General features: G+C 71.3%; 70 protein-coding genes, 3 tRNA genes and 1 pseudogene. 62 read left to right on the top strand and 12 right to left on the bottom strand.

Annotated features, from left to right (window positions below):
- A pseudogene (locus AB0917_RS15845) lies at positions 1-528 on the top strand (DNA primase); the annotation flags it as partial.
- Between the two features lie 259 nt (positions 529-787).
- Positions 788-2044: a sigma-70 family RNA polymerase sigma factor gene (locus AB0917_RS15840; RefSeq protein ID WP_366820109.1), complete on the top strand. Its 1257-nt coding sequence runs from the start codon at positions 788-790 to the stop codon at positions 2042-2044.
- A gap of 86 nt (positions 2045-2130) precedes the next feature.
- On the opposite strand, the gene AB0917_RS15835 is transcribed toward AB0917_RS15840, so the two are convergent.
- The 4 genes from AB0917_RS15835 to AB0917_RS15820 form a co-directional block, all read right to left on the bottom strand.
- Positions 2131-4059 carry an ABC transporter ATP-binding protein gene (locus tag AB0917_RS15835; RefSeq protein ID WP_366820108.1) on the bottom strand — a complete coding sequence of 643 codons (1929 nt, stop codon included), beginning with the start codon at positions 4057-4059 and terminating at the stop codon, positions 2131-2133.
- On the bottom strand, positions 4059-5792 hold the full coding sequence (locus tag AB0917_RS15830) for an ABC transporter ATP-binding protein (protein ID WP_366820107.1): 1734 nt from the start codon (positions 5790-5792) through the stop codon (positions 4059-4061). The genes AB0917_RS15835 and AB0917_RS15830 overlap by 1 nt, the downstream gene beginning before the upstream one ends.
- Before the next feature lie 423 nt (positions 5793-6215).
- The gene (locus AB0917_RS15825; protein WP_366820106.1) at positions 6216-7670 is read right to left on the bottom strand and encodes an FGGY family carbohydrate kinase; all 1455 of its coding nucleotides are present in this window, start codon (positions 7668-7670) and stop codon (positions 6216-6218) included.
- 60 nt (positions 7671-7730) lie between these two features.
- Entirely contained in the window at positions 7731-8033 is a 303-nt protein-coding gene (locus AB0917_RS15820; RefSeq protein ID WP_366820110.1) for a YtxH domain-containing protein, read from the bottom strand.
- Between the two features lie 182 nt (positions 8034-8215).
- Between AB0917_RS15820 and AB0917_RS15815 the strand changes: the two genes are divergently transcribed.
- The 3 genes from AB0917_RS15815 to AB0917_RS15805 all read left to right on the top strand — a co-directional run bounded on the left by AB0917_RS15815 (position 8216) and on the right by AB0917_RS15805 (position 8675).
- Positions 8216-8288: transfer RNA gene (locus tag AB0917_RS15815), tRNA-Asn, on the top strand.
- 5 nt (positions 8289-8293) lie between these two features.
- Positions 8294-8366, top strand: a tRNA-Asn gene (locus tag AB0917_RS15810).
- Between the two features lie 235 nt (positions 8367-8601).
- Positions 8602-8675 (top strand) — tRNA-Ile (locus AB0917_RS15805).
- Positions 8676-8827: 152 nt separating this feature from the next.
- On the opposite strand, the gene AB0917_RS15800 is transcribed toward AB0917_RS15805, so the two are convergent.
- Positions 8828-9511, bottom strand: a complete 684-nt coding sequence (locus AB0917_RS15800) for a hypothetical protein (RefSeq protein WP_366820105.1) — start codon at positions 9509-9511, stop codon at positions 8828-8830.
- Positions 9512-9740: 229 nt separating this feature from the next.
- Complete coding sequence (locus tag AB0917_RS15795; protein ID WP_366820104.1) at positions 9741-10199, bottom strand: helix-turn-helix transcriptional regulator; 459 nt, start codon at positions 10197-10199, stop codon at positions 9741-9743.
- Positions 10200-10389: 190 nt separating this feature from the next.
- On the opposite strand from AB0917_RS15795, the gene AB0917_RS15790 reads away from it, so the two are divergent.
- From AB0917_RS15790 to AB0917_RS15575, 44 genes are all read left to right on the top strand, one after another.
- The gene (locus AB0917_RS15790) at positions 10390-10632 is read left to right on the top strand and encodes a helix-turn-helix transcriptional regulator (RefSeq protein WP_366820103.1); all 243 of its coding nucleotides are present in this window, start codon (positions 10390-10392) and stop codon (positions 10630-10632) included.
- 208 nt (positions 10633-10840) lie between these two features.
- Positions 10841-11041, top strand: a complete 201-nt coding sequence (locus AB0917_RS15785) for a hypothetical protein (protein WP_366820102.1) — start codon at positions 10841-10843, stop codon at positions 11039-11041.
- The gene (locus AB0917_RS15780; RefSeq protein WP_366820101.1) at positions 11041-11544 is read left to right on the top strand and encodes a hypothetical protein; all 504 of its coding nucleotides are present in this window, start codon (positions 11041-11043) and stop codon (positions 11542-11544) included. Before AB0917_RS15785 ends, AB0917_RS15780 begins: the two co-directional genes overlap by 1 nt.
- Positions 11541-12605 (top strand): lambda-exonuclease family protein, encoded by a 1065-nt coding sequence (locus AB0917_RS15775; RefSeq protein ID WP_366820100.1) that lies wholly within the window; start codon positions 11541-11543, stop codon positions 12603-12605. Before AB0917_RS15780 ends, AB0917_RS15775 begins: the two co-directional genes overlap by 4 nt.
- 3 nt (positions 12606-12608) lie before the next feature.
- Positions 12609-13592, top strand: a complete 984-nt coding sequence (locus tag AB0917_RS15770; protein ID WP_366820099.1) for a recombinase RecT — start codon at positions 12609-12611, stop codon at positions 13590-13592.
- A gap of 99 nt (positions 13593-13691) precedes the next feature.
- Positions 13692-14417 carry an exonuclease domain-containing protein gene (locus AB0917_RS15765; protein WP_366820098.1) on the top strand — a complete coding sequence of 242 codons (726 nt, stop codon included), beginning with the start codon at positions 13692-13694 and terminating at the stop codon, positions 14415-14417.
- Positions 14414-14713, top strand: coding sequence for a hypothetical protein (locus AB0917_RS15760; protein WP_366820097.1), 300 nt, complete (start codon positions 14414-14416; stop codon positions 14711-14713). The genes AB0917_RS15765 and AB0917_RS15760 overlap by 4 nt, the downstream gene beginning before the upstream one ends.
- Positions 14710-15462 (top strand): hypothetical protein, encoded by a 753-nt coding sequence (locus AB0917_RS15755; RefSeq protein ID WP_366820096.1) that lies wholly within the window; start codon positions 14710-14712, stop codon positions 15460-15462. The genes AB0917_RS15760 and AB0917_RS15755 overlap by 4 nt, the downstream gene beginning before the upstream one ends.
- Positions 15462-16037: a Holliday junction endonuclease gene (locus AB0917_RS15750; RefSeq protein ID WP_366820095.1), complete on the top strand. Its 576-nt coding sequence runs from the start codon at positions 15462-15464 to the stop codon at positions 16035-16037. Before AB0917_RS15755 ends, AB0917_RS15750 begins: the two co-directional genes overlap by 1 nt.
- Positions 16034-16462: a hypothetical protein gene (locus tag AB0917_RS15745; RefSeq protein WP_366820094.1), complete on the top strand. Its 429-nt coding sequence runs from the start codon at positions 16034-16036 to the stop codon at positions 16460-16462. The genes AB0917_RS15750 and AB0917_RS15745 overlap by 4 nt, the downstream gene beginning before the upstream one ends.
- A complete protein-coding gene (locus tag AB0917_RS15740; protein ID WP_366820093.1) occupies positions 16459-16782 on the top strand; it encodes a hypothetical protein in 324 nt (107 codons plus the stop codon). The genes AB0917_RS15745 and AB0917_RS15740 overlap by 4 nt, the downstream gene beginning before the upstream one ends.
- Positions 16782-17144 carry a WhiB family transcriptional regulator gene (locus tag AB0917_RS15735; protein ID WP_366820092.1) on the top strand — a complete coding sequence of 121 codons (363 nt, stop codon included), beginning with the start codon at positions 16782-16784 and terminating at the stop codon, positions 17142-17144. Before AB0917_RS15740 ends, AB0917_RS15735 begins: the two co-directional genes overlap by 1 nt.
- Positions 17101-17352 carry a hypothetical protein gene (locus AB0917_RS15730; protein ID WP_366820091.1) on the top strand — a complete coding sequence of 84 codons (252 nt, stop codon included), beginning with the start codon at positions 17101-17103 and terminating at the stop codon, positions 17350-17352. The genes AB0917_RS15735 and AB0917_RS15730 overlap by 44 nt, the downstream gene beginning before the upstream one ends.
- Positions 17353-17354: 2 nt before the next feature.
- Positions 17355-17576, top strand: coding sequence for a helix-turn-helix domain-containing protein (locus tag AB0917_RS15725; protein ID WP_366820090.1), 222 nt, complete (start codon positions 17355-17357; stop codon positions 17574-17576).
- Positions 17577-17588: 12 nt separating this feature from the next.
- On the top strand, positions 17589-17753 hold the full coding sequence (locus AB0917_RS15720; protein ID WP_366820089.1) for a hypothetical protein: 165 nt from the start codon (positions 17589-17591) through the stop codon (positions 17751-17753).
- Between the two features lie 123 nt (positions 17754-17876).
- Positions 17877-18407 (top strand): hypothetical protein, encoded by a 531-nt coding sequence (locus tag AB0917_RS15715; protein ID WP_366820088.1) that lies wholly within the window; start codon positions 17877-17879, stop codon positions 18405-18407.
- Positions 18408-18474: 67 nt separating this feature from the next.
- Positions 18475-18795, top strand: coding sequence for a hypothetical protein (locus AB0917_RS15710; protein ID WP_366820087.1), 321 nt, complete (start codon positions 18475-18477; stop codon positions 18793-18795).
- 95 nt (positions 18796-18890) lie between these two features.
- Positions 18891-19745, top strand: a complete 855-nt coding sequence (locus AB0917_RS15705; RefSeq protein WP_366820086.1) for an HNH endonuclease — start codon at positions 18891-18893, stop codon at positions 19743-19745.
- Positions 19746-19783: 38 nt separating this feature from the next.
- On the top strand, positions 19784-20785 hold the full coding sequence (locus AB0917_RS15700) for a hypothetical protein (protein WP_366820085.1): 1002 nt from the start codon (positions 19784-19786) through the stop codon (positions 20783-20785).
- Positions 20782-21219: a hypothetical protein gene (locus AB0917_RS15695; protein WP_366820084.1), complete on the top strand. Its 438-nt coding sequence runs from the start codon at positions 20782-20784 to the stop codon at positions 21217-21219. The genes AB0917_RS15700 and AB0917_RS15695 overlap by 4 nt, the downstream gene beginning before the upstream one ends.
- On the top strand, positions 21216-21695 hold the full coding sequence (locus AB0917_RS15690) for a hypothetical protein (RefSeq protein ID WP_366820083.1): 480 nt from the start codon (positions 21216-21218) through the stop codon (positions 21693-21695). Before AB0917_RS15695 ends, AB0917_RS15690 begins: the two co-directional genes overlap by 4 nt.
- Positions 21692-21907 (top strand): hypothetical protein, encoded by a 216-nt coding sequence (locus AB0917_RS15685; protein ID WP_366820082.1) that lies wholly within the window; start codon positions 21692-21694, stop codon positions 21905-21907. The genes AB0917_RS15690 and AB0917_RS15685 overlap by 4 nt, the downstream gene beginning before the upstream one ends.
- A complete protein-coding gene (locus AB0917_RS15680; RefSeq protein WP_366820081.1) occupies positions 21907-22821 on the top strand; it encodes a hypothetical protein in 915 nt (304 codons plus the stop codon). The genes AB0917_RS15685 and AB0917_RS15680 overlap by 1 nt, the downstream gene beginning before the upstream one ends.
- Positions 22821-23036, top strand: coding sequence for a hypothetical protein (locus AB0917_RS15675; protein WP_366820080.1), 216 nt, complete (start codon positions 22821-22823; stop codon positions 23034-23036). Before AB0917_RS15680 ends, AB0917_RS15675 begins: the two co-directional genes overlap by 1 nt.
- Complete coding sequence (locus tag AB0917_RS15670) at positions 23033-23263, top strand: hypothetical protein (protein WP_366820079.1); 231 nt, start codon at positions 23033-23035, stop codon at positions 23261-23263. Before AB0917_RS15675 ends, AB0917_RS15670 begins: the two co-directional genes overlap by 4 nt.
- On the top strand, positions 23260-23580 hold the full coding sequence (locus AB0917_RS15665) for a hypothetical protein (protein WP_366820078.1): 321 nt from the start codon (positions 23260-23262) through the stop codon (positions 23578-23580). The genes AB0917_RS15670 and AB0917_RS15665 overlap by 4 nt, the downstream gene beginning before the upstream one ends.
- An 84-nt stretch (positions 23581-23664) precedes the next feature.
- Complete coding sequence (locus AB0917_RS15660; RefSeq protein WP_366820076.1) at positions 23665-24267, top strand: hypothetical protein; 603 nt, start codon at positions 23665-23667, stop codon at positions 24265-24267.
- The gene (locus tag AB0917_RS15655) at positions 24260-24505 is read left to right on the top strand and encodes a hypothetical protein (RefSeq protein ID WP_366820074.1); all 246 of its coding nucleotides are present in this window, start codon (positions 24260-24262) and stop codon (positions 24503-24505) included. Before AB0917_RS15660 ends, AB0917_RS15655 begins: the two co-directional genes overlap by 8 nt.
- Positions 24502-24900: a hypothetical protein gene (locus AB0917_RS15650; RefSeq protein WP_366820073.1), complete on the top strand. Its 399-nt coding sequence runs from the start codon at positions 24502-24504 to the stop codon at positions 24898-24900. The genes AB0917_RS15655 and AB0917_RS15650 overlap by 4 nt, the downstream gene beginning before the upstream one ends.
- Complete coding sequence (locus tag AB0917_RS15645; RefSeq protein WP_366820072.1) at positions 24897-25118, top strand: hypothetical protein; 222 nt, start codon at positions 24897-24899, stop codon at positions 25116-25118. The genes AB0917_RS15650 and AB0917_RS15645 overlap by 4 nt, the downstream gene beginning before the upstream one ends.
- Positions 25115-25459, top strand: a complete 345-nt coding sequence (locus AB0917_RS15640) for a hypothetical protein (protein WP_366820070.1) — start codon at positions 25115-25117, stop codon at positions 25457-25459. The genes AB0917_RS15645 and AB0917_RS15640 overlap by 4 nt, the downstream gene beginning before the upstream one ends.
- A complete protein-coding gene (locus AB0917_RS15635; protein WP_086779670.1) occupies positions 25459-25935 on the top strand; it encodes a DUF6011 domain-containing protein in 477 nt (158 codons plus the stop codon). The genes AB0917_RS15640 and AB0917_RS15635 overlap by 1 nt, the downstream gene beginning before the upstream one ends.
- Before the next feature lie 77 nt (positions 25936-26012).
- Positions 26013-26588 carry a PH domain-containing protein gene (locus tag AB0917_RS15630; RefSeq protein ID WP_366820068.1) on the top strand — a complete coding sequence of 192 codons (576 nt, stop codon included), beginning with the start codon at positions 26013-26015 and terminating at the stop codon, positions 26586-26588.
- On the top strand, positions 26585-27883 hold the full coding sequence (locus tag AB0917_RS15625) for a PH domain-containing protein (RefSeq protein ID WP_366820067.1): 1299 nt from the start codon (positions 26585-26587) through the stop codon (positions 27881-27883). The genes AB0917_RS15630 and AB0917_RS15625 overlap by 4 nt, the downstream gene beginning before the upstream one ends.
- Positions 27884-27998: 115 nt before the next feature.
- A complete protein-coding gene (locus AB0917_RS15620) occupies positions 27999-28157 on the top strand; it encodes a hypothetical protein (protein WP_366820066.1) in 159 nt (52 codons plus the stop codon).
- Entirely contained in the window at positions 28154-28756 is a 603-nt protein-coding gene (locus AB0917_RS15615) for a hypothetical protein (protein WP_366820065.1), read from the top strand. Before AB0917_RS15620 ends, AB0917_RS15615 begins: the two co-directional genes overlap by 4 nt.
- Positions 28756-29136: a hypothetical protein gene (locus AB0917_RS15610; protein ID WP_366820064.1), complete on the top strand. Its 381-nt coding sequence runs from the start codon at positions 28756-28758 to the stop codon at positions 29134-29136. The genes AB0917_RS15615 and AB0917_RS15610 overlap by 1 nt, the downstream gene beginning before the upstream one ends.
- A gap of 169 nt (positions 29137-29305) precedes the next feature.
- Positions 29306-29509, top strand: a complete 204-nt coding sequence (locus AB0917_RS15605) for a hypothetical protein (RefSeq protein WP_366820063.1) — start codon at positions 29306-29308, stop codon at positions 29507-29509.
- Positions 29506-29946 carry a hypothetical protein gene (locus AB0917_RS15600; protein WP_366820061.1) on the top strand — a complete coding sequence of 147 codons (441 nt, stop codon included), beginning with the start codon at positions 29506-29508 and terminating at the stop codon, positions 29944-29946. The genes AB0917_RS15605 and AB0917_RS15600 overlap by 4 nt, the downstream gene beginning before the upstream one ends.
- Positions 29943-30353, top strand: coding sequence for a DUF6085 family protein (locus AB0917_RS15595; RefSeq protein ID WP_366820060.1), 411 nt, complete (start codon positions 29943-29945; stop codon positions 30351-30353). Before AB0917_RS15600 ends, AB0917_RS15595 begins: the two co-directional genes overlap by 4 nt.
- Positions 30350-30625 (top strand): hypothetical protein, encoded by a 276-nt coding sequence (locus AB0917_RS15590; RefSeq protein ID WP_366820059.1) that lies wholly within the window; start codon positions 30350-30352, stop codon positions 30623-30625. Before AB0917_RS15595 ends, AB0917_RS15590 begins: the two co-directional genes overlap by 4 nt.
- Positions 30626-30811: 186 nt before the next feature.
- Positions 30812-31588 (top strand): hypothetical protein, encoded by a 777-nt coding sequence (locus tag AB0917_RS15585; protein ID WP_366820058.1) that lies wholly within the window; start codon positions 30812-30814, stop codon positions 31586-31588.
- A 190-nt stretch (positions 31589-31778) separates the two neighbouring features.
- On the top strand, positions 31779-31973 hold the full coding sequence (locus AB0917_RS15580; protein WP_366820057.1) for a hypothetical protein: 195 nt from the start codon (positions 31779-31781) through the stop codon (positions 31971-31973).
- 221 nt (positions 31974-32194) lie between these two features.
- Positions 32195-32650, top strand: coding sequence for a hypothetical protein (locus AB0917_RS15575; RefSeq protein ID WP_366820056.1), 456 nt, complete (start codon positions 32195-32197; stop codon positions 32648-32650).
- 106 nt (positions 32651-32756) lie between these two features.
- Here AB0917_RS15575 and AB0917_RS15570 read toward each other — a convergent pair whose 3' ends face one another.
- The 5 genes from AB0917_RS15570 to AB0917_RS15550 form a co-directional block, all read right to left on the bottom strand.
- Positions 32757-32885 carry a hypothetical protein gene (locus AB0917_RS15570; RefSeq protein ID WP_366820055.1) on the bottom strand — a complete coding sequence of 43 codons (129 nt, stop codon included), beginning with the start codon at positions 32883-32885 and terminating at the stop codon, positions 32757-32759.
- A 76-nt stretch (positions 32886-32961) separates the two neighbouring features.
- Positions 32962-33186 (bottom strand): hypothetical protein, encoded by a 225-nt coding sequence (locus tag AB0917_RS15565; protein ID WP_366820054.1) that lies wholly within the window; start codon positions 33184-33186, stop codon positions 32962-32964.
- 134 nt (positions 33187-33320) lie between these two features.
- The gene (locus AB0917_RS15560; RefSeq protein WP_366820053.1) at positions 33321-34598 is read right to left on the bottom strand and encodes a hypothetical protein; all 1278 of its coding nucleotides are present in this window, start codon (positions 34596-34598) and stop codon (positions 33321-33323) included.
- Between the two features lie 114 nt (positions 34599-34712).
- Positions 34713-35168, bottom strand: coding sequence for a hypothetical protein (locus AB0917_RS15555; protein ID WP_366820052.1), 456 nt, complete (start codon positions 35166-35168; stop codon positions 34713-34715).
- Positions 35169-35518: 350 nt separating this feature from the next.
- Entirely contained in the window at positions 35519-35854 is a 336-nt protein-coding gene (locus tag AB0917_RS15550; protein ID WP_366820051.1) for a hypothetical protein, read from the bottom strand.
- Positions 35855-36086: 232 nt separating this feature from the next.
- Between AB0917_RS15550 and AB0917_RS15545 the strand changes: the two genes are divergently transcribed.
- The 12 genes from AB0917_RS15545 to AB0917_RS15490 all read left to right on the top strand — a co-directional run bounded on the left by AB0917_RS15545 (position 36087) and on the right by AB0917_RS15490 (position 42101).
- Positions 36087-36455, top strand: a complete 369-nt coding sequence (locus tag AB0917_RS15545) for a hypothetical protein (protein WP_366820050.1) — start codon at positions 36087-36089, stop codon at positions 36453-36455.
- On the top strand, positions 36455-36577 hold the full coding sequence (locus AB0917_RS15540) for a hypothetical protein (RefSeq protein ID WP_366820049.1): 123 nt from the start codon (positions 36455-36457) through the stop codon (positions 36575-36577). Before AB0917_RS15545 ends, AB0917_RS15540 begins: the two co-directional genes overlap by 1 nt.
- A complete protein-coding gene (locus tag AB0917_RS15535) occupies positions 36577-36708 on the top strand; it encodes a hypothetical protein (protein WP_366820048.1) in 132 nt (43 codons plus the stop codon). Before AB0917_RS15540 ends, AB0917_RS15535 begins: the two co-directional genes overlap by 1 nt.
- Complete coding sequence (locus AB0917_RS15530) at positions 36708-36893, top strand: hypothetical protein (RefSeq protein WP_366820047.1); 186 nt, start codon at positions 36708-36710, stop codon at positions 36891-36893. Before AB0917_RS15535 ends, AB0917_RS15530 begins: the two co-directional genes overlap by 1 nt.
- A gap of 117 nt (positions 36894-37010) precedes the next feature.
- Positions 37011-37445, top strand: coding sequence for a hypothetical protein (locus AB0917_RS15525; RefSeq protein WP_366820046.1), 435 nt, complete (start codon positions 37011-37013; stop codon positions 37443-37445).
- 126 nt (positions 37446-37571) lie between these two features.
- On the top strand, positions 37572-38732 hold the full coding sequence (locus tag AB0917_RS15520) for a hypothetical protein (protein ID WP_366820045.1): 1161 nt from the start codon (positions 37572-37574) through the stop codon (positions 38730-38732).
- A complete protein-coding gene (locus AB0917_RS15515; protein WP_366820044.1) occupies positions 38729-38872 on the top strand; it encodes a hypothetical protein in 144 nt (47 codons plus the stop codon). Before AB0917_RS15520 ends, AB0917_RS15515 begins: the two co-directional genes overlap by 4 nt.
- Positions 38869-39108, top strand: coding sequence for a hypothetical protein (locus AB0917_RS15510; protein ID WP_366820043.1), 240 nt, complete (start codon positions 38869-38871; stop codon positions 39106-39108). The genes AB0917_RS15515 and AB0917_RS15510 overlap by 4 nt, the downstream gene beginning before the upstream one ends.
- Entirely contained in the window at positions 39105-40040 is a 936-nt protein-coding gene (locus AB0917_RS15505) for a hypothetical protein (RefSeq protein ID WP_366820042.1), read from the top strand. Before AB0917_RS15510 ends, AB0917_RS15505 begins: the two co-directional genes overlap by 4 nt.
- Before the next feature lie 26 nt (positions 40041-40066).
- Entirely contained in the window at positions 40067-40468 is a 402-nt protein-coding gene (locus tag AB0917_RS15500) for a hypothetical protein (protein WP_366820041.1), read from the top strand.
- The gene (locus AB0917_RS15495) at positions 40468-41841 is read left to right on the top strand and encodes a hypothetical protein (protein WP_366820040.1); all 1374 of its coding nucleotides are present in this window, start codon (positions 40468-40470) and stop codon (positions 41839-41841) included. Before AB0917_RS15500 ends, AB0917_RS15495 begins: the two co-directional genes overlap by 1 nt.
- Positions 41842-41930: 89 nt before the next feature.
- Complete coding sequence (locus tag AB0917_RS15490; protein WP_366820039.1) at positions 41931-42101, top strand: hypothetical protein; 171 nt, start codon at positions 41931-41933, stop codon at positions 42099-42101.
- A 230-nt stretch (positions 42102-42331) separates the two neighbouring features.
- On the opposite strand, the gene AB0917_RS15485 is transcribed toward AB0917_RS15490, so the two are convergent.
- Positions 42332-42823 (bottom strand): hypothetical protein, encoded by a 492-nt coding sequence (locus tag AB0917_RS15485; protein ID WP_366820038.1) that lies wholly within the window; start codon positions 42821-42823, stop codon positions 42332-42334.
- A 154-nt stretch (positions 42824-42977) separates the two neighbouring features.
- On the opposite strand from AB0917_RS15485, the gene AB0917_RS15480 reads away from it, so the two are divergent.
- On the top strand, positions 42978-44404 hold a 1427-nt coding region (locus AB0917_RS15480; protein ID WP_366820037.1), incomplete at its 3' end, for a hypothetical protein.

Below are 44404 nucleotides of genomic sequence, written 5' to 3'. Positions count from 1 at the left end.
GATCGCCGCAAACGCATTGTTGGCATTGCCCAGGTCAGGCAGCAGCACATGCGCACACATGCCGATCAGGGCACACACCAGGCCGTAGATCACGCCGCCCTCCAGAAGCCCGCCCTGGTCTCCCCGGCCTTCGACGCGTACGGCGTGGACGAGTTCACGGCCCCGCCCTACGCGGCGGTGCGCCGGTGCATCGAGGAGGCGGGCGGCGCCGAGCGGGGCCTCGGTGACGACCGCGAGTATCTGGTCGCCGTCATGGCCGCCGCCCCCGACGACACCGTGCGCAGCCTCGTCACCGAGCTCGCCGTCGAGGTCTTCCACGGCAGGACGATCGACGAGACCTACGCCGGCGTGCAGCTCGTCCAGGTCCGGCTGCGCGCCGTCGACCGCCGGATCGACGACGTCCAGGGCAGCCTCGCCCGCCTCGGCAGCCATGTGGCCCCCGACGCCCTGGCCGCCGCGCAGAACGAGGTCTGGGTGCTCCAGCAGTACGCGCAGTCCCTGCGGGCGAGGGGCGCCGACGCGCTCTGAGCGCTCTCCCGACCGCTGTACGGGGAGACGGGCGGGCGGTCCGCCGACCGCGCCGGGACCAGTAACCGATCGGTGACCGACCGGAATCAAAAAGTCCCCGCACGCCCCTCGTGGCAACCCTGTGCCGTACCCCACACTGGGGCTGCCAGAGTCATCGGAGCGCGAGCGCGACCGGCCGGCGGGGCACCCCCGAGGGCGACACGGCCCGGCGCGGACCTCCATCCCGTCATCCGGCAGCGATCACCTGGAGGTCGCCCCCGTGCAGACCCGGACCGTGACGACCACGACCGAGCACATGTCGGCGATTCCCGTGCAGAACCGGGCCGTCCACCACCCGGAGAACCTCCCGGAGAACGCCCCGGAGAACGCCCCGGACAATCTCCCGGAAGGTCTCCCGGAGAACGCGCCGGAGAACGCACGGGAGAACGCGCCGGAGAACCTGCCGGGAGACCTCCCGGAGACCGCGGCCGACGCCCTGCCCGCGAGCGCACCCGAGGCGGCCCTGAGCGAGCCCGAGGCAGCCCTGAGCGCACCCGAGGCCGTCATGGAGGAAGCGGAGCACGCCCCCGAACCCCGCGAGGCCCGGAGCCGGACGGACAACGGCGGCCCCACCTCCGACCTCTTCCGGCAGTACCTGCGGGAGATCGGCCGCATCCCGCTCCTCACCGCCGCCGACGAGGTCGAGCTGGCCCGCCGGGTGGAGGCCGGACTCTTCGCCGAGGAGCGCCTCGCGAGCACCCCGGACCTGGACTCCCGGCTCGCCGGCGACCTGGACCGGCTCGTGGTCCTGGGCCGCACCGCCAAACGCCGGCTCATCGAGGCCAACCTCCGCCTGGTCGTCTCCGTCGCCAAGCGGTACGTGGGCCGCGGCCTGACCATGCTCGACCTGGTCCAGGAGGGGAACCTGGGCCTGATCCGGGCGGTGGAGAAGTTCGACTACGCCCGGGGCTACAAGTTCTCCACGTACGCGACGTGGTGGATCCGCCAGGCCATGTCCCGCGCCCTGGCCGACCAGGCCCGCACCATCCGCGTCCCCGTCCACGTCGTGGAGCTGATCAACCGTGTGGTCCGGGTCCAGCGCCGCCTGCTCCAGGAGCAGGGGTACGAGCCCACCGCCGAGGAGGTCGCGGCCCAGCTCGACCTGACCCCCGAGCGGGTCACCGAGGTGCTGCGCCTGGCCCTGGAGCCCGTCTCCCTCCACGCCCCCGTCGGCGAGGAGGACGACGTCTCCTTCGGCGACCTCATCGAGGACGGCGACGCCGCCTCACCCGTGGAGTCCGCCGCCTTCCTGCTGCTGCGCGAACACCTGGACGCGGTGCTCTCCACCCTCGGCGAGCGCGAACGCAAGGTCGTCCAGCTCCGCTACGGCCTGGACGACGGGCGGCCCCGCACCCTGGAGGAGATCGGCCGGCTCTTCGGCGTGACGCGCGAACGCATCCGCCAGATCGAGTCCAAGACCCTCAGCAGACTGCGGGACCACGCCTACGCCGACCAGCTCCGCGGCTACCTCGACTGACCCACCGGGACCGCCTCGGCCCGGGACCGCCCCGGCCAGGGACCGACTGGCCAAGACCGACCGAGGCGGCAGCCGGCACCCCGGCCTCAGTCCACCTCCGCCAGCGCCTCCGCGAACTGGGCGGCGTACAACCGGGCATAGGCACCGCCGGCCGCCAACAGCTCCTCGTGCGTGCCCTGTTCCACGATCGACCCGCTCTCCATCACCAGGATCACGTCCGCGTCCCGGATCGTGGAGAGCCGGTGCGCGATCACGAACGAGGTACGCCCGTGGGCCAGGCGCGCCATCGCCTTCTGGATCAGCACCTCGGTCCGGGTGTCCACCGAGCTGGTGGCCTCGTCCAGGACCAGGATCACCGGGTCGGAGAGGAACGCCCGCGCGATGGTGATCAGCTGCTTCTCACCCGCGCTGACCCCCGAACCCTCGTCGTCGATCACCGAGTCGTACCCGTCGGGCAGCGTCCGGATGAAGCGGTCGGCGTGCGCGGCCCGTGCCGCCTCCTCGATCTCTTCCCGGGTGACCGCGCGCGCAGCGCCGTACGCGATGTTCTCCGCTATCGACCCGCCGAACAGCCAGGTGTCCTGGAGCACCATGCCGATCCGCGACCGCAGGTCGTCCCGGCTCATCCGCGCCACATCGACCCCGTCGAGCGCTATCCGCCCGCCGGTCACCTCGTAGAACCGCATCAGGAGGTTGACCAGCGTGGTCTTGCCCGCACCGGTCGGGCCGACGATCGCGACCGTCTGCCCCGGCTCCACACTCAGCGACAGATCCTCGATGAGCGGCTTCTCCGGGTCGTAGCGGAAGGACACCTTCTCCAGCGAGACCCGCCCCAGCAGCTCCTTCGGACGCTCACCGTCCTCCGGGTCCGGGCCCTGCTCCTCGGCGTCCAGCAGCTCGAAGACCCGCTCGGCCGACGCGATCCCGGACTGGACCAGGTTCGCCATCGAGGCGACCTGCGTCAGCGGCATCGAGAACTGCCGCGAATACTGGATGAACGCCTGTACGTCACCGATCGACAGGGTGCCCGAGGCGACCCGCAGACCACCGACGACGGCCACCAGCACATAGTTGATGTTCGAGATGAACATCATCAGCGGCTGCATGATCCCGCTGGCGAACTGCGCCTTGAACCCGGCCTCGTACAACGCGTCGTTCTGCTCGGCGAAGTCCCTCGCGGACTCCTCCTGCCGCCCGAAGACCTTCACCAGGTTGTGCCCGGTGTACATCTCCTCGATGTGGGCGTTGAGCTTCCCCGTCACCCGCCACTGCTGCACGAACTGCGGCTGCGACCGCTTGCCGACCTGCGTCGCCACGACCACCGACAGCGGGATGGTCACCAGCGCCACCAGGGCCAGCAACGGCGAGATCCAGAACATCATGATCAGCACGCCGACGATGGTCAGCAGGGAGTTGATGAGCTGGCCCATCGTCTGCTGGAGCGTCTGCGAGATGTTGTCGATGTCGTTGGTCGCCCGGCTGAGCACCTCACCGCGCTTGGCCCGGTCGAAGTACGACAGCGGCAGCCGCGCCAGCTTGGTCTGGAGGTCCTCCCGCAGCTGGAAGACGATCCGGTTGATCACCCGGATCGACAGCCGCGTCGAGACCAGCATCAGCAGCCCGGCCCCGACGTAGATCACCAGGACCGCCAGCAGGACGTTGCCCACCGCGCCGAAGTCGATGCCCCGGCCCGGGGTGAAGTCCACCCCCGAGAGCATGTCGGCCATCGAACCGCTGCCCTCCCGGCGCAGCCCCTCGATCGCCTCCGCCTTGGTGGTGCCGTCCTGCATCTGCCGGCCGACCACCCCGGCGAAGATCAGGTCGGTCGCCTTCCCGAGGATCTTCGGCCCGGCCACCGACAGCGCCACGCTGATGGTCACCGCGCCCAGCATCAGATACAGCGACGCCTTCTCCCGGCCGAACCGCCTCAGCAGCCGCTTGCTGGACCCCTTGAAGTCCATCGACCGATCGGTGGGCGCGCCCCCGGCCATCATTCGTCCGCCCGGACCGGCCATTACGCGGCCTCCGCTTCCGTCAGCTGGGAGAGCACGATCTCCCGGTACGTTTCATTGCCGTCCATCAGCTCGTGATGGGTACCGCTGCCCACGACCCGCCCCTCGTCCAGCACCAGGATCCGGTCGGCGTCGCGGATCGTGGAGACCCGCTGCGCCACGATCACCACGGTCGCCCCGGCCGTCTCATGGGCCAGCGCCGCGCGCAGCGCCGCGTCGGTCGCGTAGTCCAGCGCCGAGAACGAGTCGTCGAAGAGGTAGATCTCCGGCTGCTGCACCAGCGTCCGGGCGATGGCGAGCCGCTGCCGCTGACCGCCGGACACATTGGTGCCGCCCTGCGCGATCGGCGCGTCGAGCCCGTGCTCCAGCCCTTCCACGAACCCCTTGGCCTGCGCCACCTCCAGCGCGTGCCACAGCTCCTCGTCGGTGGCGTCGGGATTCCCGTACCGCAGGTTCGTCGCCACCGTCCCCGAGAAGAGGTACGGCTTCTGCGGCACCAGGCTCACCGTCTTCGCCAGCAGCACCGGATCGAGCGTCCGCACGTCCTCGCCGTCGACCAGCACCTCGCCGTCCGTCACATCGAACAGCCGGGGTACGAGACCGAGCAGCGTGGACTTCCCACTCCCCGTCGACCCGATGATCGCGGTGGTCTCCCCGGGCCGCGCCACCAGATCGACCTCCCGCAGTACGGGCTCCTCGGCGCCCGGGTAGCGGAACTCCGCGCCCCGCACCTCCAGATGCCCGTGCCGGCGCAGCTCGGTGACGGGGGAGAGGGGCGGCACCACGCTGGAGTCCGTATCGAGCACCTCCGTGATGCGCTCGGCGCACACCTCGGCGCGCGGCACCATCATGAACATGAAGGTGGCCATCATCACGGCCATCACGATCTGCATCAGATAGGCCAGGAACGCGGTCAGCGAACCGATCTGCATCCCACCGCTGTCGATGCGGTGCGCGCCGAACCACACCACCGCGATCGACGACAGGTTGACCACCGTCATGACGGTCGGGAACATCAGCGCCATCAGCCGCCCGGTGGCCACCGACACATCGGTGAGTTCGGTGTTGGCCCCCCGGAACCGCTTCTCCTCGTACCCGTCGCGCACGAACGCCCGGATCACCCGGTTACCGGTGATCTGCTCGCGCAGCACCCGGTTCACCGTGTCCAGCCGCTCCTGCATCGTGCGGAACAGCGGCCGCATCTTCTTCACGATGAGGCTCACCGCGATGCCGAGCACCGGCACCACCGCCAGCAGCACCGCCGACAGCGGGACGTCCTGCCCGAGCGCCATGATGATGCCGCCGACACACATGATCGGCGCCGACACCATCAGCGTGAACGCCATCAGCACCAGCATCTGGACCTGCTGGACGTCGTTGGTGGTCCGGGTGATCAACGAGGGAGCCCCGAACCGCCCGAGCTCCCGGGCCGAGAACGACTGCACCCGGTCGAAGACGGCTCCCCGCACGTCCCGCCCCAGCGCCGACGCGGTCCGGGCACCGTAGAAGACGGCCCCGACGTTGCAGAGCACCTGGATAACGCTGACGGCGATCATGAGACCGCCGAACTCCAGGATGTAGCCGGTGTCGCCCTTGACGACACCGTTGTCGATGATGTCGGCGTTGAGGCTGGGCAGATACAGGGTGGCGCTGGTCTGGAGCAGCTGGAGAAGGACCAGCAGCACGATGGGTTTCTTGTACGGGCCCAGATGGGCCCGCAGGAGTTTTATGAGCACGCGTGTCTCTCGGAGTCGGCGGAAGGCAGAGGCCGACCAAGTTTCGCGTACGCCGTACTCGGCAGGCGAACCGTTTTCCCCAAACTCAGGTCAAGGCTGGGGCGACACGGTCCGGGACCGGAGCGCGCACGACACGGTCCGGGACCGGAGAGCGCACGGGCGACCACGCGCGCCCCACGTCCGAGAGATCACTCCGGGGGTACGCGCACGGGAACACGCGCGCTCCATGCCCGCGGGATCACTCCGGGGTACGCGTAGGGGAACGCGCACGCCCCACGCCCGCGGGATCACCCCGGAGCACACGTACGAGGACACGCGCCCCCACCGCCACACCCCACCGCCCCGGGTGAGGTGACCAGGGCACCCCACCGCCCTAGGTGAAGTGACCCAGGCGACCCACTCCCCAGGTGAGGTGCCCGGACGTCACTCCGCCGGCCGGCCCCCGCCGAACGCCCCGGGATGGATCTGATCCCGCGTCGCCCCGTACTGCTGACGCACCGCACGCCCGATCGCCAGCTCCTCGCCCGGCTCCAGCACCTGGGCGGCCGCACCCTGCCAGGCCGGGGGGGTGCGCGGGTCGAGGGAGCCCTGCGCCGCCCCGAGCGCCCACGCGGCCTGCCGGGCCGCGCCGAGCGCCGCGTACTGGGCGGGCTGCGGCACGACGACCTGAGTGCCGAACACCGCCGGAGCCAGCGCCTGGACGGCGGGCAGCTCGGCGGCCGCACCCAGCAGGAACACGCGCCGCACCTCCACACCCCGCCCGCGCAGGACGTCCAGGGCGTCGGCCAGCGAGCAGAGCATCCCCTCGAACGAGGCGCGCGCCAGGTGCTCGGGCTTCATCGACTCCCGCCGCAGCCCGCTGAGGGTGCCGGCGGTGTGCGGGAGCTGCGGGGTGCGCTCGCCTTCCAGGTACGGCAGGAGTACGAGCCCGGAGGCGCCGGGCGTCGACTTCAGGGCCAGCGCGGAGAGCTCCTCCAGCCCGTCCAGGCCGAGCATCTCGGCGGTGCCGCGCAGGGCGCGTACGGCATTGGAGACATGGACCACCGGCAGGTGCATCCCGGTGGCGTCGGCGAAGGAGGTGATCATCCCGTCGGGGTCGGCGAGGGCCTCGTGATGCACCGCCATCACGGAGCCGGAGGCCCCCAGCGACACCACCGCGTCGCCCACCGCGACCCCGAGCCCGAAGGCCGCGGCCATCGTCTCGCCGGTCCCGGCGGAGATCAGGAGCCCCTCGGGCGTCATCCCGGCGGAGTCGGCGGGGCCGAGCACCTCGGGCAGCGCGGCCGTGTGCCCCAGGGCCAGCTCGACCAGATCGGGCCGGTAGGCGGCGGACCCGGCCGACCAGTAGCCGGTCCCCGAGGCGGCGCCCCGGTCCGTGGTCCGCCGGGCGGGCCGGCCCAGCAGCTGCCACACGAGCCAGTCGTGCGGCTGCATGACGGCGGCGACCCGCTGCGCGTTCTCCGGCTCGGTCCGCGCCAGCCACCGCAGCTTCGCCACGGGCTGCGCGGCCTGCGGCACGGCCCCGACCGCCTCGGCCCAGGCCTGCCGCCCGCCCAGCGCGTCGACGAGATCGGCCGCGGCCACCTGCGCCCGCCGGTCGTTGCCGAGCAGAGCGGGACGTACGAGGTTGCCCTGCCGGTCCAGCGGCACGAGCCCGTGCTGCTGGGCGGAGACGCCGATGGCCTGCACCCCTTCGAGCAGCCCGCCGGAGGCCGCCTCCCCGAGGGAGAGCAGCCAGGCCTGCGGATCGACCTCGGTGGCCTTGGCCTCGACCGGGTGGGCGGCGTACCCCTCCCGGAGCACGGCGCCCGAGTCGGCGTCGCAGACGACGATGTGAGTGAAGGCGGAAGAACTGTCCAGCCCCGCGACTATGCCCATACACAGATTCTGCCGCACCGCGGGACATTCCCGTAACCGCCGCCCCACCCGGTGGGGCTTCTAGGTGTTGGTGGTCCCCCAGTCGTCCTCGCCGTTCTGGCTGCTGCGGTCCCGCAGCGACCGGACCCGATCGGCCACGGAGGCGGGCACCCTGTCCCCGACCTTGTCGCTGACCGAGTGGTACGCCTTGCCGGCGATGTCCCGGCCGCTGTGCGCGGCACTCTCGGCGGCGTTGCGGACGGCGGGGTTCTCCGTGAACTGCCGGGCCGACTTCTTCAGCTGCTCGTAACGCTCGCGCCCGGCTCGCGTGCCGAGCACGTAACCGAGGGCCACTCCGGCGATGAACGTGAGCCGGTACCGCATGGCTGCCACCCTTCCTACGCTTGGTGCGACGTGTGCAGCCCGCCTACCCGCGAGCACCCGAGATCACCCCGGGCGATACCGATTGGCGGAGCACCCCCCTGCTTGCGCTAATGTATGTGTCGCAGCGAACGCGCGCCGCCCGGCAGCCGCCAGGCAGGTACGATTTCGAGGCAACGCAGCAATCCCCTGTAGCTCAATTGGCAGAGCAGCCGGCTGTTAACCGGCAGGTTACTGGTTCGAGTCCAGTCGGGGGAGCGCGATCCCCTGTAGCTCAATTGGCAGAGCATTCGGCTGTTAACCGGAGGGTTACTGGTTCGAGTCCAGTCGGGGGAGCGGAACGGAAGAGGGCCCTTAGGGGTCCTCTTTCGCGTGCCCGGCCGATGCCGGGTGCGGGGTGCCCGAGGGGCCCCGGGGTGACTCTTTCGGGTCTCCTCGGCCGCCCCTGCAACCGGGCAGCACGCAGCGCCGTCCTCAAGATCAGGCGAAGTCGGCCATCCGGAGCGAGAGATCGTATGACCGGCTATGCTGCGGCAGACGGTGCGCACACTTGTACGCGCCACGCCGAGACGGGGCGGTAGCTCAGCCGGTTAGAGCAACGGACTCATAATCCGTCGGCCGTGGGTTCGAGTCCCACCCGCCCCACTTCGAGCTGTAACGGTTCACCTGTTTGACCTGGGAAAACGACTGGGCCCCCGCTGCGGCGGGGGCCTTTTGTGTCTCTCCAAGATCATCTGCTCGCCCGCTGCTCGCCCGAGGTGTCAGGCGGGTCGCGCGGGCGTGCCGTCTGCGAGCTGCTACCGGAGGCAGAGGTTCAGCAGGTGGGGCACCTTCACGCCGAGGCCGTCACAGATGTCCGGGACTTTGGGCGGCTGTGCCTGGTCGCTCGTGGGCCAGGGGGTGGGGGTGTGGCTGACGGGGGGCGGGGAGGGTGTGGGCGTGAGCGTCTCGCCGATGTCGGCTTCCTCGTCCTGGTCTGGCGGAGCCTCGGGGGAGGGGTCGGGCGTCGGCTCGGCCTGCGTGGAGTGTGGGGGCGCTGGCGTGCTGGCGGGGAGGGGTGGCGCCGGGCTGATGGTGCCGGCCTCTGCGGTCGCGGCCTGCGCGGCGGGGCCGAAGTCGGCAGCGTCCAGCATGGGGTGCTCGTCGTCGCTGTCTGCCGCTGCGGCCTGGGGTGCCGCTGAGTGGCCCGGGGGGGTGGCCGTGGGGGGTGCGGTCGACGGGGTGGAGGCGTCGCTCGTGGAGGTGAGGGCGAAGGCTCCGGCGACGGCGACGGAGGCGGCCGCTGCCGTGACGGTGGCGGTGGCGGCGCGGTGGTGTGTCCAGGCGGTGCGGGCCTGGCTGCCGAGGGACGCGAGGAAAGCAGCGAGGCCGCCACCCAGGTAGAGGGCCAGGTGGCGTTTCCGGCGGGCCGGTTCCGGTTCTGGTGCCGGTAGGGAGATCGGCCCGCGCTGTGTGAGCGCGGCGATTTTCTGTGCTGCCAATTGTGCGTTGAGCTGGGCGATGATCTTCCGGTCTCTCGTCTGCGCTCGATGGAGCAGTACGACCGCCAGGACCACGGCACCCAGTACCCCGGCTAGTAGCACAAGCGCTACGTCTGCCACATCAGCCCCTTTTGCTTTGTTCGCGGGATCAATTACTGATGTGGATGTTTGCGCGCCTGGCGAGGCTTGTTCAGGTTTAAGCCACTTCGTGACCTTTCCGTGACATGGGCTATCCGGCTCTACGGTGCTGGTGTTCGGGCTCTCCCTCCTGCGGGTGTGTCGCGTCGTGGCCGAGGCGCCGGATGACCTCCGCCTGCTCCTCGACGGACAGGGAGGCCATGATCGCGGTGATCGCGTCCAGGGGCGGGGTGTACTGCCCCGCCGGCCGTGGCGGGGCTGGTGGGGTCATCTGCTCCAGCTCGTCGGCTGCGTCCGGTCGCCCCGCTTCGCGGAGCTGGTCCGGGGTGACGCCGACGACGCTCGCCATGCGGGCGAGCGTGCCATCCGGTGCGGACACGGGCAGGCGCGTGCCGCTGATGGTCTGGTACCCGTGGATGATCTGCCGCCATCTGGCATCGCTGATGCCGGCCAGTGATGCGGCCTTGCGGCCGGAGAGTCCGGATCTCTTCTGGGCTCTTGCGATGAGCGCGGCCTCGGTGGGGGGCTCTGGTCGCGACTGGTCATTCATGGCTAGCAGCTTCGCATAACTACGCGCTGCGCTGCCAGGGGGCGCAGGCGCTTGGCGGATTAAGGGCGCATGAACGCGTAACTACGCGCCGGAGGCGCCACCTACTACGCGCTTCCTTGCGCTACGCGCTACTACGCGCTACTTTTCGACCATGAACCACCCGCTCAAGCGGCGCCCCAAGGGTGCCCCTATGAACCATGCGCCGGAGGCCCTGACGTTCGCCCGCGAGAAGGCGGGGCTCACGAAAAGGTCCCTGGCCAAACAGTGCGGAATCAGCGAGCAGCTGCTGTGCGACATCGAGGCCGGGCGACGCAACGCGACCCCGGCGAACCTCATCAAGTTCGCATCCGCGCTCAACTGCCCGGTCGTCAGCTTGGAGGCCCCCGCCGCAGCGCCCCGTCCGGGGCGGGCGAGCGGCAGGGCCGGGAGGTGAAGGGCGTCGAGCGCCCCAACTCCTTGCCGAACGTGGCGAGTTCGAACCCACCGACGAAGGCGCTTCCGGCCGCCTGACGGCCGGACGGGACTGCACGGACCATGCCGGGTCCACGCAGCCCCGCCCCGCACTAGTCACCTCAACCACCAGTGAATCGAGGGACCGTGAGAACACAGCCTAGCCCGCAGCCCCCGGCCGGGGGTGCCCAGTGAGCGCACTCATCCTGACCGGGATGGCCGCCTGCTTCATCCTCCTGGTGGCCTCCGTGGTCGCCTACCGGACCACCACCGTGCCCCACGAGGAAGATCACGGGACGGACTGCCGCCACTGCGCGGCACTGCGCCACCCCTCCCAGCTTGCCGCCCGCGCCGCCCTGTCCACCATCCCCGGGCAGAGGAGCGACACGTAATGGCTATCGGATCGCCTTACCGCGCCCAGTCGGACCACCCGGCGGCGGCCGACGCCGCCCGCGAGCAGCCCGGGATGTGGGTCCTCGCCGGCCTCTACCCCTCGGGCGACAGCGCGCGGAGCACGGCCCGTGAGATCGAGCGCGGTACCCCGACGTTCCCCGCGTACGTGCCGGTTGGCCAGTTCGAGGCGCAGGCCGTTCCGTCCGAGGAGGACTACGCCCTGTGGGTGCGGTACGTGCCCCGGGCCCGGCCCGCCGACGCGACCGCCGGACCGGCCACGCTCATCAGGAAGGCGGCCGAGGCCCGCCGTTCCATGCACGCGAAGCAGGCCGCCCGCCTCCTGGCGGAGCACGGCTACGAGCGCGCCGCCGAGCTGGTGCTCACCGAACTCCGCGTCCGCCGGGGCCACATGTCGGCCCGGCAGGCCGCCGACTACCTGGTCGAGCTGAACCAGCCCGCTGCCTCCATCCGTACGAACCCGACCCCGAAGGACTACGCGTGACCATCACCACCACCGAGCGGTCCGGGGTCCAGGCCCCGGCCGCCGGTCGGCCCGACGCGCCGACCGCCCGCCTGCTGCTCCCCGCCGACGCCTCCGAGGAGCAGTGGCACGCCGTACGCCGGTCCGGGATCGGCGGGTCCGACGTCGCCGCGATCCTCGGCCTGGACAAGTGGCGTGGTCCTCGGCACGTGTTCGAGGCCAAGCACGGCCGGGACGTCGAGGGCGATAGCGAAGCGATGGAGTTCGGCCGGGAGCTGGAGGACGTCATCGCCCGCTCGTTCTCCCGCCGGTCCGGGGTCGAGATCGTCACCCCGCCCGGCACCCTCGTCCACACCGAGCACGCGTGGATGCTCGCCAACGTCGACCGCTACGCCCTGGACGAGACCGGCGCCGTGGTGGCCCCGGTCGAGTGCAAGAACCGCAGCGAGTACCAGGCCGACGACTGGGAGGACGGCGTCCCCGACTCCCCGGCGATCCAGGCCCATTGGTATATGGCGGTCGGCGGCTGGGACTACGCGTGGGTGACCGCCCTCATCGGCGGCAACCGCTTGAGGTACCACCGGCTGGAGCGCGACGAGGAGCTGATCGGCTACCTCACCGAGCACTGCGGCACCTGGTACCAGAAGCACGTGGTGGAGGGATTCCCGCCGCCGGCGGATGGGCTGGAGGCCACGAAGGACCTCTTGGGCCGCCTGTGGACCGCGAAGCCCGACGACATCGTGGACGTGGACCGCGCCCGCGCGATCGAGCTGCGCGCCGACCGTGCCCGCCTCAAGGCGGAGATCAAGGCTCTGGACACCGCGCTGACCACGGTCGAGAACGAAATGAGGCTCGCGAACGAGGCCGCCGAGGTCGCGAAGGTCGGCAACGCCGTGGCCTGGTCCTGGAAGCAGAACGGCAACTTCGCCGCGAAGAAGTTCCGCGAGGCGCACCCGGAGCTGGCTGCCGAGCTGACCCGCGTGGTCGAGGAGCTGGACGTCGACCGGCTCAAGGAAGAGCACCCCGACCTCTACACCGCTTTCCGGGCCCGCGTGCTGCGCGTCCCGGCGAAGGAGCTGTGACCCATGGCGACCAGCCTCAAGGACCGCGTGAAGGCGGCCACCGAGAGCAAGCCCACCGGGCGCGGCCCGGCCCTGGACGACGTCCAGCACGACCGGACGCCGGACAGCGTCGAGGCGATCGAGCCGGACGCGGGCACGATGGAGTTCCTGCGCCGGTATGAGGAGCACTTCGCGGAGGCCCTGCCCTCCCACGTCGACACCTCGGCGTTCTTCGCCGCCGTGCGCAGCGTCCTGCCGACGCTGACCCGCTGCACCCCGGCGAGCCAGCTCCAGGCCCTGCTGACCTGCGCCCGGCTCGGCCTGGTGCCGGACGGACAGCAGGCCGTCATCACGGCGTCCGGGAACGTTGCCACGCTGGTCCCGACGTACCGGGGTTACGTGGAGCTGATGTACCGGTCCGGCCGGGTCGACTCCGTGCACGTCGGGATGGTTCACGAGAACGACGAGTGGTCGTTCGAGCCCACCGCCCCGGCCCCGCTGGACTTCACCCACCGGCCGCGGCCGGACCTGCCGAAGGCGCAGCGCGGGGCGCCGATCCTGGCCTATGCGTTCTGCTGGCTCAAGGGCGGGGCGCGGTCTCAGGTGGTGGTCCTCAGCCGTGAGGACGCCGAGGAGATCCGCGACCAGTACAGCGACGCGTACCGGCGCGCGCAGGAGACGGGCACGCTGGATTCGTTCTGGCACACCCACTTCCTGGACATGTGGAAGAAGTCGGCCATCCGGCGGCTGGAGAAGGTCGTGCCGACCAGCGCGGAGCTGCGCGCGCTCGGCGCGATCGACGACGCCGGCGAGGCGGGCAAGTCCCAGATCCTCCTGGCCCCGGACCCGGAGTCCTCGTTCCTCGTCGCGGATGCGGTGCGTGCGCACCGTGCGGCCGAGGCCACCCAGGACCCGGCCCGGCCCGGGTCGGTGGCGCTGCCGGTGAAGGGCGGCGGGAAGCGCGGCCGGTCCAAGCCCAAGAAGCAGCGGGGCGGCCGTCGCCGCTGAGTGATCGCCCTGCCCCCGGGGGGGCAGGGCGCACGCCGCCCCGACGAGCTGTCGGGGCGGCGCAGACCTCTTTCCCCAGCACCAGAAGGTGAGTACGGCGTGAGCTGGCACCGAAAGCCCTTTTGCGGCTTCGACCTTGAGACTTCCGGCATCGATCCGGAGACGGACCGCATCGTGACCGCGTCCGCCGTCCGCTACGGCGGCGGGTCGCCCACCACCGGCCGGTCCTGGCTGGCCAACCCCGGGGTGGAGATCCCAGAGGACGCGACGGGCGTGCACGGCGTGACGAGCGCCCACGCCCAGGAGCACGGGCGGCCCCCCGCCGTGGTGGTCGAGGAGATCACCACCGTGCTGGCCGCGGCCGTCACCGAAGGCGTCCCGATCGTGGCGATGAACGCGCAGTTCGACCTGACCATGCTCGACCGCGAGGCTCGCAGGCACGGCGTGCGCCCGCTGGTCGACCGTGTGACTCCCCGGGTGCTGGACCCTCGTGTGCTGGACAAGCGGGTGGACCGGTACCGCAAGGGCGGGCGCACGCTGACCGACCTGTGCCAGCACTACGTGGTCCAGCTCGATGACGCGCACACCGCCCAGGCTGACGCGATCGCAGCGTGCGCCGTGACGTGGAAGATCGGTGCCCGGTACCGGTGGCTGTCCCGGCTCGACCTGGACGCGCTCCACCACGAGCAGATCGAGTGGGCACGTGAGCAGGCAGAGGGGCTGCGCGCCTACTTCGCCCGGACCGAAGGCAAGACGGAGTGGGCCGCCGGAGTTCGCCTGGAGTGGCCGCTGATCCCGGCTCCCAGGACGGGCGGCCCCTGGTGACTCTCTTCGCACTGCTGACTGTCCCGACCGCTGTCGTCGTGATCCTGCTAGCGGCCGCTTCCGCGCTTTGGGCGCAGGCCGTGCGAGGGCTGGACGGGCCGGTGGACCAGGCGCACGCGGAGACCGGCCCGGACGAGGGGGACGTGCTCGCGGTCCGGTTCGCCGACGGCGAGGTCGACGCCCTGGACATGGACCACTGCCAGATCGAGCAGCACACGACGCCGCACGCGTACCGGGCTGATGGGTCCCGGCGCTGCTGGAGCTGCGGCCATGACACCCCTGGAGTCCAGACATGAGCGAGCCGTTCGAGCCGGAGTACGTGCGGCCGGCACAGGCTGACTGTCCCAACTGCACGTGCTGCACGGTCAATCTGTGCGTGAAGGGCGCGTCCTCGATCTTGGAGTGCTTCGGTCTCACGAGCGAGGACACCCGCAGCACCGTGAGTGGCTGCCCGTGCTCCTCGGAGGAGACCAGGGGCACGGCGGCCTGGAGGGCCGGGCGGCTGCGCGTCACGATGCGCGCCACCCAGCACCCCTTGGCCGTGGACGTAGAGGCGACGCTGCGCGCGGTCGCGGCCGGCGAGGACGTCGCGGACTACGCCGAGCAGGTCAACACGCTCGCTCTCCTCCGGTACGTGGCTTTCGTGGATTCCCGGCCGGTCATCACCGAGCTGGGCGTCGTGTACCTCACGACGCTGACCGAGCTGCGATCCACGACCCCGGTCCAGGTCGAGACGGTCGACGTCGCCACCGGTACGGCCCGGGTCGTCGTCGTGGGCTGGAGCCTGACGGACGGCGTGACCGTCCTGCTCAACCAGCTCGTCGGCGCCACCCAGCTCAAGGCCGAGGAGCTGCCTGGCCGGCTGCTGGAGGCCACCGCCAACTGCGGGGCGCTGGAGGCCGATGACGTGGTCCTCACGGACATCGTGGTCGCTCCGCCGCTCCCCGCATCGGGAGAGGGCGAGGCGGATCGACCATCGCCCGCCGTCCAGGGGCGGGACGAGTCGGGGTGCGTGGACGGCGCCCCGGCCGGAGGTGAAGCGTGATGGATACCTTCCCCCTGTTCGAGCCGGAGTCCGCTCCGGTGAAGCCGTCCCCGCCGGCCGTGGTGGCGTTCGATCTGTCGTTGACCGCGTCCGGCATTGCCTATCGCGACGGCACCACCACCACCGTCAAGACCAGGTCGGCGGACGGCGACCGGCGCCTCCTTCAGATCGCAGAGGCCGCGCGCATCGCGGTCGGCGGCGAGCACCTGGGGTTGGGGCCCGCTCCCGACCTGGTGGTCCTGGAGGACATCCCTCAGAACTCCTTCGCGGCCAAGCCGATCAGCATGGTGCACGGCGTGGTCAGGTCCGTGCTGCTGGAGGCTGGTGTGCCGTACGCCCTGGTGACGGCGGCGACGCTCAAGGTGTACGCCACGGGCAAGGGCAATGGCGACAAGACGGCCATGGTCATGGCCGCGTACAAGCGGGCTGCCCGGGAGTTCCCGGACGACAACCAGTGCGATGCCTGGTGGCTGTGGGTGGCAGGGCTGGACCGTCTTGGTGCCTCACCGGTGGAGCTGCCCAAGGCACAGCGGGACCGGCTGGACAAGGTGAAGTGGCCGGAGGTCGGCCGGTGATCAGCGCCGAGGAGATCGCCGCGGCCCTGGACGACGTCGGCTTGTCCAACGTCGCGGTGGCCCGCGATCTGGGGTGCGGGGCGGAGCGGGTGCGCCGGGTCCGGGCCGCGGCCGGTATCCCCCCGTACCGGCGTGGCCGTCGCCGCAGCTACGAGTCGTGGCCGGAGGCGTTCGTCGCCCGGACGGTGGCCGTCGACGGCGGGCACGTGGAGTGGCTGGGCCCGGTGTCGCGTACGGGTACGCCGCTCCTGCGGTTGGGGGCCGAGACGCAGACCGCGTACCGGTACGTGTTCCGCGTCCACCACGGGCGGGACCCGGAGGGCAACGCGGCCCCGGGGTGCGACTTTCCGGGGTGTGTGGCCGGTGCCCATCTGGAGGACTGGCTGCTGCGGGAGCAGCGGCGCGCGAGGGGCGGCAGCACGTGACGGTCGTGGTCGACGTCTGCGTGGCCGTCGCGGACGCGGTGCTCCTCGCCGTGGTCACGGGGCACATCTGGGGGCCGGTGCTCCTGGCCCTCCTCGCCACGGTCGCCGTCGCTCTGGTGTGGAGGTACCGGCCCTCCGGGCGTCACCGCACCTCGCGGACACCAGCGTGGACATCTGCCCGGACCAGTGTCCGCCCCGGTGTGGACACCAGCGTGGACCCGGCCGGGGCACCTGCACTGACCTGCGCGGACACGTGCCCGGACGTGTCCGCCGACACCTGTCCGGACCTGCCCGGACACGACGAGAGAGGAGCGCGCTGATGCCGCGCCCCGGCCGGTACTGGCCCGACACCCGCCACGACGTCACACCCCGCCCGGAGCACTGGGACCGGGCGGCGGCCTGCCGGGAGCACGAGGCCCCGCAGATTTTTTTCCCGGAGGGCCAGGCGGCCGAGGTCCTGGCGATGACCGCCGCGGCCAAGGCGGTCTGCCGGACGTGCCCGGTCGTCCATCCCTGTCTGGTCGACGCGCTGGAGCGCGGCGAGCGGTGGGGCGTGTGGGGCGGGCTGGACGAGGACGACCGGGCGCGGCTGCTCCATGGCACTGGCGATGACCCGCCCGGCGAGGAGGGGGCCGTCGATGCCAGGGCGCAGGCGCAGGCGCAGGCAGCGGCAGCGGCCTGACCCGCCGCCGACCGGGTTCCTGGACTGGACGGCGTCCACGCACTGGTCCCAGCAGGCCCGGCCCTGCCGGTACTGCGGCGGGCTGACGAATCTGCGGGACTCCGGGCGGCACCCGTCGCACAAGACCTGCGCGGAGGCGGCGATCCGGGAGCAGATCCGGGACCAGGCCGCCGCGTACGAGAACGAGCGTATGACCGAAGGGACTTGACCGTGAGTACGACTGCACCGGCCGCGAGGCTGACGACCAAGTACCGGGCCCGGCTGAAGGGCGACAAGCGGACGGAGACCGGCTGGAAGATCGCAGCGGAGTACGTCGCCGGCGCCTCGGTGCGGGCCGTGGCCGAGAGCGCAGGCCTGTCCTACGGGACTGCCCGGGTGCTGCTGCTGGAGGCGGGCGTGACGCTGCGCCCGCGCGGCGGATCCCGCCGCTGAACACCCAACCCCGTGGATCCCGTTACTCGCTTCCTGCTCGGCGCTGGCCTCGGTGCCATCGCGTCTGGCATCACGTACGCCATCACGACCGCCCCGCCCTGGTGGTGGGCCGTCGGCCTGGTCGTCGCCGTCCTCGTGTGGTTCGGCGACGTGCTCCTCGACCTCTTCCCCTTCTGACCCGACCGGAGGACCACCCCCATGACGTCCCCCACCCTGATCCGATCCCGACCCGACAGCCCGGCAACTCGCCGTCGGATGAGGGAACTTGCGCGTATCGCCCTGTCCCACCAAGTCGCTGTCATGTACCAGAGCGCCACCATCAGTGAGGTTGCCGCTGCCCACGGCATCAGCGATGCCAAGGTGCGGAGTCTCCTGATCGAGGCACGCGTCGAGATCCGCCCCCCGTACGCCAAAGTGCCCGGACGCGCCCGGCCCAGGCCCCGCCCGGCGCGGGAGCGGGAGGAGAAGGTCGCGGCCCGGCTCGCGCTGGCCCGCCAGGTCAGCCAGGAGTACGACGACGGCGCCACCATCCGGGCGCTGGCCGAGACGTACGAGGTCTCCAAGGCCACGATCGGGAAGCTCCTGCACGAGGGCGGCGCCACGATCCGCCCCCAGGGCAACCCGCCCGGTGGCCGGCGCCCGCCCACCACGGCGGAAGAGGCCGCCCGCCACGCTCTGGCCCTCGACCTGGTCAAGCGCCGCAAAGCCGGGACACCGGTCCTCGAGCTCGTCCGGAAACAGGGCTTGCCGTACGGCACCGTACAGAGGCTCCTGGCCGAGGGCAGAGCGCTGCTAGACGCACGCAGCAGCCGCCCCCGCAACGACCGCTGACCGCGTAAGTCCCCTCGCCGACAACTGACTTGGTCGGCGAGGGGGGACCGCCCTGGGAAGGACGCAGGTGCGCACCACCTCGATCTGCGCCGACTGCCGCCGCGAAGTGCTCTGGACGATCACGGAGGCCGGCAAGCGGCTCGCCGTCGACCCCGAGCCCTCACCCGAAGGCAACGCGGCCGTCTACCGGGACGGGACCGGCACGCGCCGCTCCCGACGCCCGTCAGCGGAGATGCCGCTCATGGGGTGGGAGCGGCTCCACGTGCCGCACATCGCGAACTGCCCAGGCCGCGGCCGTCCTCCGGCGGTGCCGGCGAGGCCGGGTGTCCTGCCGCCCGGTGTCGCGGACCTGTCCGCGTACCGGCTCAAGGGGCGGGGGCGCGAGTGAGGGGGCGGTCTGATGCGGCAGGGAGTCAGTCGGTTGTCTGCGTGGACCACGGGCCGGCCGGGGGGCGGACTGGGAGTTTGGCCCCCGGCCGGCGCATGTACCAGCGGATGAACTGGCGGAGGACGTGCGCGCGCGGGCTACGACCTGACGTGTGTACGGCCTGCGTGGCCTGCAGGAACGGCATCCATTCATCGTCTGGTGCCCGGAACTTTCGGGGAGTGTCGTACGGGTCGTCGCTCTCGGTCGCCATGCCGCCGAGGGTAAGGCGTCGTGGCTACGTAAGCAAGCGCATCGCTTGGGGGGATTGTGGCCACGAGCGACGTGCCGCCTTGGTTGCTTTTGTGGCTACAAATGACCTAGCTTTGTGGCCACAAGGTGCGTTGCTTGCAGGGGCGTGCCCGACCAAAGGAGTCTCGGTGCCCGTTTCGAAACGCATGCGCTTTGAGGTGTTCCGCCGCGACGGCTTTGCCTGCCGGTACTGCGGGTCCACAGCGGCGATGTCGCCGCTGGAAGCCGATCACGTCACGCCTACTGCCCTCGGTGGGGCGGACGAGCTGGACAACCTGGTTACCGCGTGCGAGTCGTGCAACGACGGTAAGAGCAGCCTCTGGCCGGACGAGCGGATCCTCGCCGCGATCGACGCCACGTCGGTGGAGGTCCGGCCGACCGGACCGTACGGCACGTGGGTGGGGGAGTACCCGTTCACCCGGGACGCCGTCACCCCGCCTGACGGCACATGGGTGACATACGCGCTCATCGACGCCACCGGCCCCCTGTTCGTCGGTACGACCGTGGCGCTCCGCCAGGAGCTGCACGTTCACCGCCGGGACGGAATGCCGTTCTCCCGCTGGGTGGCCCTGCCATGCCCCGACAGGGACCTCGCGCACCTGGTCGAGGTCCGACTGCGGCTGAGCTTGCATCCGCCGCTCAACCGGCCCCTGCACGCCTGACCTCCGCCCCCCCACCGACGTACGACGAGAGAGATCACGTGAGCACTGACGCGGAGCAGCAGGGCACGTGCCCTGCGCACGACTTCGGTAACGCGCTCGCCTGGCGCTGGACCCGGGAGATGCCTCGGCAGCTCAAGGGCGGATTTTTGACGATGCTGTACGCGCTGCGGTCCATGGCGTCGGCCTCCGGTGAGCTCCGCTTCAAGGACGGCAAGCCGATCCGCATCCAGGACATGGCGAAAGCGGCGGGATGCCGTGAGCAGGACGCGCGCCGGTTCCTCGACGCCGGGGTCCTGGCCGGTGTCGTCGGTATCGACGGCGAGCGGCGCAGGGGTAAGGCGACGAGGTACGCGCTGCTGCGGACCCCCTGGCCGAACTGGCAGGCCGCCGCCGACCACCTCAAGGCCACCGCGCGATCCCGGAAGGAGTCGCCGGCAGAGCAGAGTTCGGGCCACAGCGGCCCGAACTTGGGGGGCGAGGAGAACGAGCCACAGAGGACCGAACTCCCCGAGGAGCGCGAGAACGAAGTTCGGGCCACAGAGGCACGAACGGGTTCGGGCCACAGTGGATTGAATGGTTCGGGCCACAGTGGTCCGAATAACCCAGGGGTAACCCAGGGGGTTACCCACGAGATGGCTGATGTAGTTACTCAACCTCGGGTGGATGGCGGCGGGGGCAGCAGCAAAGCAGAGAGTTCCCCGGTTGAAGAACGGCCGTGGGGCAAGTGCTCGAACTCGGCGTGCGACGTGCGACTGCTGCGCGCGACCAGCGGTCTGTGTCACGGGTGCCAGCGGAAGGCCGAGGGGGCCGCTCAAGATCCACAGGTGCCGGTACAGGGCGTGTTCCTGACCGGGATGCCCGCTGGCACCTACGGAGGTGCCGCAGCCCCGCACGCAGCCGCACAGCCGGTTCCCCGCCAGGACCACAGCGCTCCGCTGCGGGTGTGCGGATGCGGCCGTGAGCACCACGCCCAGGACCCCGCTGCCCGCTGCCCTGACTGCCTGTGGGCCGAGCACGCCCAGGTGGTGAGTTGCTCGTGAACCGCACCCCGCTGTCCGAACTCGTCCGCGTGCTCCACACCTTGGGCGACTACGGCAACCGGCTCGACCCGGCCGCCGCGACCCCGGAGCAGCTGCTCATCGTGACCCGCGCCATCGATGAGGCCCGGCGCCTCCTCGCCGCCGCGCAGGGCCCCGCGAACCAGTGCCCCCGCCACCCCGGCGCACCGACCGATCCCACGGACGGAGACCGGTGCATTTTCTGCCGGACCCGCCGCTACGGGGCCGCCACCGTCACCGACGCCACCACCACCGACGTCCTCGCGACCGTCGCCGACCACGGCGAGGAGGCAGCCGCCCGCCGCTACGGCCCCCGCGCGCTCACCCTCGCCCTGGCCGCCGCCGGCCGAGGCACCCACCACTACCCGCCCAACCAGCGCCCCAACGGGCGCACTTCGGAAGAGAGCAACGCATGAGCACCGTGACCCGCGACCCGGACACCGGGCTCCGCCGGGGACCGATCCGCTACCCGGACGGCACCCCGCCGGCCCCGTTCGGCTGCCGCTGGTGCGGCATCGAGCACGGTCGTCACGCCGCCCAATGGAGCCGGTCAGTCGGCCTCCACATCTGGACGCGGCCGACCAGCGCCCAGCACCTGGCCCGGATGCAGGCCAGGCTGAAAGCCCGGCGGGCGGCCCGCAACCCCTTCGCCGGCCTCGCGCTGCACGGCCAGGCCGCGGCCCAGACGATCGCCCGGCACTACGGGTGGGCAGCCCCCCTCGCCCCCGTCGCCGACGTCCGGCCGGAGCGGTGCGAGGAGATGACCCACAACAGCGTCGGCAGCGAGACGTTCTGCACCTGGCAGGACCCGGACCACGACGGGCTGTGTGACGACGGCGAGGGCTTCACGTGGCTCGGCGTGCGCAACGAGGAGCGGGGCGAGGTCCAGTGACCCAGCTCCACACCGCCCGCCTGACCGAGATCCGCGACCTGGTCACCCTCCTCGCCGCGGACCCTGCCGGACCGGAGGCGCCCGCCGACCAGCGCGCGCTCCTGGCCCGCTGCCGTACCGCCCTGGTCGACGTCCTGGCCGACCGCGACGACCTCGCCCGCTCCGCCGCCGAGACCGCCGAGGAACTGACGATGTGGACGGGGGCTCTGTGATGCACAGGAACACGGCTCCCTCCGCGCAGGAGCTGGCCACGATCCTCACCCTGCTGCGTCAGGGCCTGCCCAACGCGGAAGTCCACCGGCGCACGTTCATCGGGAAGCGGACCATCGCCCGCATCCGGCAGGAGGCCGGCATCCCGCCGGTACCGCACACAGCGTTCCGCCGCCCCCCGCACCCCCGGGCCGTGGAGATCCAGGAGCTGCTGAAGGACGGCCACACCAACAGCGAGGTTCGCCGGCGCACCGGGGCCGACCTCCGCACGATCGCCCGGCACCGCCGCGAACTTGAAGTGGGCCCGGCCACGATCGTCAAGAGCCCCCGGGAGAACTGGGTCCACCCCAAGGACGCCGAAGTCCGCGCGCTCCTCGCGCAGATGAGCAACGCGCGGATCGCCGACACGCTCGGCGTGGACCGCGCGGCCGTGAGCCGCATCCGGAAACTCGCCGGAATCGAGTGGGCAGGGGGGCCGCAGTTCGCCACCGTAGAGGAGCTGTGGGCCACCCTCGTGCGGCCGGTCGACGGCGGGCACCTGGAGTGGCTCGGCCCCCGCTCGTCCGCGTCCCGCACCCCGATCCTCCGACTCCGGGGGAAGTCCGCCAGCCCGGCCGGCATCGCGTTCCGTAAGCGCACCGGCCGCGACCCGGTGGGACAGGTACGCGCCGAGTGCGGCTTCCGGCACTGCGTCGACCCGGCCCACGTGGACGACGAGCCCGGCCGCAGGCGCGTACGGGAGCAGGTTCGCGCGGTACGGGGCCTTGGCCCCCCACCCGCGTTCTGCCGCCACGGCCACGACCAGGCCGAGCACGGAAAGTTCGAGCAGGACGGAGAGGCCTACTGCGAGGCCTGCAAGCGCGACCAGAAACGCACCGCCGAGAACACCACCAGCACCGAGGGAGCAACCACCTGATGGCACGACTGGACGACAGGTACCCGGCCGAGTTCGCGGCGCACGCCGCACCGGGGGCAATCCGGGCCAAGCTCACCGCCGAGCGAGCCGAGCGACGCCGCGCGGACCAGCGCATCGACTGGCTGGAAGACCTCTTGGTGCAGCGCACCAGGGAGATCGCGGCCGGAACGTGGCCCGGAACGCCCACCACCACCACGACGGACACCGGCCGATGACCGGCCGCTCCCGCCCGCGCGGCGCCTACACCGCAAGCCCGTGCCCCGCCTGCCGCGCCCCGAAGCGGTCGCGCTGGTACCTGTGCGGCCACTGCTGGAACGCCCTGCCGGAGCCCGTCCGCACCGCCCTCAACCTGCACGACGATCAGGCGCACCGGCGCCTGCGCGAACTCCACGCCCACATCGCCGCCGGGCTCCCGCTCGGACAACTGGAGATCAACCCATGACCCTGTCCCGACCCACCGTCACCGAAGCCCTGGAAGCCGCCGGATGGACCGGCACCCCTGCACGGCTCTCCCACCCCTCGGGAGCCGCCCTGTCCCAGATGAGCGACACCGGGGACTGCGACCTGGAGTGCCCCAGCGCGAGCACCGTCGACTTCGCCGCCGACACCCCGGACGCCGTGGTGCTCGCCGCGTGCCTGGCCGCCGCCGGGCAGCTCAACCCGGAACACGTCGCGGCCATGGAGGAGCGCGGCTCATGGCTCTCCTGCCTGAAGGCGGCCGGCCTAGACAACTGGCCCGGCGTCGACGTCGCCGGGTGACACAAGCCGCGGCCCGCCCATTCGAGCTGGGCGGGCCGCACCCCCACCCTTCCACCCCGACAGACCACGAACAAGAAGGCCATCGTGACCCTCACCCCTCTGGAGACCGAGCGCGACGTCCGCGCCTTCCTCAAGACCTGCCTCGCCCCGCGCGGCACCTGGCCCGGCCGGACCGTCGCCCAGCTCGCCAAGGTGATGCCGGACTGGGTCGCCGGACCGCTCACCCGCCACGCCCCGCACCTCGCCGTCCTCCGCGACGACATCGCCCGCCACGAGGCCGCCGCCGCGAAGGCCCGCACCGCGTACACCAAGGCACTCGGCGCCTGGATCGAGACCGAGGTCGCCGACACCCCCACGCCCGACGCCCCGGTGATCAGCACCGCACCGTCCGGGAAGTGCCCCCAGAACCTCATCGGCGACAAGGCCGTCCCCGGCGAGCACCACCGCCCCGACCCCTCCGGCCCCTGCACGTTCTGCCAGAGCGGCCGGACGTACGTCTTCAACGCCCGCTCGGTGAACCGGATGTGGAAGCACGCCCACGACGGTGCCGGTCGGACCCTCTGCCCGTCCGGCCTCCAGGCCACCGACCCGATGCCCGACGACGAGGCCGCCCGGCTGACCTTGTGCTCCGGCTGCCGGGCCGCCCTCATCACGCCCACCGACTCCCAGGAGAACCCCCATGCGTAACCCCATCGACTTCGACGCCGTGCGGCCCGTCCACGAGGAACTCGTCGAGATGCACGAGTCCGAGAACCTGCCCGCCGACGCGTGCCAGGACGGGGCGCTCCGCATCGCGGCCAACCACGCCCGGGAGCTGGCCGCCCTCGCCCGCGCCACCGTGGCCGCGACCGCGAGCGCCGAGGCGAACGCCCGGTTCCTGGAGGACTACGCCGCCGGCCTCGACGAGAAGCGCCGGGCGCTGTGACCGCCCCCGCAACCGGCAGCCCGGACCTCCTGCGCGACCACGTCGCCGAAGCCCTCATGGGGTGGGCCCAGAAGAACAACAGCCCGCAGTACGCGGCGGCGCGGCGGCCCGCGACCGTCGTAGCCAACGCCTACGGGCGCGCCGACGCCGTACTGGCCGCCCTGCCCCCGGCCGCTGTCGAGGTGGCCCGGCAGTACCTCGACGCCGCAGCCACCCGCAGCTGCACGACGTGCATCCACTACCAGCCGAAGTTCGTCGACCCGGGCCACAACTGCCACCCCGGGATGCAGTGCGGCTGCAACGACTGGGACGAAGCCTGCGGCCACCCCCGGGGGCCCGCGGAGTTCACCGAGCCGGTCGTCGACTGCCCGCTCTGGAAGGCCGAAGCACAGTGACCGCCCACCTCATCGGCTACGAGGTCGCGTGCAACGGGCCCGCCCCCGAAACCGACTGCCCCGACAGCGCCGCCGTCCGCCCCCGGTTCACGTCCCGCACGGTCCACCAGGTCCGCGCCGACGGCCACGCCGACGGCTGGACCACCACCCCCACGGCCTCCGGCCGCCTCCTCGACCACTGCCCCACCTGCACCCGCACCCGGAAGGAATCCCGATGACCCACATGACCCTCGACGAGCTGATCGACGCCCTGTGCGCCCCGAATCAGGCGCTCGTCCTCCCGCGCGGCTTCGCCAACCCGCACAGCTACCGCGGCTACTACGACGAGCTGGCCTTCGAGCCCGAGGAGAACGTCACCGTCGGGTCGATGCTCGGCGCCTGCTGGGCCGCCCGGGGCGAGACGTACACCGGCTACAAGGGCGGCGAGTACACCATGAACGGCGGCACCCCGTGCTGGCTCTCCCTGGAAGGCTCGTCGGGCGGTGAGGAGATCACCCCGGAGCTGCTGGCCGCCCTGATCGCCGCCGGGACGCTCCCCACCACCCCGGCGACCGCCTGATGACCGGCGCCTGGCCTGACCTGGGCCCCATCGCCAAGGGCTACTACGCGGTGCTCGACCCACAGGACCCGGACACGATGACGTACTGGCGGCGCGTGATCACCCCCAAGGTCAACGGCCTCAAGCCGTGGCCGGCGAAGGCTTGGTGGGGGCCGCCAATGCCCCGCCGTGCGGACGTCCCCGCCGACCGGGCCGCCCGGGACCGGTTCATCGCCGCCTGGTCCGAGAGCCGCCGGACCTACCTCACCGACGTCATCGCGGCGCTCACCGAGGACCCGACGGCAGCCGGGCACCGCTTCACCGAGTGGAACATCCGCTGCTGCCAGTGCGCCCGGGTCCTTCACGACGACCTGTCGAAGGCGTACGGCATCGGCCCCGAGTGCCGCAAGCACCTCCCCGGCGACATCCTCGCCCGCTACTACACCCCCGAGGTCGCCCGCGCGCACGCCGAGCACCTGGCCGCCAGCCCCGCCTGAGCGGCAGGACGGCCGCCCCCGCCCAAATCGGGGGCGGCCGCCCCAGCCCAGCACACCACACCCACCTGGAGGCACCCATGCCGACCCGCACCAGCGGCAGCACCATGAACCCGCCCGTACCGCCGTTCACCCTCGACGACGTTGAGCTGACCCGGCACCCCGAGCGCGCCGTGACCGTCAACCGCATCACGTCCGGCCTCGCCCTCCTCGGCACCAGCGCCCTCCTCGGCGCGGTCGCCGCCGCGATCACCAGCGCGGTATCCCTCGTCGCGGCCAAGTCCCGCGACTGGCACGACCTGTACGCCTGGTGGGACCACCGCATGGCGCTCGTCGCCCTGGTCCCTGTCCTGCTCTACGCCTGGCGGTGGAACCGCATCAAGGCCGCCTGGCAGTTCCGCGGCTACCACCTCGGCGACGAGGAGCTGCACATCCGCTCCGGGCTGCTGTTCCGCAGCATGACGACCCTGGCCTACGCCCGTATCCAGGAAGTGGAAGTGGAGTCCGGGCCCATCCAGCGCCGCTACAACCTGGCGACCCTCGTCGTCCGCACCGCCGGCGGTAGCGGCTCCCTCGAAGACCTGGACCCTGGCGTCGCCTACCTGCTGCGCGAGCGGCTGACCGAGCTGGCCCGCGAGCGGAGGTTCGCCGCATGAACGAGCCGATCGAGGGGCGCCTTCACCCGGTGACCCCCCTGCGCCGTAGCTGGGCCGTCCTCCTGGCCCTCGGGCTGTTCCTGTTCCAGCAGCACGACCTCTTCGCCGTCGGCTCCACCGGCACGAAGGACCGCATCAACGTGCCGCTGTGGGCGGCCGTCCTCGCCCTGACGCTGATCGTCGCCGCCGTCACCACGGCGTTCGTCATCGGGTGGAGGCACAGCCACTTCCGCCTCGACCGCGACGTCCTGGAGTACCGGTACGGGCTCCTGGTGAAGGTCGGCCGCCGTATGGAGCTCCGCCACGTGCAGAGCGTCGATATCGGCCGCCCGTTCCTCGGCCGCCCCCTCAGCGTCTGCACGCTCCGCGTCGTCATGCCAGGCACGACGATGACCCTGTCGTACCTGACTCTGAACCAGGCCCGCGCGCTCAAGGCCCGCATCCTGGCCGAGGACACCACCGACGAAACGCTGTACCGGGTGACGGTGAAGGACCTCGCCCTGTCGCTGCTCCTCGACGTCGCCACGAACATCAGGTCCCTGATCCTCGGCGCGTTCGCCGCAGGCCCGTACGTCACCTCCGGGAACCTCCTCACCCTGTCCACGGTCCTCGTGTTCGCTCCGAAGCTGTGGCGCCTGACCGGGAAGCGGTTCTTCGCCTGGAGCGGCTGGACCGTCACCCGGGCCGGCCTGGGCCAGTACCGCGTCGACCACGGCATGTTCGACACCCAGCAGTACACCTACCGGGACACCCGGATCGCGTCGCTCGAACTCCACCAGCCGGTGCTGTGGCGGCGCTTCGACTGGGTCCAGGTCAAGGCCGCCGTCGTCGGCGCGGGCTCCCCGGGCATCCTCGTGCCCGTCTGCCCCCGCCCCGTCGCGGAGAAGCTGGTCCTCCACCTCCTCGGCCCGGCCGCGCTCGTCTCCCTCACCGACGCGATCCCCGCACCCCCGGCCGCCCGCCGCGCCACCTTGTTCCACCGGGCGCTCGGATACCGCCTCCACGACGGGTACCTCACCGCGTGGAACGGGTACTTCCTCCGGAACCTCGTCACGGTGTGCCCCGTCGCCCGCATCCAGACGGTGACCGTCGACCAAGGCCCGTGGCAGCGGCGGCTCGGCCTCGCCACCGTCAAGGCGACCCTGTCGGGCGGCAGCAGCGTCCAGGCCACGCACCGCACCACCCAGGAGGCCGCCGACCTCGCCCCGCTCCTCCACGCCCAGTCGAAGGAGCACGCGCACCCGCTCACGGCCGACGAACCCGGCACCACCGACCCGGCCCGGGTACCGGCATGAGCGCCGCACCCTGCCCGGCCTGCCGGGGCCCGAAGGCCAAGGCCATGGCCCGGCTCCGGGCCCTCCTCAACCACATCGACAGCGGGCTACCGCTCGCAGAACTGGAGATCACCACATGCCCCGCCGCGAACCCACCGTCACCCGCCCCGAGCTGATGGCCGCCTGCCCCGAATGCCACAGCGTCCGAGGAGCCGCCTGCTACGGCAAGAACAACCGCCGCATGACCGGCGTCCACAAAGAGCGCGCCGAGCTCTACCGCGAGGGGGTCCGGTGACCACTCAGCCCGAGCGCACCCCGCTCGACGACCCCACCCGGCGCGCCCACCTCATGGAGGCCGCTGACGCCATCACCCGGCTCCAGGACCAGATGGACGAGGAGATCCGCACCGAGTACGGGGAGCTGGACCGGGACACCGAGGTCGAGGGCGCTGCGACCCGGCGCATGGCCGACATGCTTCGCGAACTCGCCGAGCACATCGTCCGGCCGGGCAGCCCACAGACCTGCCCCGTCAGCCAGGACAGTCACGACTATGACGTGATCTCGTACATCGAAGGCGCCACCGAGTGGGGCCTCGACGACGTCGGCCTTTCCCGGGACGAAGCCGTCGCAGCCATGCTCCTGCGCGCCTTCCGATGGGGCGACTGGGACGCCGTCCCCTTCATCAAGGCCATCACGACCGGTGCCCACGACCCCGAAGAGCCGTACTGGGTCAACGACGCCTTCACGGCAGCCGAGCGTCGCGCCGAATGCCACCCGGCGTGCTTCCGAATCGTCAGGTCCAACGACGACGGGAAGCCGGCCCCGCCGCCCATCCCCGCGCCCGATGCCTTTGGCCAGTTCGAGGCCCGGAAGGTCGAAGAAGGCGAACTCTGATGAACACATCCACCACCCGTGTCCCAACCGCCGTGATCGCGACCGTCGCGCTCCTCGCCCTGACCGGCTGCGGCAAGAGCAGCACCCCCAGCTCGACGGGCACCGTCCCGCACTGCACCGCCGTGCGTACGGCCGGCGGGGACCTCGTTCCGACCAGCGACCCCCGCCCCTGCCTCCTCACCACCACGACGCCGAGCAGCAGCCCGACACCGAGCACCACAGCCACCGACCAGTACGGACACGGACGGGCTGACGCCCCGACGAAGGCGGCCCCGGCCCCGGGCCCGGCGCCGGACCGGAAGCCTCCGGCCGCCAAGAGCCTGGCCCCGGTGGCCAAGGTCCCGCCGCCCGCCGCCCCTGCCCCGGTACGCAAGTCCTGATGGCGACCATCCACCGGGCCCTTCCCGACGACTGCCCGTGCCCGCACGTCCGGCACCCGGACGGCAGCCCCTGGATCGGCTGGCCGGATCCGGCGTGCCGGCATCACGGCTACATTCTCCGACCTCTTCCGCCCGCCACCGTCACATCGATCCGAAGGACCCGTCGCGCATGATCGACCTCCCGCTGATCCTCCCGCCCGGACCACCGCCCGGCCCCCGCCTCCAGTACGTCAGCAGCCCCGGCCTTAGCGGAGGGTTCACCACGGCGTACGCCATCGACCAGACCCCGCTCGACGACCCGCGCGAACGGGCGATCTGCCGCGGCCTCCTCCTCCACGCCCTCACCCTCCTCGACAACCAGGAGCGCCCGTGACCACCCCGCCCACCCCCGACGCCGCGCTCCCGCCGTTCAGCGGCGACAACCCGCTGTGCGGGAAGTGCTCGCACGTCGACGCCTACACCGACTACCGCGCTGCCGGCGAATACAGCAGCAACGAGCGGCCACGGTCGGCGCCGTCACCGAAGGGCGAGCGCCTGGAGCGCACGTGCGGGAGGTGCGGCTTCATCTGGGACGAGGCGCTCGTCCCGCCCGGCGAGCTCATCGACTCCCCTCTACCGGACACGGCGGTGACCGTCGCCGAGCTCGCGGAGGCACTCCAGGAATCCCACGCCGGATGGCCCCTCGGCCTCTCCCCGGCCTGCGCGGAAGCGGCGGCCGAGCAGCTGCTCGACCGGCTGCGCGTCTACCACCGCACCGGCACCCCGGCCTCACCCGCGACCACCCTCACCGACCAGAAAGCGACCTCATGACCACCCCAACCCCGGGCGCCCCCCGCCCCGACACCACGAGCCCGGACAGCGTCCGGACGCCGGAGCCGACCAGCCTCCTCGGCCAGATGACAGAAGCCATGCGGGCCGTCATGCAGCAGCGCGTCGACGACCGGATCGAGGCGAGCGTGATTGAGCACTGCGCTGTCCTGGCCGCCGCAGCCCTCGGCCACGTCACCGGCATGCTCCCGCCCACCGGCCACCGCATCAGCGGCCGATGCCCCGCCTGTGGGCGCAGCAGCCTTTTCCTCGCCGTCGGCGGATACGTCACCTGCTCACGCCTGGACTGCCCCCGCCCCGACGCGACCGCCGACCTCCTCGACAACCCGCCCTTCGCCACCCGCACCGGCTGCCACGACTGCCCCACCGGACAGGAACTGATTCCGTGAAGATCACCCGCCTCACCCTCGACCAGGCCCGAGCCGTCGGCGCCGCCCTCGCCCACGCCTGCGCGTACTTCCGCGATGCCGGACTCGCCGCGGCGCGCGTCCGGATCAGGACACAGGTCCGCGCGATCGTCGACCAGCTCGGCGCCCTCGCCCACCATGCCCTCGCCGCCCTCGCCTCGCTCAGGCAGCTCGCGGAGCGGCTCCGTACGACGCCGACCGCTGCCCGGCGGCCCGCCTGGCAGTCCCCGTATGGGCCGGCCCACCGTCGCTGACCCTCCACCACGGCCGGATCACCCTTCCGGCCGTGGTGCTTCTACGGGCATGAGTGAAGCGGGTGAATGTCGCAGCCGTGTCACACGCGATGCGGCTGCGACGTCACTCGCACAGAGACCGTTCGCTCATATGTACCCACCGAAAGGCTATGTAAAGCACTTTACGACTTCTGTAAAGTTCTTTACATGGAGATCGAATACAGCCGGAGACACGAGACACAGGTCCAGCTCGCCCGCGCATACCAGCGCCTCGGCCACACCCCGAAGGTGTACGCCCGGAGCGCCATCCTTCTGATCGACCCCGATCTCACCCTGCTCTGGGCCTGCCGCGTCCTGAAGCCGGCAGAGGTGCGCGAGGAGGACCCGGCCGCGTACGGCTGGCACGTCATCGCCGAGGCCGGAGAGCTGGACTGGCCCCCGCTCCGGCCCGAAGACGAGATCTGGCCCGCACTGCTGGCCAGGCACCCGATCCCCACCGGCGACACCGCCGAGCACCAGGCCCGGATGCTGGGGAAGGGGATCGAGGAGATGCACCGCGACGCGCTGCGCTACCGATATCTGGGCACCGCCCACATCGGCCGCATCAAGCGGAACTCTACGGACATCAACTTCAGCCCCCTCGTGCGGGACTGGGACGCCACCGCCCGCGAGCTCGCCGAGTTCATCGACACCCACAGGCCGCCCAGACTGACCACCGAGCAGCGCGTCATGGCACAAGGCGTGCACCTGGCACAGCTCGAAGCGGCCGTGACGGCCACGAAAGCCGGCCTCTCCAGCCTGGTGTCCAACGCCTCCAGGGAGCAGGGCGCAAAGCCTCGCTGGGGATTCAAGGCGGACATGCACCGCTGGTCCGGCGTGTCGCGCCCCACCGTCGACGCCTGGCTGACAGGCGGCGACCACTCCGACGACCCCACACCCACCCATCCAGAGCCCACCACCGACCAGGAAAGGCCGACCCCATGACCGCACTAGACCTCGCAGCCACCTACACCTACGCCACCCCCGGATGCCCCCACCCCACCGAGACAGTCACCACAAGGGTCCGCACCCGGCAGCGAGACGGAATGACCATCACCACGGTCCGGGGACTCGCCCCCTCCTGGCCGACCACATCGACGCAATCACCGACGAAGGCGACCGACTGCACACCCTCATGCGGCTCAGCGGCGCCACCATCGCCATCTCGGACACCGACAGGGAGATCACCGGGCCTCTGCGGTCCCGGGACAGCGGGCGCCTATGCACCACCTACGAGGGCACCCGCGACCTGCCCGCCGACGTGGTCCTGGACCTCGCGGCACAAATCCGTACCCAACTCGACACCGAAGGACGCCGAGTCCCCAACTGATCACGAAAAGCCGCTACCGTCCCTCGTGGGACAGCGCCCCTAGTGCCCCGCCCTCTTCGATTCCGTGAGGGGGCGGGGCACGCCCGCGTCCGGACGCAGCTCGCGCGCCCCCTGTGACCCACAGCGCCCACCCAACATCCCCGTCTGGACAGCTCACCGGCGACCGAGCGGCCACACTGGTCTCCTCGCCGGCACCACCACCAACACCCCGGAGAGCCACCATGCTTCGCGCTGCCCGCTTCGCCGCCGTCTACGCCCTGCTCACCGCAGCCCACGAGGTCGGCGACTACATCGTCCAGAGCAACACCGACGCCCAGGCCAAGGGCAAGCCCGGCCGCGAAGGCGCCGCCGCCTGCGCTCGCCACGTCACGACCTACAGCCTCACCCAAGCGGCCTCCCTCCTGGCCGCGAACCGGGCCCTCGGCCTCCGCCTCGACCCCCGCCGTACGGCCGCCGCCCTCGCGCTGTCCGCGATCACCCACTACGCCGTCGACCGCTGCGCCGGCCACTGGGCCGACGACACCGACGACGCACCCCTCCTCGTCCGCATCGCCCACAAGGACAAAAGCGGATGGCTCAAGAGCGACCCGTACGCCGGAGCCCTCCTAGACCAGGCATGGCACAAAGGATGGGTCGCGGTAGCCGCGGCCATCGCTGCCGCGAGCCGGAACGATTAGGAGCGTCCCACCTGATCCAGCGCCCCAGCGCCCCCGCCCGTCTCCGTGATGGCGGGGGCACGCCCATGCCGCCCCCGCCACCACGGCCGAGGACGGCACCCCAGGGTCAGCGCTTCGAGCCGGTGGACCGCGAGTTGATACGGGCGATCTCCACCCGGGCCCGCGCGAGCACCGCCACCACGGCGACCGCACACACACCCAGCACCGCCACGACGAGACCTGTCGTCCCTGCCATCCCAACCTCCTCTCTACCTGTCAACGCAGGTAACCCTCGCGGCACCAGGAACATGCCGCGACCAGGGGGGAAGGGCTCACGCGCCCGGCAACGCCCACACGTCCGGCCCGCCACCGCGCCACTCGATCAGCGCGGAGCCCTCGACCGTCGCCTCATCCACGTCCTCAAGGCCGGCCCGGCGCAAGAACTCTGCGACGTCACCCAGGCCGTACGCGAGCCCGAGGATCGTCCCGTCCACCCGGACACGGCGGCCACCGGTCGGGCTCGGCGGATAGACGACGACAGGCAGGTGTCCAGACATACCCCCACCCTCCGACGACCCATGTCCGGACGCACCCGGACACCGTCCGGACAGGTTGTCCGGAACAACCCCGGACAACAGGAAACCCCCCGGCCGGATGCTCCGGCGGGGGGTCCTGCAGCGGCGCGCCCGGGTTAGGTCCGGTCGACCTGCGCCTCCAGGAGCTCGCCCGCCGCCGTGAAGATCAGCGGCAGCGCGGCCACGTCGAAAAACTCGCGCCCCTTCACCGGGCTCATCCCTGCCGACTTAAGCCTGAGCAGGACACTCCGCTCCAGGTGCCAGGCGAGATCCTCCGGTAGCCGCTTCAGGAGCCATCGGACCGTGGTGTAACCGTCCCGCGCGTGGCGGGCCAGCCGGATCCGCCCCTCCCCGTTCGTAATGCCAAACTTCACCCGGCCGGTGTGGTCGTCAGTCACGACGTAGAACACGTCCCACCCCATGCCCAGGCACTTCCGGCAGATGCCGCCGCCCTGCTGCACGTTGTTCGGCGTCGGCGCGTTCTCATGCCCGGCCGCGCACCGAACCCGGTGTGCGACGAGCGAACCCATCCACTCCGACTCGAGAACCGTGCCGCCCAGCTCCGTGACCCGGGCTCGGAACTCCTGCTCCGCCGTCAGCGGGTCCTTACCTGAGCAGGCGCGGCAGAGCGCGCGACGGCCCGGGAGAACTTCCCCCGGTCGAGGTGTCGCAACGTGACCGACAGAGCAGCGCACCCGGTGAGGTGCGGTGGACCCGAGGTACTCCGGTTCGAGGACGGTGCCGCCCAACTCGGCGACGCGTGCCTGGAACAGAGTCCACTGTGTGGTGGGGTCCCACCCCCTGCACACCAGGCAGATGCCTTTGCCCTGCTGGACGTTGTTCGGCAGGAGGGAGGTCTCGTGTCCGGCGGCGCAGCGCGCTCGGTGCGGGGTCCTGTTGCCGAGCCAGATCGGTTCGAGGACGGTGCCGCCCATCTCGGCGACGCGGCCCCGGAATGCCTCCCATGCCGTCTGCGGATCGCGCCCGGAGCACTTCCGGCAGATGCCCTTACCTGCTGCCAGGTTGGACGGTGTGGGAGCGGCCTCGTGACCCGACGCGCAGCGCACCCTGTGCGGCTGGTCGGAGCCAAGCCATACCGGTTCGAGGACGGTGCCACCCAGCTCGGTCACCCGGCTCTGGAACGTCTCCCATGCCCTTTGGCTCCGGGTGGCAAAGGAGGCGAGCCTGCCGCATGTCGGGCAGATCCCGCGACCGCGCGAGAGGTTGGAGGGAAGCGGTGACGACTCGTGTCCGGCCGCGCACAAGACCCGGTGCGGCTTTCTGATGCCAAGCCAGGTCGGTTCGATGACTGTCCCGCCCAGCTCCTGGACGCGGGCGTGGAAGGAGAGACGAGCGCTTTCCGCCCTGAGCGATAGCGCGCATACAGTGGTCACCAGTGGACTCCTTGCTAGTCCGCCAAGCGGCCCCGACCGGAACCCACTTCCGATCGGGGCCGCGCTAAGGCTTCAACTGTGACACAGGTCTCTGACCAGGCGTCAAGCCGTGTTCTACGGCGTGGGAGTGCGGTCCACATCCGTGACGCGAACCCCTGTGATGTCTGTGATCTTGCCCTTATCGATCTCGACCGGCAGGGGCGCGATATCGCCCTTGGCGGTCGATCCCGGCCCAACCTTGTCCGCCGTGATCCCGGTCGAGCCGAGGACCCGTCCGGCAGAGTCGACGAAGTCCAGGCCCGCGTAATAGCCGGCCTCCTCGTCCCCGCTGTTCGTGATCGACCAGCGGACGACGTACGCGCCCGGCCCCCAGGTGTCGTGATCCTCGAACCCGGACTTCACGATCTTGACGTCCTTGGACGCCACCGCTTCCGCCGGCGCCTCCTTCGCGGGCGCACCGGCCGCGGCCGTCGAGGACGAGGTGTCCCCCTCGATGTCCCCACCGCTGCACGCCGTGAGCATCCCGGCCGCGAATACCGCAGCCCCTACCGAAAGCCAAACCCTGCGCATGACGTCCTTCCTGATCGTGGACCGCCGAACGTATCGGCCCAGACCGCCACGGACCCGGTCAACCCGGCGACGTCAGCCGCACGGGGCATTCCTCGACCAGGTGAACGGACAGCAGCAGGACCCCCTGCTCGAACATCACAGGGGGGCCACCAGTGCGCCGTGTAGTGTGCCGGGCGCCGGTCGGGCGGATGTCCACACCGCCCGGCCGGGCGCCCAGTCAGTGCGCGCCAAGGTTGGCCTCACTCGTCAGTGTGGAGCGATGCGCTCTGCATCGGAGGTCCGGGTCAAACGCCGCCCCGATGTGCAGCAGCGTGCCGTCCTCCGCGAACAGCCGGTACACCGCCACCGGCCTACTCGCCGCCTGGGCTGTCGTCATCTGCGGTTCTCCTTCTCGTCGACTTCGGTCGGTCGCTCCCCGACCCCGAGTAGCCGCGCTCGATGTCCTGGACGGTGCCAGATGACACGCCGAGCTGGGTTGCGATCGTGCGATACGGCACCTTCGCAGCCCGCTGGTCCAGCACGAAGGTGCGACGGATCGCCTTGAGCTGCTGATTTCTCTTCGGCTGCTCCTTGAGGATCCGGCTGATCGCGCGAGCCTGGGCCGCTGGATCCTCCATCGCCACAAGGCCATCCAGTGCGTCGAACACGCGCTGCGCCTCCTCCTCGAATGCCTCTTCCTCGGCCATCCCGGTCCTTTTCTGCGGGTCGGCGCTTGCCCAATGTATGGGAATCCCATACATTGGGCAAGGCAACCCCACGTTGCTCAGCACAAAGCCCCACCCTGCGTGGTCGCACACGGAGGTCGGGGCTGCTGAAAACGGCGATGCCCGGAGGTCGCACTCCGGGCACCGCCTTCAACCCCGGTCGTGGTCGCACACGAGCGGGACGCCAGAACCTGCCTCTAACAGGAGCTGACAGATGAACTGTACTGATCAGAAGTCCGGCATCACCTTGGACCTCACCGATGAGTCGGTGGGCACGTTCGCCGCGCTTGTCGCGTCGGTCGTCGCGCCGTGTGCGTGGGCCGACGACGAGGACCCCAACGCTCCCTGGCTCCCGAAGATCCCTGGTCCGCGTCCGGAGCAGGTGCCGGTCCCGGCGCCGGTCAGGATCCCGCGCCAGGCGGAGGGCGAGAAGACGCCGAGCGTGCCGGGGCAGCGCATCCCGGCGAAGGTGCCGCAGCAGCCGATCCGGCAGGAGCAGGAGGTGGCCGGGGAGACCGGGCTGGACACCGGCCGTGCCGCTCTCGCTCTCGTCCGCACCTCGATCGAGGGGGCGACGGTCTGATGACGGAAACGACGCATCCCGCCGAGGACCACGGGGCCTCGGCCGCCGAGATTCTCCAGCGTGCCCGGGTCGACCGTCAGGCGCAGGTCGACAAGGACCGTGCGCGCGGAGGCCGGAGCTGATGAGCGAGCAGCAGAAGGCAGCGGCCGCGTACAAGGCCGGTGCCGCTCAGCGTGACCCGAAGGCCGTGAAGGCTGCGGACGCGAAGGCTAAGGCCGGCGCGAGTGCGGCGGCGAAGGGTGGCCGGTCCTGATGGCGACCTACCCGTACGTGCACACGTGGATCGACGGCGGCGTGCAGCGCCAGGCCCAGATCCACCAGTCCGAGACCGGCAGCGAGGTGGTGTGGGACGCCCGGACTCCGGGCGACCCGACGCCGTGGCAGTGCCTCACCCACGAGGGCGTCCGCTTCCGCGACGACCAGATCACGAGCCGCTGACCCAGGGCTTCGCCCCTCATAACCGCCGCGGGCGGGTGCCCATCCCCTCTCAGCGCCCGCCCGCGGCCCCTCCCCGGCCGACCAGTCGGCCACCCCTATCTCTCAAGGAGACCCCCCATGAGCATCATCAGCACCAGTAAGTTCGTCGCGGCCCCGGCCGTCATCGCGCTCGCCGCGGCCCTGCTGGCCCCGACCCCCGCCGCTGCCAGCTCGATGGCCCCGCCGACCGGCGCCTGCCCCGGTAAGCGGGTCGGCACGTACCAGATCAATGGCTCCGCGCGTATCGAGGTGTACTTCTCGCCCGCCCGTGGCGGCACGAACTGCGTGAAGACCGTGTCCTCCAAGTTCTCGACCCGGTACCTCCACGTGTGGGCCACGGTCCTCGGCACCAGCAAGATCAACTCGGATGAGGGCCTGTACCGCTCGTACGCCGGGCCGGTCATCTTCACCGGCACCGGCGGACGGTGCATCTCCGTGGTGGCCAAGGCCAGCCCGGGGACCAACCCCCGCCAGCACACGAAGCGGTCCGTGGACGCCAGGCACTGCGGCTGACCTGCACCCCGCCACGCCGCCCCGGGTCCGATCGCATCGGGCCCGGGGCGCTCCCTGTGACGGCTGCCCCCCCCTGGGGAGGCGGCCCGGTCCTCCTTCCGTTCCACGAGCGCAAAGGGCATCACGATGACCGACCAGACCCCCGTCGACCCCGACCACCAGCCGCGTATCCCCGGTGTCCGCTACCGGCCGGTGACGCGTTTCCGGTTGGAGACGACCACGATCAACGGCGTAGCGGAGACCGAAGAGGTCCCGTACACCGCGTGGGAGCCGGTCCCTCCGCGCGACTGGGACGGGCTGATTCTCCGTGGTGCGACGTGCGTCGCGGTCGGCGTCTCGCTCATCGCCGTCACGAGCACGGCCGCGAGCGTCGGTGGCCTGCTGGACAAGCTGATTCTTGCGCCGATCGCGTACGGCGTCGCCTGCATCTTCAGTGTCTCGTGGCTGGTCTGCCAGGCGCTGGAGTACGTCGCGCGGCTGGAGCCGGAGCGTGCTCGTAAGGCCCGGCGTGCCGGATGGCTCTTCCTCCTGGTCTCCATGGGCGCCGTCGTCGCGTTCGGCGTCGACAAGGGCGAGCCGATCGCGGGCGGGGTCGGCGCCGTGGTGGACCTCATCGCCAAGGGTCTGTGCGTCCTGGTCCTGGAGCAGCACGCCGTCCCGCTCTCCCGGGGCGTCTCGCACTGGCTGCGCCGCCGTAAGGAGAAGATCACGGCGGACGCTGCCGTGACCGGACACCGCCAGCGTCTCGACCGGACTGCGGCCTACAACCGCGCCGTCTACGGGGCGAGCGAACTCGCCGCCACCGAGGCCATCACCTCCGTGGTCGAGGCGCCCGTCCTCCAGCCCGGCCCGGCCGTGTCCGGACAGGGGACGCTGCTGTCCGGACAGCCCGTGTCCGTACCGGCCGCCCCTGCGGCCCCTGCACCGGTCCCCGCACCGGCCCCGGCCGTCATCGCGCCGTCTTACCTTCCGGTCTCCCCTCCGGCTGCGCCGCTCGCCCCTCCGGTGCCTCCGGTCGCTTCTCCACAGCCGCAGCCCGTACCGGCTAGGCCCGCCCCGGAGCCGGAGCCGGAGGAGCCTGCCGCCGTCGACGAGTCGAAGCTCGAGCCGACCCCCCTCCGCGCCGGTATCGCGCAGACCGTCCGCGACATCACGACCAAGACCCCCACCATCAGCGACGCCGACCTCGTCGTCGAGGTCCGCGCCATCGTCGGCGACCGCCCGCAACTGGCCGACACCGTCGTCCGGACCCGGCGCCGCGAGGACAAGAAGAAGGCCGCATCATGATGACCCACATCGTCCTGACCACCGGACTCATCGGCCTGATGGCCGGGCTGTACGCGCGTACCCACGACCTCCGGTTCCTCGGCGGCCTGGCCGCCCTGCTCGGCCTCGGCGTCGCGCTCCTCTGGCCGGAGGCGTGGTGACCACGGGACCGATGGCCACCGGACCCGGGGGCGACGAGCTCCGCATCCGCCGACACCTCCGGCAGCTCGGCCTCGGCATCCGCAGCGGGGAGCCGGAGACGGCGTACCGGCCCGACCCGCCCCTTGCGCGGAGCGAGCCTCGTCGGCCTGACCCGCTCCCCCTCGTCTCCGCCCTGCCGGCTCTGCTCTTCCTCGCCGGTCTCGTGACCGCCCTCCTGCGCGGGGGGCAGTGGTGAGCGACCCGACGACCACCGGGAAGCGACGGGACACGGACGAGCTGCTCGCGGACATGGATGCGCTGCTCGCGGAGATCCCCGGACAGGGGTCGGCGCCTGCCCTCGTGGTGGAGCCGGAGCCCGAGCCGGAGCCCGAGCCGGAGCCCGAGCCGGAGCGGGAGATGGCACCGGTTCCGGAGCCGGCCTCAGAGCCGGTCGGCGGTGATGAATGGGAGGCGATCACCGCTCCTCGCCCGGAGTCGACCAGAGAACGCACGATGCGCCGCGCCGGATGGCAGCCGCGCGATCTCCCGGAGACGCTCCAGCCGAAGCAGTGGTTCAACGGGGTCGCCCCCGAGGCACCCGCGCCGAAGTGCCCGCACTTGAACCCTCACGAAGTGCGCAGCACCCTCGGCCAGCTCGTTGCGTTCTGGTGCGATGTCTGCGATACGCAGCTCGATCTCCCAGAGGGCTACGACGAACTCGCCGAGGTCACCGAGAGAGGCGGGGGAGAGGACGGCAGGGAGGGCGAGGACCCCGACGAGGTCTCGCCCACCCTCCGCCGCCGCTGGGGGCTCAAGGGATCCGGGGCAACTGAGTACACGCGCCCCGTCTACGGCAAGGACGCGACCGAGCTCAAGAAGTCCGCGTTCGAGGCGTGGACGGGGATGAGTCGCAAGACCCGGCACCTCCTCTACAACGGGACCGCCCTCGGCGCCGGCTTCTACCTCGGCGTCCCTCAGTTCGTCACCGACGAGGTCGCCTACCTGGTCGCGACGTACGACTCCTGGAGCGACTTCTACGTCCTCATCTGGTACTTCCCCGCTCTCGGTGTTGTGGCCCTTGATCACCACACCCGCAGATGGTTCCCCCTCTTCGCGTGGGCGGCCCGCATCCCCCTCGTCTCCATGATCGTCGGCGCCCTGTACTACGGCGTCCCGGCCGCACTCTGACCACCTCTCCCTGATCGGAAAGCAGCATGAGTTTCCTTCCTGCCTTCGGCGCTCCCGGCCTGGCCCTCGGCCTGACCGCCTTCCTGTGGTTCGGCACGGCCACCGGCGGCAAGGTAAAGCCGCTCGGCTGGTGGTGGACGCTGTTCCTGGCCATGGTTGCCGGGTCTGCGTACAAGGCGGCCGGGCCGCCCTTCGACCTCGTGTCCAGCCTCGTCAACGACGCCCTTGCCCTGTTCGGGGACGTCGTCCCTGGCACCACCATGGCGGGCCTGGCCCTCTTCCTCACCGGGGTGATCCTCTACAAGAAGCTCACGACCCGGCAGGTGGCCCTGATCGGCATCATCTTCTGGTACGTCGCGTCCGGCGCGGGTGGCGGCTACTCCTTCGCCGCCGAGAAGATCACCGGCATCATGCAGAGCTTCGCCTGATGAGCCCGGCCCACCTCCACGTCGTCCCCGACCCGGCCCCGGAGCCCCCGTTCCACGAGGCTCCGGGGCCGGGAGGCCAGTGGACTCCGCTGCCTCCCGCGACCTGGGAGGCCACCGCCCCCCACCTGGCCCCCGAGCTGCTTGACGACGAGACCGCCGAGGAGGCGGGGGAGCCCGACCAGGAGGAGGCCTCCGCCCCCCGGGGGTACATCACGGTGCCGGACCTCCGCCCGTACATCGACCCGCGCCCGCTCGCCGCCCTCGGCCCCCTCGCGGCCGAGGCCGCCAGGAACGTCAGCCCCCCACTGGCCCGCGCCCTCCGCTGGTCCCTCCGCGCCCTTGCCGGACTGCTGCACGACGTCGGCCGGATGCTGGCCTGGTACGGCCGGGGGATCGGCGTGCTCCTGGTCCTCCTCACCGGATGGATGTGCGGGAAGTTCGGCGAGCGCGGCAGCCTCGGCGCCAGGGCTGGCATGGTCGCCACCGTGGTGTACGCCGCCGTGAAGCTGACGGGGGAGCACCCCATCACTCCGTGGGCCATCGGTGCCGTGGCCCTCCTCGCCACCGTCATGGCCGCCACCGGTCACATCGAAATCCCCGAAGGCAAGCCAGCGAAGAAGGGGGCGACCAAGGGGGCGACCAAGGGCGACGGCAAGAAGAAGGGCGCGGCCGAGAAGGACGCCAAGGCCCCCGCGAAGGGCAAGACCGCCCCCGCCGAGAGCGCCCTCGAGGAGACTCAGGGAGCGGCCAAGGAGAAGCCCGCCAACTCCCCTGCCCCGTCCTGGAAGGACCGGCTGCGCGGCCGGCGGGCAGCCTCCGCCGCTCCCCCCACCGAAGCCAGCGAGGACACCCCCGCCGACCCCTCCGAGGAGCCCCCCGGAGAGGCCGACGAGGCGGCCGCGGAGACCCCCGCCCCGGAGGTCCAAGAGGTGCCCGTCGAGGCCTCTCCCGAACCCTCCCGCGAGGAGCTGATCCGAGGCCTCCACCACCTCTACCGAGGCGGCAGCGGGGTGCTCCACACCGCGCTCGCCCAGCACCTCTCACTGCCCGACACCCGGGCCCTGAAAAGGGCGCTCGACGGAGCCGGTATCCCCTACCGCGAGGGGGTGCGCACCCCGGCCGGCAACGGGCCCGGCACACACCACGAGGACATCCCGCCTCTGCCCTCACCTCAGAGCCCCCCCCAGGGAGGCAGTGTTGTCGCAGGTCAGAGCGCCAACGCCAACGCCAACAACACTGCCAACGCCCCTGGAGAGGAGTTGAGTGCACAGGGCACCGAGTGGACCCCGGCCGAGCGGAAGCAAGGATTCCGGATCGTCCCGAACCCCCAGGCGGGACCGTCCGCGTCCAAGGTGGAGCGCCGGCTGGACTGACTGTCCGTGACCGAGTGGCCGCTGGGGGTAGCAATGGATCACCGGATTGGGCCATAGTGGTGGTGATCAGAATTCACGGAGGGACGGCCATGAGCCACAACCAGCAAGCCCACCCGGTGCAGTGCTGCTGCTGCGCGCGCGCCGACGCCCTGCCCGAGCGGCCCCCGTTCCGGTTCACCGACGTCCCCGTGAAGCAGTGGGCTGCCGGCGCCCTGATGTTCGCGATCATCGGCGTCACGATCCTCATTCGCCACGGGTAGACCGCCCGGCCCGCAGCGCCCCCGAGGGGGCCGGGAAATGAGAGCCGCGCACGCCGCCCGTGCGCGGTTCTCGCTGCGTCCAGTGTGGGTGTGGGTGCTCCGCGGAGGGGCCGCCGCCCGACGAGAAGTGCTGACTCTCCAGCGCGATGAGCCGGGCGTGAGGAAGGGGCCACACGCCCCATGGTGTGTGGCCCCTTCCTCGCGCCCGGGTTCCGCCGGCGACCGGCCCGTCAGCCCCGAATGGGCGGGGCCCCGGCCATCTTGACGAGCTGGCCCACGTAGTTGCGGTCATACGGGGTGTGGTCCGCGAGCACCCCGGGCCTCACCGTCCGCTCCGTGTAGTGCTTGATGATCGCGGCGTGCAACGGCGTGCGCGCCTCTTCGACCAACTCGCTCGCCACCTCCCACGCGGCCGAGAGTCGGTCCAGCTCCCGCAGCGCCTTGGCCGACGTCCTCTCGTCGTAGTCAGGAGCCGGGGCCGCGTTCGGCCCGCGCAGCGGCGGCACCCCTGCCTTTTTGCCGATCCTGCCGACGTAGACACGGTCATACGGGGTGTGGTCCGCGATCAGTCCGGGCGGGGCGCTGCGCGCCTTGAGGTGCTTGATGATCGCGGCATGGAGCGGCTTGCGCGCCTGCTCCAGGATCTCTTCCGCTTTCGTGAACGCTCTGGTGAGCGCGTCCAGCTCTGCCAGAGCCTGCGTCGTGGGGTCGTGGGTCGCCATGGCGCTCAGTGTGCCACATCAGGTTGCAATGTCGTAGCGCAACAGACGCGCCGTTAGCTCATGCGTGTTGCAACTTGACATTGCAACCTGAGCTTGCAAACCTATGCGTATTGGGAACGACACACAGCCCGCCCCCCTACCGCCGGAGGACCCCATGCCCCAGATCCCCGCCGAGAAGCAGGCAGCCGCCAACGTCGCCCCCGCCCGCTGCGGCAAGGGCAAGGCCATCCACTACGCGACCAACACCGGCCGCCCCGAGGTGGCCCTCCTGTGCGGATACCAGAGCTTCGGCGGCGCCCACCTCCTCGCCGACGCCGACCTCACCAAGATGGGCGCCGAGTGCACCCGCTGCATCAAGAACGTCCAGCGGATGCTGGAGCGCGCGACCCCCGCCGAGGCGCCCGCCCCCGCCGCCCCCGCCCCGGCGGAGGAGGCGCAGCCGGTGCGCCACCTCGCGGACTACAACCACATCCGCACCGCCGAGGGCCCCACCGTCCACCGCATCACCGTCACCCGCACCGACGAGACCGAGCCCCTGTTCACCACGGACCTCCCCTACGACGAGGCGCGCAACGCCGCCCGCACCCTGGAGACCCTGGGCTGGACGATCACCGGCATGGAGACCTACGGAGGTCCCAGCCTGTTCCGGGCCTGGGTCGAGCCCACCCCCATCGCGGAGGTGCTGGCCGAGAGCCCCCTCCCGTTCCACGGCCCGGACTTCTGGGTCGGCCTTCACGCCCTGTGCGGCTACGACGACCACACCGCCCCCCTGGACGCCCCGGGACTGCTCGCCCCGCACCCGCGCCGTCGCGGCATCATGGGCAGCTGCCCCGGCAGCCTGCGCCCGGCCCGTACCCACCGGGACCAGCCCACCAGCCAGCACACCACCGCCGTCTCCTACACCGGCCCGAAGCCCTGCGCCCTGGCCTACTGGTCCATGTCCGGCGACATCCTCCACGTCGACGGCCAGGACCTCACCGTCGAGGACTGCCGCCCGGACGAGCGCCACCCCTCCCGCGTGAACGTCCTCGTGACTGGGGCCGCCGATCCCCTGGTCTACTCCGTCGAGGACCTGGCCACGTACCGGCGCCGCGTGCGCCGCCACAACGTGGAGTGCCAGGCGTGCGGGGTATACGCCGCCGTGGTGGCCGACGAGGCGGTCGACGGCACCCCGAGCGTGCGCCTGTGCGGCATGTGCGACCGCGAGACCGCCGAGGCGCCGGCCGCCCCGCAGCTGACGCCCGACCAGGCCCGGACCATCGTTACCCGGTCCTACCCCGGCGCCCACGACTTCCGCCACAGCCACGACGCAGCCCTCCGGTTCCTCGGCTACACCTTCCAGGTCAGCGAGGACGCCCCGGTCCGCTTCGGGTGGATCACCCCGGCCGGTACGCACTCCCGGGTCGGTGAGCCCACCCGCGCCAGCGCGCACCAGCTCCTGCCCACCATGGTCCTGGAGGACAACCGAGCAGCCACCCGCACCGCTGCCGATGTAGTTCCAGCCCAGCTCTTCGAACAGGGTGCCGGGCACCAGCATGCCCTTGGCATACTCTTCGGTGCGGCGGGCGATCTCCCAGGCGC

The sequence above is a fragment of the Streptomyces sp. NPDC007346 genome, from assembly GCF_040703535.1.
GTDB lineage: Bacteria > Actinomycetota > Actinomycetes > Streptomycetales > Streptomycetaceae > Streptomyces.
Note: the sequence above shows the minus strand (reverse complement) of the source record. Positions and strands in the feature narration are given on the sequence as shown.

Coding starts and splice junctions, on each gene's coding strand:
- AB0917_RS15835 (WP_366820108.1), bottom strand. CDS start 4,059: ATGGCCGGTCCGGGCGGACGAATGATGGCCGGGGGCGCGCCCACCGAT.
- AB0917_RS15825 (WP_366820106.1), bottom strand. CDS start 7,670: ATGGGCATAGTCGCGGGGCTGGACAGTTCTTCCGCCTTCACTCACATC.
- AB0917_RS15820 (WP_366820110.1), bottom strand. CDS start 8,033: ATGCGGTACCGGCTCACGTTCATCGCCGGAGTGGCCCTCGGTTACGTG.
- AB0917_RS15795 (WP_366820104.1), bottom strand. CDS start 10,199: ATGAATGACCAGTCGCGACCAGAGCCCCCCACCGAGGCCGCGCTCATC.
- AB0917_RS15790 (WP_366820103.1), top strand. CDS start 10,390: ATGAACCATGCGCCGGAGGCCCTGACGTTCGCCCGCGAGAAGGCGGGG.
- AB0917_RS15780 (WP_366820101.1), top strand. CDS start 11,041: ATGGCTATCGGATCGCCTTACCGCGCCCAGTCGGACCACCCGGCGGCG.
- AB0917_RS15770 (WP_366820099.1), top strand. CDS start 12,609: ATGGCGACCAGCCTCAAGGACCGCGTGAAGGCGGCCACCGAGAGCAAG.
- AB0917_RS15755 (WP_366820096.1), top strand. CDS start 14,710: ATGAGCGAGCCGTTCGAGCCGGAGTACGTGCGGCCGGCACAGGCTGAC.
- AB0917_RS15750 (WP_366820095.1), top strand. CDS start 15,462: ATGGATACCTTCCCCCTGTTCGAGCCGGAGTCCGCTCCGGTGAAGCCG.
- AB0917_RS15735 (WP_366820092.1), top strand. CDS start 16,782: ATGCCGCGCCCCGGCCGGTACTGGCCCGACACCCGCCACGACGTCACA.
- AB0917_RS15730 (WP_366820091.1), top strand. CDS start 17,101: ATGCCAGGGCGCAGGCGCAGGCGCAGGCAGCGGCAGCGGCCTGACCCG.
- AB0917_RS15715 (WP_366820088.1), top strand. CDS start 17,877: ATGTACCAGAGCGCCACCATCAGTGAGGTTGCCGCTGCCCACGGCATC.
- AB0917_RS15705 (WP_366820086.1), top strand. CDS start 18,891: ATGTACCAGCGGATGAACTGGCGGAGGACGTGCGCGCGCGGGCTACGA.
- AB0917_RS15690 (WP_366820083.1), top strand. CDS start 21,216: ATGAGCACCGTGACCCGCGACCCGGACACCGGGCTCCGCCGGGGACCG.
- AB0917_RS15680 (WP_366820081.1), top strand. CDS start 21,907: ATGCACAGGAACACGGCTCCCTCCGCGCAGGAGCTGGCCACGATCCTC.
- AB0917_RS15675 (WP_366820080.1), top strand. CDS start 22,821: ATGGCACGACTGGACGACAGGTACCCGGCCGAGTTCGCGGCGCACGCC.
- AB0917_RS15670 (WP_366820079.1), top strand. CDS start 23,033: ATGACCGGCCGCTCCCGCCCGCGCGGCGCCTACACCGCAAGCCCGTGC.
- AB0917_RS15665 (WP_366820078.1), top strand. CDS start 23,260: ATGACCCTGTCCCGACCCACCGTCACCGAAGCCCTGGAAGCCGCCGGA.
- AB0917_RS15655 (WP_366820074.1), top strand. CDS start 24,260: ATGCGTAACCCCATCGACTTCGACGCCGTGCGGCCCGTCCACGAGGAA.
- AB0917_RS15640 (WP_366820070.1), top strand. CDS start 25,115: ATGACCCACATGACCCTCGACGAGCTGATCGACGCCCTGTGCGCCCCG.
- AB0917_RS15635 (WP_086779670.1), top strand. CDS start 25,459: ATGACCGGCGCCTGGCCTGACCTGGGCCCCATCGCCAAGGGCTACTAC.
- AB0917_RS15630 (WP_366820068.1), top strand. CDS start 26,013: ATGCCGACCCGCACCAGCGGCAGCACCATGAACCCGCCCGTACCGCCG.
- AB0917_RS15625 (WP_366820067.1), top strand. CDS start 26,585: ATGAACGAGCCGATCGAGGGGCGCCTTCACCCGGTGACCCCCCTGCGC.
- AB0917_RS15620 (WP_366820066.1), top strand. CDS start 27,999: ATGCCCCGCCGCGAACCCACCGTCACCCGCCCCGAGCTGATGGCCGCC.
- AB0917_RS15610 (WP_366820064.1), top strand. CDS start 28,756: ATGAACACATCCACCACCCGTGTCCCAACCGCCGTGATCGCGACCGTC.
- AB0917_RS15605 (WP_366820063.1), top strand. CDS start 29,306: ATGATCGACCTCCCGCTGATCCTCCCGCCCGGACCACCGCCCGGCCCC.
- AB0917_RS15595 (WP_366820060.1), top strand. CDS start 29,943: ATGACCACCCCAACCCCGGGCGCCCCCCGCCCCGACACCACGAGCCCG.
- AB0917_RS15585 (WP_366820058.1), top strand. CDS start 30,812: ATGGAGATCGAATACAGCCGGAGACACGAGACACAGGTCCAGCTCGCC.
- AB0917_RS15580 (WP_366820057.1), top strand. CDS start 31,779: ATGCGGCTCAGCGGCGCCACCATCGCCATCTCGGACACCGACAGGGAG.
- AB0917_RS15575 (WP_366820056.1), top strand. CDS start 32,195: ATGCTTCGCGCTGCCCGCTTCGCCGCCGTCTACGCCCTGCTCACCGCA.
- AB0917_RS15570 (WP_366820055.1), bottom strand. CDS start 32,885: ATGGCAGGGACGACAGGTCTCGTCGTGGCGGTGCTGGGTGTGTGTGCG.
- AB0917_RS15565 (WP_366820054.1), bottom strand. CDS start 33,186: ATGTCTGGACACCTGCCTGTCGTCGTCTATCCGCCGAGCCCGACCGGT.
- AB0917_RS15555 (WP_366820052.1), bottom strand. CDS start 35,168: ATGCGCAGGGTTTGGCTTTCGGTAGGGGCTGCGGTATTCGCGGCCGGG.
- AB0917_RS15550 (WP_366820051.1), bottom strand. CDS start 35,854: ATGGCCGAGGAAGAGGCATTCGAGGAGGAGGCGCAGCGCGTGTTCGAC.
- AB0917_RS15545 (WP_366820050.1), top strand. CDS start 36,087: ATGAACTGTACTGATCAGAAGTCCGGCATCACCTTGGACCTCACCGAT.
- AB0917_RS15540 (WP_366820049.1), top strand. CDS start 36,455: ATGACGGAAACGACGCATCCCGCCGAGGACCACGGGGCCTCGGCCGCC.
- AB0917_RS15535 (WP_366820048.1), top strand. CDS start 36,577: ATGAGCGAGCAGCAGAAGGCAGCGGCCGCGTACAAGGCCGGTGCCGCT.
- AB0917_RS15530 (WP_366820047.1), top strand. CDS start 36,708: ATGGCGACCTACCCGTACGTGCACACGTGGATCGACGGCGGCGTGCAG.
- AB0917_RS15525 (WP_366820046.1), top strand. CDS start 37,011: ATGAGCATCATCAGCACCAGTAAGTTCGTCGCGGCCCCGGCCGTCATC.
- AB0917_RS15520 (WP_366820045.1), top strand. CDS start 37,572: ATGACCGACCAGACCCCCGTCGACCCCGACCACCAGCCGCGTATCCCC.
- AB0917_RS15515 (WP_366820044.1), top strand. CDS start 38,729: ATGATGACCCACATCGTCCTGACCACCGGACTCATCGGCCTGATGGCC.
- AB0917_RS15500 (WP_366820041.1), top strand. CDS start 40,067: ATGAGTTTCCTTCCTGCCTTCGGCGCTCCCGGCCTGGCCCTCGGCCTG.
- AB0917_RS15495 (WP_366820040.1), top strand. CDS start 40,468: ATGAGCCCGGCCCACCTCCACGTCGTCCCCGACCCGGCCCCGGAGCCC.
- AB0917_RS15490 (WP_366820039.1), top strand. CDS start 41,931: ATGAGCCACAACCAGCAAGCCCACCCGGTGCAGTGCTGCTGCTGCGCG.
- AB0917_RS15485 (WP_366820038.1), bottom strand. CDS start 42,823: ATGGCGACCCACGACCCCACGACGCAGGCTCTGGCAGAGCTGGACGCG.